Origin of the sequence: Sedimentibacter hydroxybenzoicus DSM 7310 (assembly GCF_013403245.1) — a bacterium.
In the GTDB taxonomy this organism is placed as follows: Bacteria; Bacillota; Clostridia; order Tissierellales; family Sedimentibacteraceae; genus Sedimentibacter; species Sedimentibacter hydroxybenzoicus.
Genome location: NZ_JACBNQ010000026.1, coordinates 1 through 45082, shown reverse-complemented (window position 1 = coordinate 45082; position 45082 = coordinate 1). Strand labels below are relative to the sequence as shown.

The window sequence follows — 45082 nt, the reverse complement described above, 5'->3', positions numbered from 1 at the left end:
ATTTTTCATGTGTCTTTCCTTAATTATTATGAAAACCCGCTAATTTTTAGCGGGTTTGTCAATAACCTGACAATTACCTTAAAAAGTAATGGCTTTGTTTTATACCTACAGCATAAGCGATTTACATCAAATTATAAAAAAATAACATTTTTGTTCGTTTGTATGGTAAAATAGTTATGCATGATGCGGTAATAAACGGAGGTGGCTTTATGAATACTGATGTATATAGTGAAAAGATTGAAAGCAGTATCGAAATTGATGAAGATACCAATTTAAATGAATACTTGGTTTCAATGATGCATAAAATATTTGATCCAATTCCCGTACCCTTAATCATGATAGATAAGGAAAGTAAGATCAGAATGATAAACAAGGTATTTGCAGACTTTCTCGGATTAAAAAAGGAAGAAATAATTGGCAGACCTGTATTAGAGGTAGATAAATACTCGAGATTCCCTTATGTTCTTAAAACAAAGCAAGCGGAAATAGCCTGGAAGCATACCTTTGAAAACGGGCATACTGCAATAGTTCACAGGATACCTGTATTAGGCGATAAGGATGAGGTCAAATATGGGGTCGGTATGGTATTGTTTGCAGATATAGAAAAATTTAAGGATATTATAGAAAAAAACAAGCTTTTGGAAACGGAAATCAATTTATATAAAAATCAACTTAAGGAAATACACGGAGCCAAATATTCATGGGACACCATAATAGGAAACAGTGAAAAAATGGCGCAAGCAAAGTTTATAGGTCGAAGAGCTTCCAATTCGATTTCTAATGTATTGATATTGGGAGAAAGTGGGACAGGAAAGGAATTGTTTGCACATGCCATACATAAAGACAGCTCAAGGTCTCATTCGCCATTTGTAAAAGTTAATAGCGCAGCCATACCCTCTGAGCTCTTGGAATCTGAGCTGTTCGGTTATGAAGAGGGAGCATTTACAGGAGCTAAAAGGGGAGGCAAAATAGGTAAATTTGAACTGGCAAACGGCGGAAGTATTTTTTTAGATGAAATTGGAGACATGCCGATTAAGATGCAGGCAAAGCTGCTAAGAGTATTACAGGAAAAAGAGTTCGAAAGAGTCGGGGGAAATAAGATAATAAAAACAGATGTAAGAGTAATAGCAGCCACAAATAAGGATTTAAAAAAACTGATTCAAGAAGGTAGCTTCAGAGAGGATTTATATTACCGGCTCAATGTAATGACCATAGAAATACCACCCTTAAGAGAGAGAACCGGAGATATTGATACACTTTTGGATATGCTTCTTAAAAAGCTTTCAAGCCAGCTGGGAAAGTATGTAATCAAAATTTCCGACAAAGCTATGGACATTTTGAGAGGTCATAACTGGGCCGGAAATGTAAGAGAGCTGGAGAATGTATTGGAAAGGGCAATTAATCTTACGGACTCGGACACTATCCTGCCCGTACATCTGCCGGTATATATAAACAATAGCTCAAAAATAAGCTTAGACGGACCGGTAAGACCACTAAAATATTTAATAGAAGATACAGAAAAAGAGGCAATAATGAGGTGCCTTGAATATACAGAAGGTAACAAGCTGAAGACAGCAGAGCTTTTAGACATCAGCCGCTCATCCCTATACAATAAAATGGAGAGATATGGAATAAACTAAACTACCTGAATGAGGTAGTTTTTTACATTTGAATATCCTCAGTGTTCATAAAGTGTCTGTCCAAAAAATGCACATGTCCAAAAAATGTACAGCAAAAAATGAAATAAAAGAAAAATTTCAGTAAAAAACACTTAAGATTACTTCTGCTATGTTGGCATAGTAGTTGCATATGTAATTTAATATAACCGAGAATGAAGGAGAAGAGCATGGGTGATATACTTAATTCCTTTGTGGACGTAGCCCCCTATATAAATGAACTTACTAATACGGACTTTGCTGTATCGGTTTGTGATCTTGAAAAATGCCTTATATATGTGCCAAGTAAAAGGCAGGATCACAATATCAGGAAAGGAGTTCCTCACATAAAGGGATCTGTCAATTATGAAAGCGTTATTACAGGCAGAAGGGTTGTAAGAAGAGTAGGACCGGAGGTGTTTGGATTTCCTTATATTGCAATTGCAATACCAATAAGGGATAATGCCGGCAAAATTATTGGGTCCGTATCCTTTACCGAGGCTGTAGATAAGCAAGATTTAATGTTGGCCTTAGCTGATAACCTGCATGCTACAGTGCAGCAATTAGTATCAATGACAGAAACAATCTCCTTTAATTCAAAAAAACTTAAGGAACTTGGAAGAGATTTAAACGAATATGTAAAAAATACCGAGATAAACATTTCTGAAAAACTCGATGAGATTTTAAATATTTCATTATTTCAGATAGAAGTGAGTAGTTTTATCAGCAAATTGGCCATTGACTTAAATGATAGAGCAGAAAAGTTAAAAGAGAATGCAAAATTATTAAGCAAGGAGGATTAAATTGATTAAGTTAAATTCAATTAGACATGGGTGCAGGCATTTCTAAAGGTATAGGCCCAAATGCAAAATTAGAATTATTGGAATTTGGTGGTCATGAAGCTATGACAGATGATTTGCAAAGATTTATGAATATAATATTGTCTTTCATGGAATAAGTGGCTATTAATTAATAAATAAAAAATTTTAGGGAGGTATTTACTTTGAAAAAAACAGTAAGTTTATTGTTAGTATTAATACTTGCAATCGGTATATTTGCAACCGGATGTACAAGCAATGGAAATGACAGTACAGGAGCAAACAGTCCTGCCCCAAACGGTGGGGAACAAAATACCGGTAATAACGGTTCAGAATCAAAAGAACCAATAGTGATAGGAGCACTTACTTCATTAAGTGGTGCATTGCAAGATTATGGTGAACAAAACCAAAAAGGATTTATGTTAGGCTTGGAATATCTTACAGACGGCACTATGGAAGTAGCGGGAAGACCTATTAAAGTAATATGGGAAGATACAACAAATGTACCGGATGTAGCAAGAGAAAGAGCTATAAAGCTTCTTGACGTGGATAAGGTTGATATTTTAGTAGGTGCAGCTTCCTCATCAGATGCAGCGGCTGTATTAGATATTGCGGAAGAGTTTAAAACCGTATACGTAATTGAGCCTGCGGCAGCAGATTTCCTGACAGGTGAAAGCTGGAACCCATATATATTCCGTACAGGAAGAAATTCCGCACAGGATGCGGCAGCAATGGCAGATGTTATTATAAACAGTAAGCCGGGGGCAAAGGTTGCAACATTAGCACCGGACAGCTCATTTGGTACTTCAATGGTACAACCCATTGTTAATGAGCTGATTGAGCGTGGAGGGGAGTTGGTGCACCAAGAATTCCCACCGACCGATACTACTGACTTTTCACCGTATATAATGAGGATAAGAGAAGCAAAACCTGACTACCTGTATGTAATCTGGGCAGGTGCCAACAATCCTTGGGGACAATTGATGGAATATGACTTAGAGAGCTATGGTATCAATATAACGACAGGTGCTCCGGAAATTGCAGCATTGAAATCCATGACACCGATGATAGGAATGCAAGGCTTTTGTGTATACCATCATACATTGCCGCAAAACAATCCTATGAATGAGTGGCTGAAAGAAAAACACATGGAAGAATATAATGAGGTTCCGGACTTATTTACACCGGGCGGCATGGCAGCAGCATCTGCAATTATAACAGCATTGGAAAAAACAGATGGCAGTACAGATGCAGATACTCTTATAGAGGCAATGGAAGGAATGGAGTATGAAAGCCCTACAGGAACAAGGTATTTTCGTACAGAGGACCATCAATCTATTCAGCCTCTTTATGAAGTAATATTGATGGAAGTTGAAGGGGTAGACTACCCTGTACCTGAATTTGTTCGTGAAATACCGGCTGAGGACATTGCACCACCTATAAATGCACCCGGACGCTAAAAAGAGACGAGTATTTGCAAGCAGAAATGAATAGAAAGGATGTATATGATGGGTGAAGTATTAATTAAAACTGAAAATTTAGGCATTAGCTTTGGAGCCCATAAAGCAGTAAGCAACATGAATCTTGAATTGGAAGAAAAAGTATTTACTACCATCCTTGGACCAAACGGTGCCGGAAAGACAACCTTATTCAACTTAATCAGCGGTCTTTTAAAGCCAACAGAAGGGAAAATATATTTCAAAGGGACGGACATTACCTGTCTGTCCCCTGTTGAACGTGTAAAGATGGGAATGGGCAGGTCCTTTCAGCTGACTAATGTTTTTCCTAATCTTACAGTATATGAAAATGTAAGGTTGGCTGTACAATCAAAGGAGAATATTGGATACAGGATTTTTGTTGACCATAGAAATTATACAAGTATTAATCAAAAGGCAGATGAATTATTAGAAAAAGTCCTTTTATCAGATAAGAAAAGTTTCATTGCAAGTAAGCTAAGCCATACGGAGCAAAGAAAATTAGAGTTAGGCATGGTATTGGCACTTGAGCCTGAGGCATTGCTGTTAGATGAACCTACGGCAGGTATGGCCATTGAAGAAGTTCCGACGATGATAGAAATTCTTGCAAAAATTAAAAAGACCGGCACCACAGTTATATTGATTGAGCACAAAATGGACATGGTTAAGGCTTTGTCAGATAAGCTCATAATTATAGTTAACGGAATGAAGCTTATTGAGGGAGAGCCGGAGGCTGTTTCGAAACACCCTGAAGTTCTTAAGGCATATCTGGGAGGAGGGGTTATAGATGGCATCAATACTTAAAGTGGAAAATTTGAATTCCTATATAGGCCAATACACCATATTGCAAGGGGTCGACATAGAAGTTAAAAAAGGAGAGGCCATAGCAATATTAGGCAGGAACGGTGCAGGTAAAAGCACATTGCTGAAAACTATAATGGGATTAGTAAATACAAGAAGCGGCTCCATTCTTCTGGGTGAGGATTCCCTGGTGGGAATTCCTACTTATGATATTGCAAACAAGGGAATAGGATATGTACCTGAAGATTATGGAGTGTTTGATTATTTGACGATTGCAGAAAATTTAAAGTTAGCAATAAGAAATGATACAAAGGATGGAGATGACAGGATAGCTAAGGTATATGATATTTTTCCGGATTTAAGGAAGGCATCTGAAAGGATGGCCAGAACTCTTAGCGGCGGGCAGCGTCAGATGCTGTCAATATCGAGAGCATTAGTCAATGATAATAAGATAATTTTAATAGATGAGCCCAGCAAAGGATTGGCTCCTGTAGTTATAGAGACATTAGCAGTTGCCCTTAAGGAAATAAGCAAGGAAAGCACCATATTATTGGTTGAGCAAAACTTTTCTTTAGCATGTGCTATTGCATCCAGATACTATATAATCAATGAGGGCAGGACTGTAGTAAACGGTAAAATAGAAGATTTGATACAGGATACACAGCTGCAAGCCACACATCTTGGAATATAAGGGAGGAACTATGGATATTTTCTTAACACTTTTTATTAATGGATTATCTGAAGGTGCACTGATATTTTTAGTTTCTTCAGGCTTAGCAATTATATTGGGATTAATGGGAGTTGTTAATTTTGCACACGGAGCTTTATTTGTCTGGGGCGGATATGCATATGTGTGGATATATCAGATGACAAACAGCTTTATATTGGGAATATTAGCAGCAATGCTAATCGTATTTATTCTTGGTATAATATTCGAAAAATTTTTCGTAAGCAGATTGTATGGAAATGCTCCTGCACAAATTTTAATTACCTTGGGGCTTAATATTGTTTTTATTGAAATAATTCGCTTAATTTGGGGAAACACTCCTATAGCAATAAAAAAACCTGACTTTATTTCAGGAACAACGATAATCAACGGAGTTACAATAAGTCACTATAGAATATTGCTGATAATAATAGGGATATCCGTTCTTATTATTGTAAATTACATTTTGAAGAACAGCAAGACAGGCATGGTAATAAGAGCCGGAGTACAAAGATCGGATATGGTTCAGGCATTAGGTATTAATATCAGGCTTTATTTTACAATAGTATTTGCGGCAGGTGCAGCATTGGCGGGATTAGGCGGAGCATTATATGCGCCTTTGGCAGGCAATGTAATATCTACAGCGGGAGCCAACAATCAGATACTGGCTTTTATAGCAATAGTCATAGGAGGACTTGGCAACTTTTCCGGAACTGCAAAGGCAAGCTTTTTGTTAGGCTTGATGAACGCATTTGTAGCGTGGTTTATTCCGTCCTTCGCAGTAGTGACAAATGTCCTTGTAATGGCAATTGTATTGGCATTTAAGCCGGAGGGGCTGTTTAGTGAAGGCAGAAAAAGTATACTCAGATTGGCGGTGAAGAAATGAAATCACTAAGAGAACACATTCAGAGAGACTTTAGTAAAAATGTAATAATAGCTTTATCTGTATTATTGATTGCTTTGCTTATATTTCCTAAATTTTCTTCATATACAATGCTGAATTTACTCACAAGAATATTTGTAATTTCTGTATTTGCAATGAGCTATGACATATTAAGAGGGTACATGGGCTTTATAAATTTGGGACATGCCGTTTACTTCGGAGGTGGAGCATATGTTGCAGGAATACTCTACAATAAGCTTGGAACCACGATACCTGTATTTATTCTGTCAATTGCAGTAGTTGTATTGTACTCGGTAATCTGTGCCTTGGTAATGGGAAAGCTGTCTTTTAAAAAAGGAACTTCCGTTTTTGCGGCAGCTATGCTTACTCTGGCATTGGCAGAAGTAGTCAGAAATATAGCTGAAAGCTGGAGAGATGTGACCAATGGAACTGACGGTCTGATTTTTAAGGTTCCATCCATACTGTCAAACAGAATTTTTTTCTACTATTTTTCACTGATATTTTTAATTGTTATGTTTATTATTTTAAGAAAGTTTATTTTATCCCCTACAGGACGAGTAATAATAGCCATTCGTGAAAATGAACAAAGAGCTGAATTTTTAGGCTTTAGGATAGAAAATTATAAGTTGATTGCAATTTTAGTTTCAGGTGTTTCTGCAGGTCTTGCAGGACTGGTATTTGGGACGTTTAACAGATTTGCCAATACTGAACTTTTAAGTATAACTTATTCTACCAATGCCCTCCTGTATACATTGATAGGAGGTACCGGAACATTATACGGAGGAATTGTCGGAAGCATAGTGGTTAATGTTTTTCAGAATATGCTGTTAAATCTTCGAAGCATTCACCCTATATTTGAAAGATGGTTAATATTCTTGGGAATTTTATACATCGCTGTAATACTGTTCATGCCGAAAGGCATCGTTGGTACTCTGCGTCATTTTATAGAAAACAGAAAAGTAAAATCAGATAATGAGAAATCATCTAAAACCGAAAAAGCACCCGGAGAATAAGAACTTTTGAAAAAAAGGCTTGGGTGCAAGCAAGGATATAAGAAGGAGGGATATAATGACTAATGTAAATATAGGTATTGTAGGAACGGGTATATATATTCCTGAAAAAAGAATGACAGCTAGGGAGATCTCAGATGCCACTAACGGGCTTTGGACAGAAAAAGCTATTGTGCAAAAGCTTGGCATAGTGGAAAAATCAATACCGGGAAAAGAAGACGGAACTCAAGAAATGGGTGTCAGAGCAGGATTAGATGCAATTAAAAGAACGGGAATAGATCCTAAAGAGATAGATTTAATACTGTGCATGGGAGAAGAATGGAAGGAGTATCCTCTGACCACATCAGGTATTTATATTCAGGAAAAAATAGGGGCTGTAAATGCCTGGGCAATAGATCTGCAGCAAAGATGCTGTACTACTGTAGCAGCTATGAAAATAGCGAAGGATATGATGATAGCAGATGAAGATATCAATACTGTAATGGTAGTAGGCGGTTACAGAAATGGTGATTTTGTTGATTATTCCGACAAGAGTATGTCCATGATGTATAATCTTTCCGCAGGGGGAGGAGCTATTATACTCAAAAAAAACTATAATAAAAATTTATTATTAGGCACACATATAATGACTGACGGAACCATGGCCAGAGATGCCGGAGTAGAATATGGAGGTACGGAAAAACCAATAAACAAGAGCAATCTTGACGAAGCATATAAGTCCTTAAGATTGTTTGATTCAAAGCATATGAAGGACAGGCTGAATGAAGTGTCGATGGATAACTGGTATTATTGCATAGACAAGGCCTTTGAAAAGTCAGGCGTATCAAAGGCTGAATTAGGATATTTAGCGGTACTTCACTTTAAATATTCTCAGCATAAGGCTATGGTGGAATCTTTAGGCATAACTGAGGAACAGTCTAATTATCTTTCAAGCTACGGACATATGGGTCAGGTAGATCAAATTCTTTCTCTGCAATTGGCATTAGAACAAGGAAAAGTAAAGAATGGAACCGTAATATCCATGATAGCCGCAGGGATCGGATATGCATGGGCTGCTAATGTCATCAGATGGGGTAGTTAGGAGGCAGTAAATGGACGTAAATAAAATTTATAATAACAAGCTTATAACTGTTGAGGAAGCATTGAGTAAGATTAAATCAAACGATAGTATAGTATCGGGTATGGCTGCTGCTGAAGGAAGGGAATTTTTAAAGAATCTCCATACAATAGCAGGTGCTGTTAAAGACGTAAATGTTACAACCTGCTTACCAATGGGTGATTATGAATACTATATGAATCCTGATTACAAGGATAGCTTCAAGATGGATGGATGGTTTTACAGCCCTGCAATAAGGAAAGCTCATAAAACCGGCAACATCTCCTTTATACCTAACCACCTGCATCTTGCAGCAAAAAAAAGGCTTTTCCACAGAAAACCAAACATATATATAGGGTCAGGTTCGTTAATGGATAAGCACGGGTACATTTCTTTATCATTATCCGCTACTTATGAAAGGGATATAATGGAGAATTCAGATATAGTTATAATAGAAATTAATCCGAATATGCCCAGAACCTTTGGAGATACAACGGTTCATATAAATGATATAGATTATGTTATTGAAGTGGATTATAATGTACCTGCATTAGCTGAAGCAGAGATAACGGAAAAAGATAAGAAAATCGGTAAATATATAGCAGATTTAATAGAAGACGGTTCAACTATACAATTGGGAATAGGCGGCATTCCAAATGCGGTAGCTGCGGAGCTTATGAACAAAAAAGATTTAGGAGTTCACACAGAAATGCTTACCGACGGAGTAGTGGATTTATATAATGCGGGAGTTATTACAGGAAAACGCAAGACCTTGATGCCCGGAAAAATGGTAGCTACCTTTGCTTTGGGCACCCAAAAATTGTATAATTTTATTAATGATAATCCGGCAGTTAGCTTAATGAAGGGTTCCTGGGTAAATGATCCATACGTAATAGGAAAAAACCATAAGATGGTATCCATAAATACTTCATTGGAAATAGATTTAACAGGACAATGCTGCTCGGAATCATTAGGACATATTCAGTTTAGCGGTACAGGAGGGCAGGCTGATACAGCAATAGGCGCTCAGATGTCAAGAGACGGAAAATCCATTATAGCTTTATATTCTACAACTAAGGCAAGAGTATCTGGGCAAGCAGACAAGCAGACTGTTTCCAAAATAGTAACCAGATTAGCTCAGGGAGCTGCCGTATCTCTTTCGAGAAATGATGTAGACTATGTAGTGACAGAATATGGGGTAGCGTCCTTAAGAGGTACATCCATCGGAGACAGAGTAGAAGCTTTGATAAATATTGCTCACCCGGATTTTAGAGATCAACTTAAGAAAGAAGCTGAAGAGTTAAAAATCTGGTAAAGGGGAGGAAGTATGCCTAAATTATTGATTAAGGGAAAAAATATGTTTTATGAAATACATGGAGAAGGAGAGCCAATTGTTATTCTAAATGGAATTATGATGAGCACTGCATCATGGATGCCGTTTATAGATGCATTTTCTAAAAACAATAAATTAATACTAATAGACTTTGTGGATCAAGGAAAATCTGACAAAATGGAGGTTCAATACACTCAGGATTTCCATGTGGAAATGTTAAATGAGCTGTTCGACAGGTTGAATATTGAAAAGGTTCATTTGGTAGGTATATCCTATGGAGGAGAGGTAGCTCAAAGATTTGCACTGAAATATGAACACAGACTTCTGTCGCTTATATTATCAAATACCACCAGCTACACAAACCGTATGTTAAAAGATATTGGTGAAGGATGGATAAAAGCGGCTGAAACCTATGACGGAAGTACCTTTTTTAAAGCCACAATGCCATATATATACTCAAGGAAGTTCTACGAAGATAATATTCATTGGCTGACGGAAAGAGAAAAAAGCTTTGGAGTGTCACTCAAACAGGAATGGTATGATGGGTTCGTTAGATTAGTAAGGTCAGCGGAAGATTTGAATATTACGGATGAGTTAAGTAAAATCAAGGTTCCGACTTTTATTATAGGTGCAGAATATGATGCAACTACTCCTGTCAAAAATCAGGAAAAAATTCAAAAAAGAATTGAGAATTCTAAGCTTATAATGATTAAGGATTCCGGACATGCAGCTATGTATGAAAAGCCTTATGAATTTGCCGCAGCAGTACTTGGATTCACCAGAATTTACGATAAAAAATTTAAAATTTTATAATGATGAGCAAGGCTTATATTTAAAAATAAAATTTAAAAAAGTGAATTGTTGCTGAAAGTATATTAATTTTGGGCATCAGTTCATTTTTTTATCAGCAAACGAAACAAATATGATACAATTTTAACGTAACATTTGAAATAGAAGGTCTCAAATAATATAATGATTTAACTAAAGTAAAAAAACATACTTTAAATTGTAGGGAGATGATACGATCTATTATAAGCAAAATTCATATGAATTTTGCTTATAATTGAGTTTACAAATTATAGAAAAAAAGTTATATTTATTATGGAGGTATTAAAATAAAAAAAATCATAATAGATGATGATTTTTAATAGTTCAGGATAGTTTAGGCGGAACGTGCAAAACTTCAATTCTTGATATTAACAATAAAGAAGTGATTATAGAGTAAATCTGATAAACAGATATTGTATGAGGAAAGAATGGAAAATATAAAGAAGCTATTTTACAACATGGTTTATTTAATCACAGGATGTGTGATTACGGCATTTTCAGTTAATTACATACTGAAGCCGAACGGATTAGTAACAAGCGGTATAACGGGCTTAGCAATTATTTTGGAGAAGTATATTAATATTAACTATTCATATATTTACTATCTTTTTACATTTATAATTTTAATTATTGCCTATCTGCTTATGGGCAGAAAGGAAATTGTAAAGATAATATTTCTTTCAATTATGTATCCCACCGTTTTGCTGGTGATGCAAAATATTGAATTCAAATTTGTGGAAAATGATTTACTCCTCGCATCAATATACTTTTCAATTTTCTACGGTATAGGTGTGGGAATGATACTAAGGAAAGGCTTTTCCTTCGGAGGGACTGACACCATAGCGAGAATTTTAAACAAGAAGCTCTTTCCCGCCATAAATGTAAGCTATATTATGCTGATGTTAGACGGTATCATAATAATTATTTCCGCATTCGCATTCGGAAGAAACATAGCCCTTTATTCCGTAATCAGTCAGATGATAGTAACAAAGGTTTGTGATTATGTAATGTTTGGGTTTGGTACTACATTGTACAAGCTTGAAATAATCAGCTCACAATACGAGGATATCAGCAAATTTATAATGCATAAATTAGGAAGAGGAGTAACTCTTTTTACGGTAAAGGGCGGATATACAAACGTTGAAAAGGTTCAGATGGAAACGGTTTGTTCACCCAGTCAGTCAATAATGATACAGAAATGTATTAAAGAAATAGACCAAGCCGCATTTGTAAAGATAATACCGATTGTGTCGGTCTGGGGCAGGGGTAACAGATTTATAGACATCAACATAGAAGGACCATAAGGTTCTTCTATATTTCTATATTTACCGAATACTTACAGTTCGTTTGGGAAATAATATCCCCGGAGGTGACAATATGATATCACGTAAATCGGTAATAACTTTCGGGATGGTGGCAATTCCAATCGCAATGTATACGGCTACTCAGGACAATGATATTCATTTTAATCAATTACACAAGGAAGATAACAGCCGAATAAAGTACAAGAAAACCTGCGGGCATTGCGGCAAGGAAATAACATCCAAGGATATAGTAAAAGGATACGAATATGATAAGGATAAATACGTTGTTATCACAGACGAAGAAATAGAAAAAATTAAGACAGAAAAAGATAAATCCATTCAGATATTGCACTTTGCGCAATTAGATCAAATTTCTCCTGTGTATTATGAAAAAACATATCAGGCAGCCCCCGAAGCCGGTGGCGAAAAAGCCTTTGAGCTTTTACGCTCTGCGCTTATGGCAGAACAGAAGATAGCCATAGGAAAGACCGTCATGGGCACGAAGGATACGCTTATGGCAATCATTCCCCGGCAGGAAGGCATACTTATTTCCACCATGTTTTATGCCGATGAAATTAAAGAGCTGCAAAAGCCCTACACAAAATCCGAGGTATCGGAACAGGAGCTTAATATGGCGAAGGTTCTGATTAATTCAATGGATACACCCTTCGATCCGTCTAAGTACAAGGATGAATACCAGACGAGGCTGCGTGAGCTGATTGAGGCAAAAATTTCCGGCAAGGAAGTGGTTGCTGCTGAGAACAATAATACAGGCAAGGTAATCGACCTCATGGATGCGTTGAAGGCAAGTGTGGAAAAAGCGCAGAAGGACAAGGAATCAGCATAGCTTTATGGATAATAAGCTTAATAAATACAATCTGAAAAGAAATTTTGAAAGAACCTTAGAGCCGGAAGGAAAAACAGAAAATTCCGAAGAAGGTCTCCGGTTTGTGATACAATATCACCTGGCACGCAGTAAGCACTATGATTTGCGGTTGGAATGGAACGGGGCTCTGCTTAGCTGGGCTGTACCCAAGGGACCCTCGTACAATACCCGTGATAAGAGGCTGGCAATACAGGTTGAGGACCATCCGACGGAATACAGAAATTTCGAAGGCACTATACCTAAGGGCGAATATGGCGGCGGAGTTGTCATGATATGGGATGAAGGATATTGGGAGCCATATGTTGATGTGGATGAAGGGCTCAATGAAGGTATGCTGAAATTTGTCCTTAAAGGAAGACGGCTCAAGGGAAAGTGGGCTTTAATCAGATTAAAAACAAAAGCGGTCGAAAAAAATGATAACTGGCTTTTGCTGAAGGAAAAGGATGAGTACGTTCAAAATACAGACGGAATATCCGGATTTACCGTCAGTATCAGAACCGGGCGAACCATGGCAGAAATAGAAGATGGTAAAGAAGAAAGAAATATTAAAAATCCCTTCAGCGAAGTCAGTGTACAGCTCGCTAAATTAGTCAGAAATATTCCCGAGGGAAAGGATTGGCTTTATGAATTAAAATATGACGGATACAGGATTGTGGCATTTGTTGAAGGTAATAATGCAAGGCTGGTAACCAGAAACGGCAATGATTATTCAAGACAATTTTATGACGTAAGCTCTGCGATTATTGATTGGTCTGACGGCAGGTCTATGGTTTTTGACGGAGAGATGGTAATTACGGATGACTCCGGCAGGACGGATTTTCAGGCTTTACAGAATTATATGAAAAATCAGAATTCTTTAAGCCTGACTTATATTATATTTGATTTGCTCGCACTTGACGGAATGGATTTGCGGCAGCACCCTTTGATTAAGAGAAAAGAAATGCTTGAAAGCATAATGAAAGAAGCTCCACCCGGTTTGCATTACAGCCGTTATGTCAGAGGGCATGGAAAGGAAAGCTTTGCCGCCGCCTGCGAAGCGGGCATGGAAGGTATAATAGGCAAAAAGGCTGATTCTGTTTACAGAGGAACAAGAAACGAGGATTGGATTAAACTTAAATGTGATAAGAGACAGGAATTTGTAATCGGAGGATATACACTTTCCGATAAAAGGGCAAGGGGTGTAAGCTCGCTGTTGTTGGGAATTTATGAGGGGGATGACTTAATATATGCAGGACGTGCAGGCACCGGTATAAGTGAAAATGATATGACGGTGCTTGAAAATAAATTCGGGAGCATAAAGAGGATGGAGCCGGCTTTTAAAACTCCGCCTGACACCAGATCAAATGAAAAGATTAAGTGGCTTGAGCCGGAATTAGTTGCTGAAATTAAATTTGCCGAATGGACGAAGGATAATCTGTTAAGGCAGGCAAGCTACAAGGGCTTAAGAGCAGACAAGGATCCGAAGGAAATAAAAAGGGAAAGGGAAGAGGAGATGCTTCAATCAACCGTAAATGAAGAAAAGATAACTGAATTAAATTCAAACAACCTTATTATTGAAGGAGTAAAGATTTCAAGCCCTGATAAAATAATTTTCAATGAACCGGAAATTACAAAAGAAGATGTGGCTCGGTACTATTTAAAGGTTTCTGAGCGAATGCTTCCTTATGTAAGACATAGAATTCTCAGTATTGTTCGATGTCCTAAAGGTGTATCTCAAAATTGTTTTTATAAGAAGCGTTCAGAATCTGGAAGTATAGGAACAGGCACGATAGAAGATTATTTTTACATTGAAAATACGGCAGGTCTTATATACGAAGCACAAATGGGAACACTGGAATTTCATATTTGGGGAAGTGTTGTTGAACAGCTTGAGAAGCCTGATATGATGGTATTTGACTTAGATCCCGATGAAGGTATGGACTTATCCAAGGTTCGTCAGGGCGCAGAAGATATTAAAGGTATTCTTGATGAACTATCTCTTAATTCATATCTGAAAACCAGCGGAGGTAAAGGCTATCACGTAGTGCTTCCTTTAAAACCTGTGGCAGGCTGGGATGTATTTCGTGATTTTGCAAAGCGTGTTGCAGAGGTTATGGAGCAAAAATGGCCGGATCGCTACACGAGTAATATAAGAAAAGCTCAACGTAAAGACAAAATATTTATTGATTGGATTCGAAATTCCAGAGGTGCTACAAGCATTGCTCCGTATTCTCTGAGAGCGAGAGAAGGTGCGAAGGTATCCATGCCCATATCCTGGGGTGAACTTCATACAGTTGTTCCTGATGGTATCAGTATGAAGGATGCACTCTTGAGAATTGAAAGAGATGATCCTTGGGAAGGTTTTTTCCGGAACACTCAGATGATCAGATAACATGATACACACATTAATTATTTAAATTATTTAAATTAATGTGTGTTTTTAATTGACATGATTAAAATAAACAGCTATAATTATATACAGACTACGGTCTGTATATTTTGCTCAGGAGGAAAATTTTGAATAAAAAAATTATTCAGGGAAATGAAACGAAGAAAAGAATTGTAGATTGTGCCAGAAAGCTGTTTGTTGAAAAGGGTTACAACAATGTAACAGTGGATGAAATTATAAATGAAGCAAATTCATCAAAGGGTGGATTTTATACTCATTTTAAAACGAAGGAAGATTTAATTTATAATATGGTTCCGATGGTTGATGAAGTATATACTGATTTTTTTAAGCCGGATAGAAATTATCAAAATACAATGGAAGAAATTGCTGCATTTATCGGTTATGTTTTTTCCGTTATGGAAAAGGAAATAGGATTAGAATTTATGTCTGTGATTTATTCATCACAGATAAAGGATTTAAGTACTGTCAGATTTCTTACATCGCCTGAAAGAGAATACTATAACCGTCTGAAATTTTTAGTTGATAAAGCTAAGAAAAAAGAAGAGATATACAGTGATTTATCAGCTGAAGAAATTGTAATGATTCTTACAACCTGCATCAGGGGCGTAATATATGATTGGTGTCTGAGAAAGGGTTCATTTCAGCTTGCTGACTATGGCATGAAGCTGATTAGCATGATTTTGAACCAGTTGAAGACACAAACAGCAAACTGATGTTTTATATCCGGAATATCAAGAAAGGGGAATTAATTATGAAACGCCATGCTAAGAAAGGCAAACAAATTATATGTATTGTGTTGGTTATGTGTATTATTTTTAATTCATATTCGGGTCTTGCTTATACTGATATTGACAATCCGGATAACAAAATACAGTTATCAGCTCATGAGGCAGCCCTTCAATCCCTGACCGAACAGCTTAACAATAAAGGTATAGGCTTGTATTCAATTATGGGTGATGATATCGTTATCTCACCTTCGGGATATGATTTTGGAACGCGAGTGTCTTGTGAAATTAATGAACCGATAAACGTTGATTCTGACCATGAGACAACAGCTACAATTACATTCAGGTTAAATTCTCCGAATGCCGGAGAAGTATCCTTTTACTACAGGGTGTATCCGGGAAGTGCATTTTCAGATAAACATTATGAAGATGTTGCAAACGGAAGAATAACATTTGAAGCCGGAGAAACAGAAAAAAGCATAGATATCGAAATTTCTGAAATTGACAGCAGTTATAATGCTGAAAATCCTGAGATTTATGAATATGGAGAGTTATGGACAGGAGACAGAGTGCTTTATATAAGCTGCTATGATATCAGCAACGCTTTGTTTGAAAATGATAAAGAAGTGATGACCGTCCCCGTAAGGATTGAAAATGCACTTAATCTTAAACATATATATGAGGGGGCTGCGGATGTTTTTATGGCGGATATATCGTCAATCCAAAATGCTGATAGCTTTCCGGATGTTCCCGGCAAATATATTAACAAAAGTGACGTTATAAATATAGCAACAGCAACAGCCATAACAGCAGATGTCAGAAAAATGATAGACATAGGTACATTTTCTCATCTGAATTTACCCATAGGATATTTTTTAAATGAATCAGGGGCAAGCGGGAATGTTAACTTGCATATAATAAAAAATCCCTCAAGTATTGTATTTAACAGGAGCACACTCATAGATACGGGAGACGGGGAAAATAAAATAGATTTTGAATTTAATGATGCTTTATTGAGTGATTTAGGTATAGGTCGTAATTCTGAAGCAAATGGTGCCGTTAATTCCATATGCATAAACCTGAATTATTCAATCATAAACGGTGATGTATATACCTTGTTTCATGATGCATATGGTAATTATGTTCAAAATCAGATGAATTTTGAGGATAAAATCAATCCTTTTCCGGTAAACGCTAATGCACCGGCTGGTGAATATCACTTAGGGGAGAGCGTACCTGTTACGGTTACCTTTAATGAAGCTGTTTTGACAGACAACATAAGTATAAAGGCAAATGATACCGTCTTGTATCCCGTTGAAAGGGAAGGAACAATTTCAGAAGATGTGAGCTTTTTGTACGAAGTAGGTCCTGATTTTGATGGTTATATTGATATACAAGATGTAACAGGAGCTGTTGATTTGTCGGGAAAAGAACAGGATTATATGACATACAACTCAAGGATTGAAGAGGCTGAACTTAAATCATACAGTATGAAAGAACTGCTGTCTTATTGTGCAGCTACAGAAATAAAGGTGAATCAAGGCAAAAGCATGAATGCTGAGGTTGAGATAAACATATCCCTCAAAGAAAATCATGAGCTTTCTGACTATCTGACATTATATAAAGAGGACGGACGCATAAAGACTGTCAAAGCAAAAGTAATAGGCGAGAACGGAACGGATGTTGATATTGACCTTTATGCAAATGACGGACTTCTTATTACCCAGCTCAGAGGTAAATTTACCGCTCCTGCAAGTTCGCTGATATCCGATACAAATTATGTATGTGAAATTTATTTTGATGAAAATGAAGACAATAATTTTGAATTGATATATTCTTTGTCAAAGCAATACACCATGCCCCAGATTATATATATTGATGATGAATCGTATTTGGAAATTTTATATGAAAACTGGCCCGCGGAAAACAAAGTATCTTCAAATAGTATTGATTTAATTTCATTGGGGTACAACGTTAAAAACAATGCAACCTGGCAGAAGCCGGAGGATTTTGTGTGGACATCAAGTGACCAAACGGTAGCAGCAATAACAACCTCAGGAGCAATTTCGTTAACGGGAAAGCCGGGAAGCGTATATTTTTCCTTAAGTGCTTTAAATTCAGGGCAACCTGATGAAAGGTTTACCGTACACAGCAATACCCTGCAGGTAATTGATACTGATGAGGTGTTTTTAAATGTCAGCGGGTGGTCAAAAAATGCCGAGATAATTAAGGGAAATGATGCTAAAATTTATTACTCTACCAACCTTCACGCTGTTAACGGAACAGCCACCGCATTCTATTATAATTTATATGAAGCGGAATATGAAGGCGATGAAATTACAAAGGGTGAATCAGTATTAAGTGATACAAAGGTTTTCTCCGAGGAAACTCAGGAATTGTATTATGCGGTTGATAAGCAATACTTAAACAATGTATCCGAAAGAGGAAAATATAGTTACATACTTGAAATATCCGCAAGAGATATAAAAACCGATATGCTTTTTACGGCATCGGCATCTATACGTGTAAAGAGCCTGCCTGCAAAAGCAATGCTGAGCAAGCCGGAGAGCTATTATATAACAGATGAAGCTGACAGCTTTATTGTGAAATTCGATATTGATAACTATAACCCTGATACTGAGGTTATGCTGACTGTAACCAGGAATGCCGAAACTATAATTACCAAAAACAGCATTTCCGACAGAGATAAGGACATTACGGTTAATATAGAAGACGTACCTGACTTAAATTTGTATGATACATATGCAATATCTCTTCAGGCAAAAAATATATATGACGAAGCTTATTCATACGATTCTTATACCATGTATGTATATAACTCTGATGCTCTTAAAATAAGTATTAACGGCAAGAATAAAGAAAAACATACAATGAGTATGGATGATAAGCTTAAAAGCATGTCAAGTGAAGAAATATTAAATCTTAACAGAAATATTGCCTTAACAGATGATATAAATATTAACAACGAATACAAATGGAGCAGACTGTTTGATAAAACAACCTGGTCGGCGGAAGATGACAGCATTTTATCGTTGAGGTACAAGGACGGAGGATTGTTAAGCAATGTGGATGGTAATACCTTGGTTTTACCGGATGCGGAACTGCTGCTTGAAGGATTGTCACCGGGTAAGTCATCTATAACGCTCAGACACGGACTGACAGGCATGGAGGAAAAAGTTGAGGTTGACGTAGACAATCTGAAGGAAAAGCTGTTCTTGTTTCAGGTATATCCTGCTCAGAAGAGTAACGTAACCTACAGAGACGGCAATAACAGCTACAAAGAAGCCGAAACCGACGAAAAAGGCCGGATTGCAATATTTGAAGAATCGGGTATAGACGGTGATATTACATTTAAGCCTGAAAACGGTGATTTATATGACACGTATGTACTTTCAAATACTGAACTGAAATCAAAGCAGCAAGGCTCGGATTATTCTGGTTTATATCCCCAAAATAATATTGTTTTTAAAAAATCCGATTATGAAGCAATGTTCTATGTGTGGCGTGTTGATTCATTAGGAAGAACATTCCTTCATGAAGGTGATGTAACAATCAAGGGAGGAGTGTACAGAAACGGTATATATTGTCCCGATGCAGCAATTAACGGGAAAAGCGGACAGGAAGAACAAATTGTAAGTAAGACAGGCTATGAGTATATATTGAAGTTCGACCAGAATCAATTTGTTAATGATAAATATGACAGTCCTGTTACGGCGGAGGACAAAATAGAATACATTTTCGAGGTAGGAATTCCCGGTCATTTTCCAGGCTTTATGAAGGTGGATAATGAAACTATTCGTTTTTTCAAAAAATACTATGATACTCCGGTTCCTGCAGGAACAGTATTTTTAAAAGGCAGAGATAAGTCAAGAATTGAAAACGGCATAAGTATAGTTTCACAAAAGCTTGTATCAGATGGAAATGAAACAGATATGCCTGAAAATATTATTATTGAGGACATATCAAAATCAGCATATATAAGTACCGAAATGGCATTCAACGGTAACAGGGACAGCAGCTACAATGTAAGGTTTTATGATAAAAAAAGTAATTTACCCGCTGATTTATTAAAGACAGAAGCAGAGGTATATGAATTTTCCGATACCGTATTGATTAAAAACACCTTGGATGTGCAGCGTTACGTTTCCGGGCTGGAGTTTGGTGAAGTAAGAAGCTTAAGCATGCAAATTACCGTTGAAGATGATGATGGTCTTGAGATTATAAATCTTCCTTCAAATTACAATATGAGCAGGATAAACGGCATCAGCAAATTAAGCACTCTGGAATCAGGAAATCTCAATAAGCTCAAACAGGACGTCAGAAGCTCAATCAACGGACCGTCTATGATAAATTCTGATGGCTATGCTGATTATATTCAAACAGCGCTTGGCTATTTAAGCGGATTTAAAGTGGATTCTGATAAGCTGCGCCTTGAAATTACTCCTACTGATAACCCTCTTGTGTTCAAAGGGGTTATAACGATGGGAGTGGGGCAGATGAGTCAATATATGAGACCGGGTGTGCACAGCAGGGATGAGAAGGCATCACTCCTGTATGACTACATGCCTGACTACGAAACGTTTGACAGCAGCAGTTTTATTGGTAACAGTAAAATATATATGGACGCTTACATGGGCGGGTACGGTTCCAACAGCAAAACATACGGCGGGGGAGCATATTTTGACTGTGAAATATTTTATGATATCGATGACGGTGAGTGGAAAATCGTTGTATTGAAGTCATTTGTACATGTAGGAGGGGGTTATCATTATAAAAGGATATACAATACATGGATTGGACCGGTTCCGGTAACGGCAGAATTTCTGGCAGGGGGAACAGGTCAGCTGAATTTAAAGATGGTTTCCGACGGAAGCGGTGCGGGCAGTACATATATAACGGAGCTTAGTCCATATATTTATATCCGTGGATTTGGCGGTGTCGGTCGTGATTATAAGGTTGTGAGCTTAAAGGCAGGGGTTTACGGAAAAGTATCACTTGACCAGCAGTATTTGTGGCTCAGGAGTGAACAAAAAAACAGCAACGGTCAAAGGATAGTATTGGCGGGAGAAACAGGAATTGAATATGAAATAAAGCTTGTACTTGTAAACATTGAAGGTACATATGAAATAGGAGCGGGAAGTAAGACGTGGACATTCAATGACTACAATAACATAAAAAAGCAATATGATTCTATAAAATATAATTTAGTATTGGATAAACACATGGGATTAGCGAGTGAAGAGTTTGAAGGAAAGGCAGACTTTGAATTTCCTGATTCAAATCCTGTATTCAGCACCGATGGAGATATGATGGTATATATATCCGATATGGACAGCCATGACTTAAATGAAGCGTCCGTGTGCTTCTCCCTGAAGTCGGCAGGAGTATTTCCTGAGGGTACAGAAATAGATGCCTCCGGATATGCTGATACGGAGGCAGTGATTGACGGTACAAAAGGCGGTGCGGCAGTGGCATGGACACGAGTTATAACGGATATGGAGTTAAAAGAGGGAAGTGAAGCTGCGGCAGAAGATATTCAAAATATGATTTCAGGCACGGAAATTATGGCCGGTATATATGACGGCTCTGAATTTACTTCAACACGTCTGACTGACAATTCCACGGCTGATATGTCTCCTGTAGTTGCTTCAAACGGAGAAAAAGCCATAGTTGCATGGCGAAGCCTCTATGCAGGGGATATGTCAAGCCTTTTAAGCTTTGACGGCAGAGATAATATAATGTACAGGGTGTACGACGGCAGCTCATGGAGTGAGGAAAAATGCCTGTATGACGGAAGTACGGACAGGGTAAACACTCTTAACGCAAAGATGCTTTCGGACGGCACCTCAGCCATAGTCTATGAAGTAACAATGGAGGATACAGACAATACCGAAATATTCTGCACGGTAATTGATGAGGACGGCAGCATTTTAAAAAACATAAGATTAAGCAACAACGAAGACACAGACAGAAATCCGCAGATAACATCTGTGTTATTTCCTGATGACCATAATGAGGAACGCTTTGTTATAGGCTGGAACTCGTTTATAGAAACAAGTACAATCAGAATTGCTGTCGTTGACGGTAACGGAAATGTTTATACTCAGCTTGAAACTGAAATTGAAGGCTCTTATACGACGGATTACGGCAGCTTTAAATTTACAAAGGGGGCAGAACGGCTGCAGGATTTGTCAGTTGTATGGGTTCAACCGGAATTTGACTCAGAGGATAATTACAGCCATGCATTATGGGGAAGGAAGTTTTTACCGAAGGGTGACGGCTTAACAGTTTCTCCCGAAATCAGGCTGTTAAAACTTGATGATAATAATTTGACAGACCATTACGATGCATATGTTGGACATGAGGGAAAAATAAATTTTGTGCTTCAGACAACTGATTACAATGCAGAAGAGGAGCACAGCAATATAATTTACGGACAGACAGAATATAAAAATGAGATATCGGTTGAACAAGTTTATTATAATCGCAATGAAATACTTCCCGGCAATGAAATGCCTTTTATGTTCCGAATTTACAATAGCGGAATAGAGCCAATTAATAGTTTAAATATTAATTTCGGAGGAATAGTTCATGAATTTGGAGCCGGAGATTACATCATGCCGGGACAGTATAAGGATATCAATATATTTTATCCGGTTCCCGAGAATATTACAGATCCCTCATACTTTGTTACAGCAGAATATCTGTCTTCAGATTCGGATACCGTTTCAGGTACGATAAAGCTGGATGTTCCGGATGTGGGGATATACGGTATTGATGTTGTCAAGGAAGCACAACGGGAGAGAGTGTTCAGTGTGATGCTTCACAACAATACCTGCTCAAAATTGACAGATGGTAAACACAGGGTGAAGCTTTATGTGTATGATAATCCCGATTCTGAAGCAACGCCCGTTGTGACAGAAACCATAAGTGATGCGGATTCACTTAATATGATTAACAATGGTATGTTCAGCAAGAATATTTTGTTGAATGAGGAAGCATTGCAGGGCATACTTAACGATGAAGGCGAGATACCCGATGACGGAGCCCGGATATTTTTTAAGACAGCTATAGAAGAAAACAATGAAGAAATTGAGGATTCAAACATTTCCAACGATTGGAACTACATTAAAATCAGAGGACTTATCAGTAAAAACATGGAGAGAGCTTCACTTGCAAGCAGGATGAAATCCCAATCAGGACATTCATCGGTGCAGGTTGAGCTTACTAATAATTCCATGAATGAAATATCCGGCGGAACTATTGCGGTAAGTCTGAAGAATGAAGACGGCAATATAATTGAAACGAAGAGTTTTGGCGGCAAGACTTCATTGGTTGTAGGTGGAGAAGAAACCTTCAGCACTACATTTGACTTTAATAGTGAGGGTGCTTCGTTTGAGGCAGTATATACTGCGGAAAATCCGGATGACGGTAAGGATTACTCTGATAAGACAAGGGCTGGCAATATACCTGAAGAGTATGTAAATCCGTTTAAGGATGTCAGGGAAACGGACTGGTTCTATGATGCAGTTAAATTTGTATTAGAGAATGGACTTATGATCGGAACAGGAGCGGATACCTTTAGTCCTGAATTGTCAGTCACAAGAGGTATGCTTGTCACAATACTCCACAGATTGGAAAAACAACCGTCGGTAGCAAACTGTGATTTCACAGATGTTGTGCCGGGGGATTATTACCATGATGCGGTAGCATGGGCTCAACAAAACGGCATAGTCATGGGTATTGATGATACAATATTCGGTCCCGATGAAAATATAACCCGTGAGCAGCTTGTAACTATTCTTTACAGATACTTCCTATATATAAGCTTCGAAGCAGAAGATATGGGAGCAGATTTATCCGAATTTAAGGATAATGATTTGATATCGGATTATGCATTATCAGCGATGCGATGGGCGGTAGGAAAAGGGCTTATCAAAGGAAGAGGAGAGGTTATTCTTGCACCGAAGGGAAATGCGACCAGAGCAGAAACAGCTATGATACTGCAGAGATTTATAGAAGGAAACAGATAATCAAAGACATAGGGGACGAGAATCGCCCCTATGTCTTTCTATTCTTCAAAAAGGGATTCAACTAAAGCCTTTACTTTTTCATTGCTTACTTTATAAATAATTTCCAATCCGTTTCTTTCGCCTGTTATAATACCGTAGCTTCTAAGCTTGGATAGGTGCTGGGAAATGGTTGATTGAGGCATATTTAAACAGTTCTGGATATTAGACACATTACTGCCGTCACAATTTATTAAACCATGTACTATACATAATCTTACGGGATGGGCCAAGGCTTTCAGCATTTCTGCATATTCAATCATAATTTTTTCATTATCTTTAAAATTATCCATATAAACCTCCATTGACAGGTACATAGTTATTATACAAAAGATTATATAAATTAGCAATATTAGTTTTTAGGTTGATAGGAAATGCCCGGCTTGTTTCGTTGTCGTTCAGTCTAATGAAACAGTAGTTTCTAACACCGTCAGAGAGTTGGTGAAGGTATTAAGGTTTGCAACTGCACCTATCGGAATAGCCATTTTGTAAATGCCATGACCGGAAGCTAAATTTGTCATGAGCGGTTTGCCTAACGGTACTATTACTTCATTTATTATATCTTCATACGATCTGTCGTAATTAGCATAACAGCCTGAACATTCTCCCATTATAATTCCCGCACAATCTCTGAATTTACCTGCATGTATCAAGTGAGCAAGCATTCTGTAAACACGGCTTGCTGCTTCATGGGTTTCTTCAATCAATATAATTTTATCTGTGGTATCGACCTCAAAAGGAGTTCCCAACGAGCCGACAAATGATGTAAGGTTACCTCCGACTATTGTGCCTATTACGTTTCCCGGAACCCTGCTTATTAATGGCATCTCGGGAGGATTTTCAAGTCGCCTTGGTGAAGTCAATGTTGATGTTGCCGTAAAAAACTGATTGAAATTATATGCAGGAGTGGTAGGCCTGAAATCTATTAAAAGTAAGCTGTGAAAGGTAATTAAATTTGCCAATACGTATAGGGCGTTTAATAATATTGTTATATCGCTGTATCCGGTAATAATTGTGGGGTTGCGGTTTATTAAATTATAATCAAGATAAGGAATAATATCTGATACACCCGTACCACCTCTTGTAGGTATAATAGCTTTGACATCGGGGTTCATAAACATATTCATTAAGTCCGATGCTCGTTCCGCCGGTGATGCAGAAACAATACCGGCATTAGAATATACAGTATCCCCCACTAAAACATTAAATCCCATTTCTTGAAGGGTTTGTATTCTTGAATCAATTGTTTCAGCATCCCGGGGACTGCCGAGGGTAACTATTCCTACGGTATCACCGGCTCGCAGAATAGGTGGTCTTATAGCCATTTATATCCTCCTGTGTCAATGTTATCTGTTTATCTAACCATTATATGAAAGTATGCTGAATTTGGTTAATTAATCAGAAAATTCTAACTAAGAGATAGCTGTCAATTTTATTGATATTCGTTAAAAATAACTATATAATACATTAAAGACAAAATAGTTATATGTGCGGAGGATATTATGGATGAACAAAAACTTAAATCAACATCTGAATTAATAGCTGTTTTTTTGATTATGCTTGCAGGCAGCTGCTGGGGTATTATCGGAGTGTTTACAAGATCAATGTCAGCATATGGATTGAGTTCAGTACAAATTACCGCATCGAGATGTTTTGTAGTAGCTGTCAGCTTAATAATCTATCTGGCTTTAAAAGACAGAAAAAAGTTTGTGATTGATTTTAAAGATTTGTGGTATTTTGCAGGCACGGGAATAATCAGCATAATATTTTTTAATGTATTTTATTTTATTACAATTAACCAAACACCGCTTTCTCTCGCATCAATTTTATTGTATACGGCTCCATGCTTCGTAATGATTATGTCGGCAATCTTTTTTAAGGAAAAGATTACAAAGCAGAAATTGATTGCCCTATGCCTTGCCTTTTCCGGATGTGTATTTACAACAGGCATAATTTCAAATAATGAAATAAGCATATCAGGTATGGGCATTGCAACCGGAGTTGCATCCGGATTTTTCTATGCCCTTTACAGTATATTCGGAAGCGTTGCACTTAAAAAATATCATCCTATGACAGTTACAGTATATACATTTATTGTTGCATCCGTTGCAATTTTACCCTTTTGCAAGGTTGGAACATTAACCGAAGCAGTAATGAACAACAGTGATTTATTATTGGATATATTACAGATTGGAATTATATCGACACTTATACCGTTTTTAGCATATACAAAGGGATTGGAAAAATTAGAGGCAGGTAAAGCTGCCGTCGTAGCTTTTGTGGAGCCGATGGTTGCAACCATGACCGGAATTATAGTTTTTAAAGAAATTTTGACCGCTCAGAATGTTATTGGAATAATACTCATTTTTATTGCTATAGTTTTGTTAAATATGAAACGTTGAACGGAAGGCAGTAATTATATTAAAAATCAATTAAAAATGCATTAAAAAACGTATAAAACTATTGTGTGAACATAAATATATATGGTATAATTTCGCTGGAAATTTGTTGTAACTAATCTATCTTTTGGTGGTATTTTGTGAACATTATTGTTAAGTTTTTATCAAAAAGTATTATTGAAAAAAAGTTCAGATCATTTATTATTATATTTTCTGTTACTGTATCTGCGGCTCTCTTTTTTGCATCAAGCGGTTTAGCCGGAACTATGAGCAGTATGTATGAAGCCTTGATCAAGATGCAGACAGGTAAGGCAGACCTTATTATCTTTCCTGACAGAAATTCCCCATCCAATACATTTAAAATTAAAAATGATAAAATTAACGGAGTTGCTTATACCGTCGGAGACTTATCTGTCGGTGGAGTCTATAAATTATCCGAAGGAGAAAGTAAGATATCAGGAACGAAAACAGAAAAGCTCTATATTAAGGGATTTAATTTAGAAGAATTAGAAAAGCTGAACCCTGTAAATTACAGCCAAAAGGCGGTCGGCAAAGGTTTTATAGATAATTGCATTATCCTAAGTAAATTATTTGCAGATAAGTATGGCTACAAGGTAGGGGACAGGATTGAAATAGAAATAGGCGGTATCAATAAGATATTAACCGTCTGGGGAATTTCAAGACCAACCGGCATATTTCAGCATTCTCCCCAATCTGACAGCATGATGTCGGTAATGCCTCTGGATACCCTTGCCTCAATGTTTAATATGAGAGGAAAAGTTCATAATGCATATGTGGTGCTTGAAGAAGGGTCCGATATACAAAATGTTAAAAATGAGCTCAGTGATTTATATACAAGGTATACTGTCAGAGAGCCGTTTACCGTTGAAGAAATCAGAGAATATATGCAGTTTATTGTTGTGCCCCTGTATCTGATGACGGTTATGGTTCTTTTCATAAGCATCTTTATTATTTATTCTACCTTCAAGGTTATAACAACAGAGCGGCTTCCGGTTATAGGTACATTCAGGAGTATCGGTGCTACAAAGCGTATGACTGATATTGTGCTTATCGGAGAAAGTATTGCATATGGAATTATCGGAGGTATCCTGGGAATATTTGCAGGAATTGCGGTTTTATATCTTATAGCAATGATTATGGCTTCGGATCCATACAACGGACAATTAGAGGTATCAATTAAATTTGGATTCATACAAATAATAACAACCTTTCTTTTAGCATTATTAGTTGCGATAATCAGCTCATGGATTCCTATAAGCAAAGCATCCAAGATTCCAATAAAGGATTTAGTGTTAAATCAAACTGAAAGCAAAACTGTTAAAAAAGGCAAAAAAGCTGTTATTGTATCGTTGATGCTGGTTTTATCTTTTGTTTTGCCGCTTATCACACCGAAATCAGTATCAATTATTATCAATGTTGTATCACTTATTGTGACATTTGCGGCAGTAATTATATGTGTTCCTTTCATTACAACATATATTTTGAAAATGTTTGAAAATATTTATAGCTTTATATTTGGAAACATTGGTTATCTTGCAGTTAAAAATTTAAAGGACAATAAGAATATATTAAATAACATATCCCTTTTGGCAATTGGAATTTCGGTGATTCTTATGATTAATACAATAAGCTACAGCGTAGGTATTGAAGTGCTGAACGGATATAAGGACTGGAAATTTGATATAATGGTCAGCTTAAACGGAGACAGGAATTCAGAACAAGTACTTCGAAGCATTGATGGTGTGGAAGGTACATACGGAGCTTTTGAAAGCTGGCAGGGGATTAAGGTTGCGGATACCGATTACAGTATAGGATATTTGCAGGGAATTGATATAAGTAAGTACAGAGATTATGTAGCTTTTCGACTGGATGGTAAAAATGATTATGATGAAATATTTAAAAAGCTTGATGAAGGCAGATATATTCTGATTGCTATGATGGCAAAGGAAAGCCTGGATGTGAAAGTCGGAGATGAGCTGATATTGGAAATGAATGCAGGCAAAAAAACATATGAGGTAATAGGTTTTTTTGACTCAATAATGCAAAACGGCAGCAATGCAATAATTTCTCAAAAATATTTTAAGTCCGATATGAATCAGCCGTATTATAACAGGTTTTTCGTAAAAACATCTAAGGATCCCGACCTTGTTCTCGCATCCGTAAAGGAAAAATTCATGAGACGCGGCGTATGGGGAAATACAATCAGAAACATGGAAAAAATGAATTATGAATCAAACAATCAATTTATGATTATTCTGAAAGCATTTTCGGTCTTAGCCATGCTGATAGGTATTTTTGGAGTTTTTAACAACTACATGATAAGTTTTATTGAACGAAAGCGCACCATAGCGATACAGCGTTCCGTAGGACTCAGCAAAAGACAAACTCTGAAAATGATATTCATTGAGGCGTTGACGGGAGGATGCATAGGTGCAATAGTTGGAATTGTGGGAGCCTTGCTGATGCTTTGGACAGTACCTAAAATTATGCTGGCAATAAAGGTTCCGTTAACCATACATTATAAATTTGATTTGTTCGTTATATCCTTAATCGGCGGAATAATAATTTCTGTAATTGCTTCTATAAGTCCTGCATTAAAAACGTCTAAATTTGATATTATTGAGGCAATTAAATATGAATAGGGAGGATTCCATGGAGAAAATAATAGAGGTTGCAGAGCTTTATAAAACATATATGCTGGGTACCGTACCGGTAGAGATATTGAAGGAAATAAATCTTTCTGTTGACAAAGGAGATTTTATTACGATAATGGGTCCATCCGGCTCGGGAAAAAGTACATTGTTGTATTTGATAGGAGGCTTGGATAAACCTACATCAGGCAAAATATCTATAAAGGGAAATGACATTTCTGTTTTATCAGATGAAGAACAAAGCATAATGAGGCGCAGAGAGGTTGGATTTGTATTTCAGTTTTATAATTTAGTACCCAATCTGACGGTGGAGGATAATATAATGCTGCCGATATTGCTGGACGGTAAAAAAATAAAAAATTATCGAAGCAAGTTAGATGAAATACTTGAAGTAGTTGAACTGTCAGACAGAAAAAATCATACGCCCAGAGAGTTATCAGGCGGACAGCAGCAACGGGTTGCAATAGCCCGTGCATTGATTAATGAGCCGGATATAATTCTGGCTGATGAACCAACGGGAAATTTAGACAGTAAGACATCTGATGAGGTTATGAAATTACTCCAACGCATAAATAAAGATAAAGGAAAAACAATTTTGCAGGTCAGCCACTCGCATGAAACGGCTAAATACGGCAATAGGATAATTAATGTAAGAGATGGAAGGGTGTGGGAATAAATGATATTAAAAAAATCTATTTTGATATTTTTGATTATATTATTAAGCTTAAGTATGTACGGGTGTACCCCCAAGGAATCGGCAGCTCCCGTTGAAGAGATTGATTTATCACAGGATAAGAAAATAATTGAAAGCTTTGGCGTTGTAAAAGCAGAGGATTCAATGGATATTATCATTGATTTTACATCTGTTGTCACAGATATATTGGTAAGTAACGGTCAGCATATCAAGCTTGATGAACCAATTTTGATCTTGGATATGTCTCAGTATGAAGTGCAGGTTTCTGATATTAAAAGCCAGCTTAACATAGCAGAATTAGAGTATGAACAAATTAAGCTGAACAGTAAAGACAATCAGCAGACGGAAATGGATAAGCTTAAAAGCAACTTAGAATTTGCCGAAAAGGTATATTCAACAGCAGTCAGTGAATTTAACAATAACGAAAGTCTGTATAAAGAGAGAGCAATTACAGAGGATACCTACAATCAATCTAAGAAGAATCTAAATGAAAGTAAAAACAAAGTGGACAATATTAAATTTGAAATCCGTAATACTTTAGATTCAATAAATAAAAAGGCTGAATCTGAAATTATTGAGAAAGCTGTTCAAATGGAAAACATCATGCAATTAAAAAGCAAACTGGAAGCTTTGGAAAACAAACTGAATAAACAGTATATCAGAGAAAATCAAATTGTTTCACATTACAACAATGCAGTAATTTATGATATTCAATATGATACAGGGCACATTACCGACGTCTCAAAAAAAGCATTCAGCATTGCTGATCTTGACAGCTTAATAATTGAAGCTGAGGTTGTAGAAGAATTTATTAAGGATATACAGACAGGAGCAAGGGTAAGAATTGTTCCTGTGGCTGACAGAATGCGTGAATATGAAGGTAGTGTCAAATATATTTCCCAAATGGCCTTTAAGAATAATGGTGAAACTATAGTTCCCATTAAGATCTCAATAGATAACAACGATTCGTTCTTATTGCCTAACTATAATATAGATGTGTATATTGAAGCTAAATAAAGTATAATCAGACCACAATTGGGTCTGATTATACTTTATTTAAAGAGTTTCTTCTTGTTCTGCAATTGCTTTTGTTTCATGTACCGTGCCGTGTGGGTGATTAGGCGGCGCGTATACTGAATACAGCTTTAAAGGTTCGTTGCCCATATTGATTAAGTTATGCCATTTTCCTGCAGGGATTATGAATATAAAATCATCGTAAACCATCTCCTGGAAATCTAAATTATCTTCGGTATCTCCCATCAGTACAAGTCCTCGACCATCTTCAATCCTGATGAATTGATCAGTATCCGGATGCATTTCCAGACCGATTTCTTCTCCTACGGGAATACTCATTAAAGTAAGCTGCAGGTTATCTCCTGTCCATAATGCAGTACGAAAATTATTGTTCTGTTCAGTCGCTTCATCTATATTTATTACAAATGGATTAGGCCCGTAGTCTGTCAGTTCAAGCACCCTGTTATTTTGTGTATGAACAATGTAGTCATTAATTTTAGTAATCGTCGGCATATAGGGAAAAACATATTCATTCATAAAATACGGATTATAAATGGGCGGATTATATCTGTGGCAATTGCTGTAATATGGGTGTTGATAAGCTCTGTTATACAAATTTACTCATTCCTTTCTTTTTATATCATAATATCTTATGTTATATAAAACCAAAAGGTGAGATAAACCTTCATATTATTTTAATTCATTTAATATATCATCAATGTCATCTGTTTTTTTATACTTTTTTCCTTCCAATTCCATAAAATCATTTAATTTCATATGCTTATCAGCATCAGCTCTTATTTGATCCATAGGCTGCTTTGCTTCTGTCAATAGTATTTCATTAAATTTCTTCATTGATTACCTCGTTGTTTTTATTTTTATTTTTTCATTTATCAGAACAAATTAACCGTGGTATAAATTGGACTTTGAAATTAGCGGTTCGTCTGTTAATTACGTAACTATTTTTTTAATTTTCCATACTATATTATATATTGAAAATTGGAGGATAGCATGTACAACAATTATAAATGCAATTTTTTAAAAAATGATATTATGGCTGATAGTATTAATAAGCAACGCAGAGCGGCAACATTTATATCCGGAGGACCGTTAGCACCGGGTATAGAAGGGATTGTAGTATTTACAGATGTTCCGGGGGGAACGGAGGTTTCCGTAGAAGTATACGGTCTCCCGCCATATAGCCCGGCTACAAACGGAAATAGCCCGATAGGTCCACTTGGTTTTCATATTCATGAAAACGGAACGTGTGATGCAGGAAATCCTGAGGAGCCATTTACAGCAGCAGGAGAACACTGGAATCCCGACAATCAACCTCACGGGAACCATGCGGGGGATTTTCCCAATTTATTTTCTAATGACGGTTACTCAAGGGTGGTATTTTTTACAGACCGATTTAGCGTATCCGATATAATCGGAAAATCAATTATCATTCACCAGAACCCTGATGATTCAAGGACCCAGCCGTCAGGAAATTCGGGAAAGAGGCTGGCCTGCGGAGTTATAAGAGAGATAGTGTTGCAGTGAATATAGGGGGATAAACCCCCTATATCAGCAGGATGGGTACCATCCTATCGTTTTGTATGGAATTGTAAATACCACTATTCCCGTTGAATAAGGAGCTATATCGTAGTGCTGATAATATATGGACAATCCATCCGGTGAAAGAAAGTAATTATCTTCATCAAAATTTTTAATGATTAATGTTTCGTAATCATCGAAGAAAATACCGGGCTCTTCCTTTAACCTTTCGTCTGCCTGTTTAATAATTTCAAATATAAGCTTACGTTTGTAATTTAAACCTTTTTTAAAAAAACAGTACAGCGGAATCATTGTACCTCTGCACAGCTCGAATGTATTCGAGCTTCTCAGAGTCATGCCGTGAGCTCCTCCGGTATACTCGTATTTGTCATAATAGTAGCTTAAAAAGCAATTGTCGTTGTAGGTAATTACATATTCCATATACGCTTCATAGCCGTGGAACGGGTAGTTATTTTCTTGTGCTTCTCTATAGTCATTTACTGCCTGATTGTATAAAAAGTCGGAAACATGTCTGTGATATTCGTTTACCTCAATTGCTATCTGGTTATTTATCATTGCTTGTGCATCGGGGTTATTCTGAAGCTTTACCACCGGATATTTGATGGTGAGCTTCATGACATCAACATTGCCGTATCTAAATGTTTCCTCGAAATTTTGCATTCTAATTTCAGCTTTTTTTGACTTATTCATTTAAATCCCTCCTGCATTATACTATGCGGATAATTAATAAAGGTACGGATTAAATAAATTACATATTGTGGTAGAAAATTTTCTGAAGTATAATGTTGCTATATTAGTAAATAAAATTGGGGGATATCATGAGTAGAAGAATTTTAGCGTTACTTTTGTGTATCATTTTAATAATAACAGCATGTACTAAGAAGGATAATACTGAGGTTAATCAGCCTGTCGAGGTTGAAAAGGAATATGATGAGAATAAATTTGAGCTTACTGCATTGAAATCAGATAAGCAGGGAATTGATAATTCTACAGGCTTTCAGTTGGTTAGTAAGGATAACATAAGTAAAAGTTATGTTAATAAAAACCTTCAGATAGTTCCGGAAGAAGAATTTAAAATTGAAGAAATATCCAATACTGTTTTTAATATCATTCCGTTAAACAGCTTAGAGAATGATAAAATTTATCAGGTAAAGTTAAATGACGAGCCTTACGAATATTCGTGGGCGTTTCAAACGAAGAAAGAATTTAAGGTTGAAAGTACGATTCCCGGCAGTGATAGCAATTATGTTCCTGTTCATTCCGGCATAGAAATGTATTTTTCCCTCAGCAACCTTAAGGAGATAGATGAATACTTTGAAATTGTACCTGAAGTGGAGGGCAGATTCATAAAAAATGAAAACTCTGTTATTTTTGCTCCCGAAAAATTAGATTACAATACGAGGTATACCGTAACAATAAAAAAAGGTTTCGGACTGGATGACGGTTCCGAGGAGCTGAAGGAGGATTATGTTTTCAGCTTTATGACTGAGTCTGATGAACTTGCTAAAATTTACTTCGAAAATCCTCTGATTAACATTGCAGAAGGCAACGTAAAGGCAGTAGGTGCTAATATAAACAATCAATACGATGATGTGGAATTTACGATAAATATATATCAGTACAGTAACAATGATGAATTTGCCAATGATATAAATACATATGCCGAAACGGGCAAGTTTCCCGAGGATGCCAAAAATGACAGCAGATTAACCAATATAAATACAATAAATCAAAAGCCATTTGTAGATACAGAATTTTCTTATAGCTCCAAGGCCTTGTTTGAATTACCGGATGAATTGAAAAAAGGCTATTATTTATTGGAATTCAGCGTAGAAGGTACGAGCTCCTATTTGTTTATGCAGATAAACGACATGATGCTGTATAACGCAATTTTTGGGGAGCAGATTTTAGTGTATGCAATAGACAGCATTACCAGCAAGGGTATTAAAAATGCCGGCGTATTTTTAAATGGTGAAAAGATAGGCGTGACTGACGAAAACGGAGCGTTGGCAGTAAACAAAAAAGCTGAGGATTATAAAACGGTATTTATGAGGCTTGAAGCTGACGGCTACAATGATTTTATTTATGCCGACGGTGAATTGTTTAAATATTATTATTACAGAGATATGAATTACGCGGCAGAATATTTCAGGTATATAGATACGGACAGACCCGTATACATGCCTACGGACACTGTCAATGTGTGGGGATTTGCAAGACGCAGGCACGAGGGTGCCGTAAATAAGGTCAGAATAGATCTTGTGGAAACATATACGGGATTGGCCGTAGACAGCAAGGAGGTTGACTTAACGGATATCGGTACGTATGAAACGCAATTTGAATTAAAAAATGCGGCATCAGGCGGACTTAGGATTGAGGTATATGACAATGATTTTCAGATATCCTCGGAATATGTTGAAGTAAGAAAATACACTAAGCCCTTGTATACAATGAACGGTGAGCTGAGCAAGAAAATTATGTACAGTGGTGATGACTTAACGTATAAAATTAATGCTAACTTCTTTGACGGGAATCCCGTTCCTGATTTAAAAGTGAAAGTGAATACATATGGTTATGGCGGATACGGATTTATAGATTACAGCAATACGGAACAGGAAGTAATATTAAGTGAAAACGGAGAAAAAATCTTCAATATAAATACTGCAGTTAATAGTATGGGTTGGAGACCTGTAACTGTAAATATCAGCAGCTACAACAAGGAAGCGGAGGATATGGCGGTAAACCTATATGACAGCTTCAGTGTTTTCCCAAAAAATAAAATGCTTGAGGTAGATAGGGGAATTGATAATCCAACGACGATAGACATTATGCTGCATGATTTGGTAATCAAGAATTACAATGAAGATAACATTGATTTAAGCTCTCTCAGAGGCAATCCCTTAGATGGCGAAGTCAACGTAATGATAACAGAATATTATTATGAAAAAGAAAAAATCGGGGAGCATTACGACTATATAAACAAGGTTAATCAGGTAATTTATGATTACAAAAAGATTCAAAATACAGTCTACTGGGAAAATGTGAATGTTGTTGACGGCATTGCAAATGTACAGATACCTAATTTTGATAGGGATAGAAGCTACAAAATAATTGCATCATATTACGGTGATAAAAACGGAACTATTGAAGAGGAAGCGAATATTAACGGAAGATTCAGACCATACAATAGATTATCCTACAGCTTAGAAAAAAATGACGATAAGGAATACTACAGGTTAAACGAAAATGTAAGCATGGAGTTAGTATATGATAATGCCGCCGTAAATGACATTGATAACGACAATCTCATATTGCTGTTTGCACGTAACGGTCTGGTTGACTACATTAATTTTGACAGTACAAAAATACAATTCCCTTTCAAAGAGGATTATATTTCAAGAGTATCAATACAAGGGATATATATCAAGAACGGATATATGTATCCTGTTGATAATTATATAGCATATGATGTGACGGAAAGACAAATGTATTTTGATGTTGCAACCGATAAGGAGGAATACAAGCCGGGGGAGGAAGCGACCTTTAGCATACGTGCATTTGATGAGAACAACAGACCATGTGTAGCGGATATAAATATAAGTGTCGTAGATGAAGCGTATTTTGCCGTATTTGAAAAGAATGTAAATACCTTAAATGATTTGTATTTTGGTCCATACAGATATGCGTGGTATCTCGGGGTTATTAAATCATATCTTTCTAATGTTGACCCGTACACCGACGGTCCCGGCATGGCAGAAATGGGAGGAGGCGGCGGCAATGACAATACGTTCAGAGATGATTTTGACGACACGACTGCTTTCACATCCGTAACCACCGACAAGGACGGTAAAGCAGCTGTAAAATTTAAGCTGCCTGACAATCTGACATCCTGGAGGATAACGTACCAGGGTATATCAGATAAGCTTTACGTCGGCAGCGGTAAAAAAAATATAACTGTCGGATTGCCGTTTTTCGTGGATTTAATAATGGGTGAAGAGTATCTGAAAGATGATAACATCAACGTATCGTTAAGAACCTTTGGAACCGCTGCTGTTGCAGGTGAAGAGGTGGAGTACAGCGTAAGCGTTGTAAATAAGGAAACAGGTAAAAAAACGGATGTAAATACAAAAGGGATAATAGGTGACTATACCAATGTTTTGTTGGGCAAGCAGGATGAGGGAATTTATGAAATATATGTGACTGCAGGCAGTAAAAATAATAAGGATGCTATAAAGGAAGAATTCTCAGTCGTGGAATCTTACGTTTATTTTAACAATACGGATTACTACAAGCTTACCGAACAAACGGTATTTGATGAGGTATATTCTAATCCTGTTATAACCTTGTTTAATGAAAGCCGCTCCGATTTTTACAACAGCTTGGATTTGATTTCTTCAGGTGGAGGCAGAAGAATCGACCAGACAGTTTGTTCATTGATTGCTAAAAAATATATAAATGATTACTTTAAAACGAATATAGACTTTTCTGAGGAGGAGCTCAGGGCTAAAATAAGCGAATATGAATCATCAATCAATCAGGGATACATGGGATATAAGCTGTTGCCGTATTCTGAAGAGGATATTGAGATAACGGTCAAATTAGCCAATTTAGTTGATGACGAATACTTAAATACTAAATTCAAGATTTGCTTTGAAAATACGTTGAAAAGAACTGAGGATTATAATACCGATGTTTCCGCAGCATTATGGGGACTCAGCAAATACAAGGAGCCTGTTCTGCTTAAAATTTATGATTTGCTGGAGAATAATGAATCCGGCTTGGAGAACAGAGATAAGATATATCTGTCATTGGCTTTGGCAGAGCTGGGAGATAAGAAAACGGCAAACAAGTATTATAAGGAATTTATAAACGGTTCATCAAAATCAGGTGATTATTTGTATTATGACAACAAACAGAATGATGCGGACAATTATGAAATAACCGCACTTTTATCGGTGCTGGGTGTAAAGCTCAATAACTTTGATACCGGGGATAAGCTGTTCAGATATATATATAATAATCCATCTAAAATGACATTGAGCAACTTTGAACAATTAATTTACATTATGAACAGGGATATCATGAAATTAGATGAAATCAAGGATTTGTCCGGAGAAGTGACGGTAACAGCAGATGGTACCAAGAAAACATATAAATTGAAGCTGTTTGACAGAGAAAGCTTTGCAATCGCTAAGGATAAAATAAAGGATATTAAATTCAGCGGTATCAAAGGAAGTATTGCGTGTAAAGTCGATGCATTGGGAAACAAGGATGATCTGGATAAAAACAAATCCGATGAAATGTCCATTAATATAAGCTATGAGCTTAGTGGTACGGCATCGGAACAAAAAGAATACAATCAGTCAGACCTTGTAACAGTGACCATAACTCCAAGCATTGCTCCTGCTGTTGAATACGGAAGCTACGAAATAACCTATGTAGTTCCAACCGGATTCAGATATGTCAGAGCGGGAATTGAGGATTACCGGGCTTATGCTGACGGTCAAAAGCTTACATTTTACTATTATTACGACAAGGATCTGCCCGTAAGACCGATTGAATTCTATATGCAGGCAGCACAAAAAGGAGAATATACCGTTGATTACGCCGTAATAAAGGAAAGTATGGAAGCTAAATTGAATTATGTTGACAAAACAAATTTAACCATAAATTAGCAGGCTGATGAACTTTTTTAACAGCTTAAGAGTATAGAGGAAACCATTGAAGAAAATATTTTTAGCAGTTTTTTTAATAATAGCAGCATTCGTAATAACCGATTTAAAGCCTTCTCAGCAGCCGGAAAGCTATGACGGTAATTATTATAGTGAAAATAATATAGAATGCCTATATTATGATCCTGTTTATTTCGTCAATATAAAACAATTTGAGTTATACAATCACGGAGCCGCTATACGCGGCTCCATACTACCTCATCATCTTCTTGCAAGCGACTTGATACATGAGGTTTTTCAGAATGTAAAAAAGCAGCAATATGAAACGGTAGTTTTAATAGGCCCCGACCATGAAAGTATTTTAATGGGGAAGGTTTTTACAACCCTGAAGGATTGGCAAACACCTATGGGCGTACTTAAAACGGAGAAAGATATAACAAGAAAGCTTTTACAAAATGATTTTATGATAGAGGACGACGACAAAATGACAAGGGAGCATTCCGTTTCAAGTATTGTTCCCTTCATAAAATATTATCTGAATGATGCAAAAATAGTGGGGTTGGCAATGTCTAAGCAGACAAAGCCGGAGGATATAGAAAAATTGGTTGGTGACCTGAGTGATATGGTGGACATTGAAAAAACACTGTTTATTGCATCGGTGGATTTTTCCCATTACCTTGATTTGGAACGTGCGAACCAAATGGATTTAATAAGCATGGAAGCAATCCAAAATAAGGACATTAATAAAATTATGTCCTTCACCAATGACAATCTGGATTCACCTGTAAGCATTGTAACAATACTCGAATTGATGGACAAATTGTATGAAGCCGATATACATATGTTAAATCACAGCAATTCGGAGCTTATTGTCCAACAGAGGATGGATGAAACAACAAGCTACATTACTTATATTTTTACTGAAAATTAAGTTGTTATTAATGGTCTGACTTGAGTCCTGCTCCGCACATCGGAATCAAGGAATCAGGTGTCTTTCCGTACAGCTTGCAATATTTTAAATACGCTGCATAGGTTGCCGCTGTCGTATGCTCGCAGTAAATACCTTTTGCAGCAAGGGAAGCTCGTGCATTTAAAATTTGATTTTCAGGTGCGGTAATCATTTCTATATTATATTTATAGATATATTCTAAAATTTCTTCACCCCTCATGGGAATGCCTATTGCAATTCCTTCCGCCATGGTTGGTTGAGGTGTTATTAAAGCAGGTTGTTTTTCCTTGTTTTCAAAAGCTTTTATGAAAGGGTCACAGTTTTCGCCTTGTACGGCTATAATGTTCGGCATTTTGTTGATGATATTACTTTCGATTAATTCTTCCAGACCCTTAATTATTCCAATAAATAACGTACCATTTCCCAACGGAACAAATATATTTTGAGGAATTCTGTTGAGCTGTTCATATACCTCGTATACATATGTCTTTGTTCCTTCGTAGAAAAACGGATTGTAGACGTGGTTAGCATAATATTTTCCTTCAGTTTCAACCTTTGCTCTGCATACATCCGCACAATTATCTCTTGAACCGGGAACCACATTTACACGTGCATTATGGGATTTAATCATATCTATTTTTTTAGGAGATGTTCCTTCCGGAACAAAAATTTCACAGTCAATATTTGCTTTGGCACAATAGGCAGCTATGCTGTTTCCCGCATTGCCGCTTGAGTCCTGCACCACGGACTCTACACCTATTGATTTACAATGAGATATTAAAACGGCTGCACCTCTGTCCTTGAAAGACAGTGTGGGCATGAAGTAATCCATTTTTAGAATTACATCATCATCAAACTTAATAGTTGGAGTCATACCTTCACCAAGTGAAATATTTCTCCACTGTTCATCCATTAAAGCCATAAAATTACGATAACGGAAAATGCTCCATGTGTTCCTATCGATTAATGACAAATCAAATTTAGGAGGCTTATAATCAAGCTTAAACAAACCTCCGCAATCACATTTTGCTTTATAAGTTGTAACTTCTTCTTCAGCATTGCATTTCGAACAAATATATTTCATCATTTTTCTCCTTGCATTATTTTAACAAATGCTATCTTGAACCATACATACAATATAATTCCTTTAAAAATTGATGTTACGCTTATGCTCCACCATACTCCCGAAAGTCCGATTGCAGATCCGAGTAATATTGCTGAAGGAATTCTTAATGCATTTAAGATAATGCCGTTAATGGTTGGAGGAACGGTCCTGCCCAAGCCGTTAAATGCACCTGTAGTTCCTATTTCTATGCTCATAAAAAATTGTGAAAGTCCCAAAATTTTCAAATAAGTTATACCTTCTTTAATTGCTGCGGGGTCATGTGGGACAAATAAAGTAAACAACGCTTCAGCTCCGAAAATTAAAAGCAGCGTAGATATAATTCCCAAGCCTCCCAACACCTGAATGCCCTTATGATATCCATCCTTTATACGTTGCAGCTTACCTGCGCCGTAGTTTTGGCCTGTAAAGGCAGATATGGCGGCAGAAAAACCTTCTGCGGTCATCCATGTTATAGATTCTATTTGCGAACCGATGCTTTGAACAGCAACGGCTACGGGTCCGAATCCGGCAATAATTTTAGTTATAAGCATACTTATAACAGCGTGCAATCCCATTTGCATAGCAGGCGGTATGCCTATTTTTACAATGTTTCTTATTATGCTTATTTCAGGCTTTGAAAATAAATTTACATTAGAATAAACAGTGCTATTCATTTTTCCGATTATAAAAAATAGTAATGATACAAAAAATTGCGACAATATAGTTGCTAACGCAGCCCCCTTTATACCTAATGCAGGTACGGGACCAAGCCCGAATATTAATAGGGGATCTATTATTATATTGGCAATCATTCCGATTGTATTAATTTTAAAAGGTGTTATACTGTTGCCCGAGCTGTTTAAAATAGTTGAAAATATCGGATTTAAAAAATGAAATATTATTCCTATGGAGATTATAGTCAAATATTCAACTGACATTTTTATCACTTCTGTATCCTGTAAATTAAAAAAACCTATTATATTGTGCCTGAAGACAAATAAAAATAAAGAGTACAAAAGTGCTATTGTAATATCTAATTGAAAACCGTTAAAAATATATTTTTTTGCACCATCTAAATCATTTCTTCCGTAGCTTTGTGCTACATTTACTCCAACTCCGATTTGCGTAATCATAACTAAAGCTGAGCCGAACCATAAAAAGAATCCGGCTGCTCCGGCAGCGGCAACAGCATTTGTGCTGAGTCGTCCCAGCCATATGATGTCGGTTAGGTTGTACGCCATCTGTATAAAGGAAGTGCCCATTATAGGCAGCGCCAATTTAACCAACGTACTCAGTATTTTGCCTTCTGTTAAACTTGTATTATTGCTCATTTGTTTTCCTTTTCTTAAAAATATATTATTTAGTTTAACTGATAAACTTTATTTATACAAGCCTGTATTTGTTGATAATAATAAAATTACTCCGCACCCTTATCAAGCTTATTGCAATTCTAAAATATAAAATGGCATATTTTTGCACAGTTGTCATAAATTTATGACAACTGTGCAAAAATGTTGTACAATATATTTCAAGTCAACAATATTTTATAGGGATTCAAGCCACCTTGAATTGGCAAGAAAATTGCATATATATAATTGATTAAAATTATTTGGAGAGAAAATGAATACAGTCGCTATATTTAACATTCAGAAATTTTCAATACATGATGGTCCGGGTATAAGAACAACGGTATTTCTAAAGGGATGTCCTTTAAAATGCTTATGGTGTCATAATCCGGAAAGTCAAGAATATGAAAAGCAAATATTATATGATGCTGAAAAATGTGTTCTGTGCGGAACATGTGTAAAAGTATGTCCCAAAAATGCCATTAAAATTGAAGGCAATATACTTACAACCGATATGGATAAGTGTGATTTTTGCGGTCTTTGTGAAATATACTGCATTCAGGAGGCAAGACAGGTTGTCGGAAAGCACTATAGTGTAGAAGAAGTATTGAAAGAAGTACTGAAGGACAGGATTTTTTATGAAAAATCCGGCGGAGGAGTTACTGTTTCAGGTGGTGAACCATTAATGTTCATAGATTTTGTTGAGGAACTGTTCAAAAAATTAAAGGAAGAAAATATACATACTGCTGTCGATACAAGCGGAGCGGTTAATTTCGAAAGCTTAGAAAGAATTGCTGAATATACGGATTTGTTTTTGTATGATATCAAGCTTATGGATGATGAAATACACAAAAAGTATATTAAAGCTTCTAATAAAACAATTTTAGATAATCTGAAAAAACTATCAAAAATTCATAACAACATAAATATCAGATTACCAATTATTGAAGGAGTAAATGCTGATACTGATCACATTGAACGAATAATTGATTTTATAAAGGATCTAAATATCAAAAAAGTTAATTTGCTTCCATATCACGACATAGCAAAGCACAAATATAAAAAATTAGACATGGATTATGAAGAAGAAAATATGTCTAAGCCTTCAGAAGAAAAAATGCAACGTTTTATGTCTATGTTTGAAAGTAAGGGTTATGAAGTAAAAATAGGAGGTTAATATGAGAGGTTATACTGAAAGAACAAAAATGTTAAGACAAGTAAGCGTATCTACACAGCCGGGTGTTTCTCTTGAAAGGGCTTTATTAGAAACGGAATTTTATAATAAATATTATGGTACTGTAGAAACACCTGTTCTTCGCGCTATGAATTTTAAGTACTACATGGAAAACAGAAAGCTTTATATCGGAGAGGGTGAATTAATTGTAGGTGAGAAGAGTGAAGGACCTCAGGTTGTTCCTACTTTCCCTGAGCTTTGCGCGCACACCGTAGAAGATATGACGGTTATGAATGACAGAGAATATATAAACTTCAAGGTAAAGGAAGAAGACAAAAAAATTCAGGCAGAAAAGATACTTCCTTATTGGCAGGGTAAATCAACGAGAGATAAAATATTATCATCCATGACGCAGGAGTGGAAGGACTGCTATGCGGCAGGAATGTTCACTGAATTTATGGAACAAAGAGCTCCGGGCCATACTGTTGCTGATGATAAATTTTACAACAAGGGATTTTTGGAATTAAAAAAAGAAATAGAAGAAGAAATAGAAAAGCTGGATTTTTTAAATGATCGCGATGCTTATGATAAAAAGGCTCAGCTTCAGGCAATGGCAATATCCTGCGACGCAGTCATGGTTTACGGTAAAAGATATGCTGCCTATGCGAGAGAATTAGCAGAAAAAGAAACAAATACCGAAAGAAAAGAAGAGCTTTTATGGATTGCATCTAACTGTGATGTGGTTCCTGCTCATAAACCGGAAACATACGCTCAGGCAATTCAGATGTATTGGTTCGTACACATCGGTGTAACGACAGAAGTTAATACTTGGGATGCCTTTTCGCCGGGTAAATTTGACCAATATCTGTATCCATTCTACAAAAAAGAGGTTGTGGAAGGAACTCTTGACTATGATAAAGCAAGAGAATTGATGGAATGCTTGTGGATTAAATTCAACAATCAACCTGCACCTCCAAAGGTTGGTATTACGTTAAAAGAAAGCGGAACATACACTGATTTTGCGAATCTTAATACAGGAGGTATAAATCCTTATACAGGAGAGGATGGAGTAAATGACGTTTCATACATCATCCTTGACGCAATGGATGAAATGAGATTGTTACAGCCAAGCTCCAACGTTCAGATAAGTGAAAAAACTCCTGAAGAATTTTTAAGAAGAGCAGTTGAAATATCAAGGAAGGGCTGGGGTCAACCCGCGTTCTACAATACTGAAGAGTTGATTCAGGAGCTGTTAAATTCAGGCAAGACATTAGAGGATGCGAGATTCGGCGGTTCCAGCGGATGCGTTGAAACGGGCTGTCATGGAAGAGAGGCGTACGTTTTAACGGGATACTTGAATGTTCCTAAAATATTTGAGCTTACGATGAACAATGGCTTTGATAACTACACAAACAAGCAAATAAGTATAAAAACCGGAAATCCTGAGGATTTTACCTCTTATGAACAGCTTAGAGATGCATTTTACAAACAGCTGCAGCATATAATCGACGTAAAAATTACAGGAAACAATGTAATAGAAAAAATATTCGCCGAACACATGCCTACACCGTTTATGTCTGTTCTTACAACGGGCTGCAAGGAAAGCGGCAGGGATTATAATGCCGGTGGATCCAAGTATAATACCAGATACATTCAGGTAGTAGGTATCGGAACTATTACAGACTGCCTTGCATCTGTGAAATATAACGTATATGAGCAAGACAGATTCACCATGAAGGATTTATTATCTGCATTGGAAGCTGATTTTGCAGGATATGAAATGATACACAACCTGGTATTGAACCATACTCCTAAATACGGGAACGACGATGATTATGCCGATGAAATAATGGTTGATGTGTTTTTGAATGTCAGAGACAGAATAAGAGGCAGAAAATCTGTATGCGGTGCTACGTATCATATAGATATGCTTCCTACCACATGCCATATATATTTCGGTTCGGTTATGACAGCTTCAGCTAACGGAAGATTAAAAGAAAAACCTGTTACCGACGGTATTTCACCTGAAAAAGGAGCAGACAGGAATGGTCCTACGGCAGTAATTAAGTCCTGTGCAAAAATGGACCATACCTCTACGGGAGGAACTCTTTTAAATCAGAAGTTTACACCGTCGTCAATCGCGGGAGAAGAAGGAATAGCAAACGTATCAGCTTTAATAAGAGCTTACTTCCAGATGATGGGACACCATATCCAATTTAACGTTGTAGACAGAAGTACATTGATTGATGCTCAAAAAAATCCTGATGAATACAAGGATTTAATAGTAAGAGTTGCAGGCTATTCAGATCATTTCAACAATCTTGAAAAAGCATTGCAGGATGAAATAATTGACAGAACAGAGCAAAGTTTTTAAACACCAAAAGGCGCCGGTATCCGGCGCCTCAGGTTATTGACAAACCCGCTAAAAATTAGCGGGTTTTCATAATAATTAAGGAAAGACACATGAAAAATCAATC

At 36.7% G+C, this 45082-nt stretch carries 32 protein-coding genes; 25 read left to right on the top strand and 7 right to left on the bottom strand.

Going from position 1 to position 45082, the window contains the following annotated elements; genetic code table 11:
• The first annotated feature begins 209 nt into the window (after positions 1–209).
• From HZF24_RS16270 to HZF24_RS16200, 16 genes are all read left to right on the top strand, one after another.
• The gene (locus HZF24_RS16270; protein ID WP_179239424.1) at positions 210–1640 is read left to right on the top strand and encodes a sigma-54 interaction domain-containing protein; all 1431 of its coding nucleotides are present in this window, start codon (positions 210–212) and stop codon (positions 1638–1640) included.
• A gap of 206 nt (positions 1641–1846) precedes the next feature.
• Entirely contained in the window at positions 1847–2458 is a 612-nt protein-coding gene (locus tag HZF24_RS16265) for a hypothetical protein (protein ID WP_179239423.1), read from the top strand.
• Positions 2459–2484: 26 nt separating this feature from the next.
• Positions 2485–2613, top strand: coding sequence for a hypothetical protein (locus tag HZF24_RS19270; RefSeq protein ID WP_281372305.1), 129 nt, complete (start codon positions 2485–2487; stop codon positions 2611–2613).
• 45 nt (positions 2614–2658) lie between these two features.
• Positions 2659–3933 carry a substrate-binding domain-containing protein gene (locus tag HZF24_RS16260; RefSeq protein WP_179239422.1) on the top strand — a complete coding sequence of 425 codons (1275 nt, stop codon included), beginning with the start codon at positions 2659–2661 and terminating at the stop codon, positions 3931–3933.
• 48 nt (positions 3934–3981) lie between these two features.
• The gene (locus HZF24_RS16255) at positions 3982–4752 is read left to right on the top strand and encodes an ABC transporter ATP-binding protein (RefSeq protein WP_179239421.1); all 771 of its coding nucleotides are present in this window, start codon (positions 3982–3984) and stop codon (positions 4750–4752) included.
• On the top strand, positions 4736–5440 hold the full coding sequence (locus tag HZF24_RS16250) for an ABC transporter ATP-binding protein (protein WP_179239420.1): 705 nt from the start codon (positions 4736–4738) through the stop codon (positions 5438–5440). Before HZF24_RS16255 ends, HZF24_RS16250 begins: the two co-directional genes overlap by 17 nt.
• 10 nt (positions 5441–5450) lie before the next feature.
• A complete protein-coding gene (locus tag HZF24_RS16245) occupies positions 5451–6341 on the top strand; it encodes a branched-chain amino acid ABC transporter permease (protein ID WP_179239419.1) in 891 nt (296 codons plus the stop codon).
• Positions 6338–7372 (top strand): branched-chain amino acid ABC transporter permease, encoded by a 1035-nt coding sequence (locus tag HZF24_RS16240; protein ID WP_179239418.1) that lies wholly within the window; start codon positions 6338–6340, stop codon positions 7370–7372. The genes HZF24_RS16245 and HZF24_RS16240 overlap by 4 nt, the downstream gene beginning before the upstream one ends.
• Positions 7373–7427: 55 nt before the next feature.
• Positions 7428–8450 carry a 3-oxoacyl-ACP synthase gene (locus HZF24_RS16235; protein WP_179239417.1) on the top strand — a complete coding sequence of 341 codons (1023 nt, stop codon included), beginning with the start codon at positions 7428–7430 and terminating at the stop codon, positions 8448–8450.
• 10 nt (positions 8451–8460) lie between these two features.
• Entirely contained in the window at positions 8461–9780 is a 1320-nt protein-coding gene (locus HZF24_RS16230) for an acetyl-CoA hydrolase/transferase family protein (protein WP_179239416.1), read from the top strand.
• A gap of 12 nt (positions 9781–9792) precedes the next feature.
• On the top strand, positions 9793–10611 hold the full coding sequence (locus tag HZF24_RS16225; protein ID WP_179239415.1) for an alpha/beta fold hydrolase: 819 nt from the start codon (positions 9793–9795) through the stop codon (positions 10609–10611).
• A gap of 443 nt (positions 10612–11054) precedes the next feature.
• Positions 11055–11930, top strand: a complete 876-nt coding sequence (locus HZF24_RS16220) for a YitT family protein (RefSeq protein WP_179239414.1) — start codon at positions 11055–11057, stop codon at positions 11928–11930.
• 73 nt (positions 11931–12003) lie between these two features.
• Complete coding sequence (gene ku, locus HZF24_RS16215) at positions 12004–12777, top strand: non-homologous end joining protein Ku (RefSeq protein WP_179239413.1); 774 nt, start codon at positions 12004–12006, stop codon at positions 12775–12777.
• Positions 12778–12781: 4 nt separating this feature from the next.
• Entirely contained in the window at positions 12782–15187 is a 2406-nt protein-coding gene (gene ligD, locus HZF24_RS16210; protein ID WP_179239412.1) for a DNA ligase D, read from the top strand.
• A gap of 125 nt (positions 15188–15312) precedes the next feature.
• Positions 15313–15918 carry a TetR/AcrR family transcriptional regulator gene (locus HZF24_RS16205; RefSeq protein ID WP_179239411.1) on the top strand — a complete coding sequence of 202 codons (606 nt, stop codon included), beginning with the start codon at positions 15313–15315 and terminating at the stop codon, positions 15916–15918.
• A gap of 38 nt (positions 15919–15956) precedes the next feature.
• Entirely contained in the window at positions 15957–23984 is an 8028-nt protein-coding gene (locus HZF24_RS16200; RefSeq protein WP_179239410.1) for an S-layer homology domain-containing protein, read from the top strand.
• A 38-nt stretch (positions 23985–24022) separates the two neighbouring features.
• On the opposite strand, the gene HZF24_RS16195 is transcribed toward HZF24_RS16200, so the two are convergent.
• Positions 24023–24313, bottom strand: coding sequence for an ArsR/SmtB family transcription factor (locus HZF24_RS16195; protein WP_179239409.1), 291 nt, complete (start codon positions 24311–24313; stop codon positions 24023–24025).
• A 105-nt stretch (positions 24314–24418) separates the two neighbouring features.
• Complete coding sequence (locus HZF24_RS16190) at positions 24419–25345, bottom strand: S66 peptidase family protein (protein ID WP_179239408.1); 927 nt, start codon at positions 25343–25345, stop codon at positions 24419–24421.
• 177 nt (positions 25346–25522) lie between these two features.
• On the opposite strand from HZF24_RS16190, the gene HZF24_RS16185 reads away from it, so the two are divergent.
• From HZF24_RS16185 to HZF24_RS16170, 4 genes are all read left to right on the top strand, one after another.
• The gene (locus HZF24_RS16185; RefSeq protein WP_179239407.1) at positions 25523–26422 is read left to right on the top strand and encodes a DMT family transporter; all 900 of its coding nucleotides are present in this window, start codon (positions 25523–25525) and stop codon (positions 26420–26422) included.
• Between the two features lie 137 nt (positions 26423–26559).
• Positions 26560–29082 carry an ABC transporter permease gene (locus HZF24_RS19105; protein ID WP_179239406.1) on the top strand — a complete coding sequence of 841 codons (2523 nt, stop codon included), beginning with the start codon at positions 26560–26562 and terminating at the stop codon, positions 29080–29082.
• Between the two features lie 10 nt (positions 29083–29092).
• A complete protein-coding gene (locus HZF24_RS16175; RefSeq protein WP_179239405.1) occupies positions 29093–29767 on the top strand; it encodes an ABC transporter ATP-binding protein in 675 nt (224 codons plus the stop codon).
• The gene (locus HZF24_RS16170) at positions 29768–30802 is read left to right on the top strand and encodes an HlyD family secretion protein (RefSeq protein ID WP_179239404.1); all 1035 of its coding nucleotides are present in this window, start codon (positions 29768–29770) and stop codon (positions 30800–30802) included.
• A gap of 39 nt (positions 30803–30841) precedes the next feature.
• On the opposite strand, the gene HZF24_RS16165 is transcribed toward HZF24_RS16170, so the two are convergent.
• Both HZF24_RS16165 and HZF24_RS16160 read right to left on the bottom strand, forming a co-directional pair.
• On the bottom strand, positions 30842–31312 hold the full coding sequence (locus tag HZF24_RS16165; protein ID WP_407695759.1) for a cupin domain-containing protein: 471 nt from the start codon (positions 31310–31312) through the stop codon (positions 30842–30844).
• A 177-nt stretch (positions 31313–31489) separates the two neighbouring features.
• Positions 31490–31654 carry a hypothetical protein gene (locus tag HZF24_RS16160; protein ID WP_179239402.1) on the bottom strand — a complete coding sequence of 55 codons (165 nt, stop codon included), beginning with the start codon at positions 31652–31654 and terminating at the stop codon, positions 31490–31492.
• A gap of 198 nt (positions 31655–31852) precedes the next feature.
• On the opposite strand from HZF24_RS16160, the gene HZF24_RS16155 reads away from it, so the two are divergent.
• Positions 31853–32344, top strand: coding sequence for a superoxide dismutase family protein (locus HZF24_RS16155; protein ID WP_246346170.1), 492 nt, complete (start codon positions 31853–31855; stop codon positions 32342–32344).
• Positions 32345–32368: 24 nt separating this feature from the next.
• Here HZF24_RS16155 and HZF24_RS16150 read toward each other — a convergent pair whose 3' ends face one another.
• Positions 32369–33049 (bottom strand): DUF3298 and DUF4163 domain-containing protein, encoded by a 681-nt coding sequence (locus HZF24_RS16150; RefSeq protein ID WP_179239400.1) that lies wholly within the window; start codon positions 33047–33049, stop codon positions 32369–32371.
• Positions 33050–33177: 128 nt separating this feature from the next.
• Here HZF24_RS16150 and HZF24_RS16145 point away from each other — a divergent pair, with 128 nt between their 5' ends.
• Together HZF24_RS16145 and amrB are read left to right on the top strand one after the other, a co-directional pair.
• Positions 33178–38034, top strand: coding sequence for an Ig-like domain-containing alpha-2-macroglobulin family protein (locus tag HZF24_RS16145; RefSeq protein WP_179239399.1), 4857 nt, complete (start codon positions 33178–33180; stop codon positions 38032–38034).
• Positions 38035–38080: 46 nt separating this feature from the next.
• Positions 38081–38962: an AmmeMemoRadiSam system protein B gene (gene amrB, locus HZF24_RS16140; RefSeq protein ID WP_179239398.1), complete on the top strand. Its 882-nt coding sequence runs from the start codon at positions 38081–38083 to the stop codon at positions 38960–38962.
• A gap of 7 nt (positions 38963–38969) precedes the next feature.
• Here amrB and HZF24_RS16135 read toward each other — a convergent pair whose 3' ends face one another.
• Together HZF24_RS16135 and HZF24_RS16130 are read right to left on the bottom strand one after the other, a co-directional pair.
• On the bottom strand, positions 38970–40064 hold the full coding sequence (locus tag HZF24_RS16135) for a threonine synthase (protein WP_179239397.1): 1095 nt from the start codon (positions 40062–40064) through the stop codon (positions 38970–38972).
• Positions 40064–41416 (bottom strand): MATE family efflux transporter, encoded by a 1353-nt coding sequence (locus tag HZF24_RS16130; RefSeq protein ID WP_179239396.1) that lies wholly within the window; start codon positions 41414–41416, stop codon positions 40064–40066. The genes HZF24_RS16135 and HZF24_RS16130 overlap by 1 nt, the downstream gene beginning before the upstream one ends.
• A gap of 289 nt (positions 41417–41705) precedes the next feature.
• On the opposite strand from HZF24_RS16130, the gene HZF24_RS16125 reads away from it, so the two are divergent.
• Together HZF24_RS16125 and hypD are read left to right on the top strand one after the other, a co-directional pair.
• On the top strand, positions 41706–42608 hold the full coding sequence (locus HZF24_RS16125) for a trans-4-hydroxy-L-proline dehydratase activase (protein WP_179239395.1): 903 nt from the start codon (positions 41706–41708) through the stop codon (positions 42606–42608).
• Position 42609: 1 nt separating this feature from the next.
• Positions 42610–44979, top strand: a complete 2370-nt coding sequence (hypD, locus tag HZF24_RS16120) for a trans-4-hydroxy-L-proline dehydratase (RefSeq protein ID WP_179239394.1) — start codon at positions 42610–42612, stop codon at positions 44977–44979.
• Positions 44980–45082: the final 103 nt, after the last annotated feature.

Bases quoted from the DNA above. Each gene is read 5' to 3' on its own strand.
- HZF24_RS16270 (WP_179239424.1), top strand. From the start codon at position 210: ATGAATACTGATGTATATAGTGAAAAGATTGAAAGCAGTATCGAAATT.
- HZF24_RS16265 (WP_179239423.1), top strand. From the start codon at position 1,847: ATGGGTGATATACTTAATTCCTTTGTGGACGTAGCCCCCTATATAAAT.
- HZF24_RS19270 (WP_281372305.1), top strand. From the start codon at position 2,485: ATGGGTGCAGGCATTTCTAAAGGTATAGGCCCAAATGCAAAATTAGAA.
- HZF24_RS16255 (WP_179239421.1), top strand. From the start codon at position 3,982: ATGGGTGAAGTATTAATTAAAACTGAAAATTTAGGCATTAGCTTTGGA.
- HZF24_RS16250 (WP_179239420.1), top strand. From the start codon at position 4,736: ATGGCATCAATACTTAAAGTGGAAAATTTGAATTCCTATATAGGCCAA.
- HZF24_RS16245 (WP_179239419.1), top strand. From the start codon at position 5,451: ATGGATATTTTCTTAACACTTTTTATTAATGGATTATCTGAAGGTGCA.
- HZF24_RS16240 (WP_179239418.1), top strand. From the start codon at position 6,338: ATGAAATCACTAAGAGAACACATTCAGAGAGACTTTAGTAAAAATGTA.
- HZF24_RS16235 (WP_179239417.1), top strand. From the start codon at position 7,428: ATGACTAATGTAAATATAGGTATTGTAGGAACGGGTATATATATTCCT.
- HZF24_RS16230 (WP_179239416.1), top strand. From the start codon at position 8,461: ATGGACGTAAATAAAATTTATAATAACAAGCTTATAACTGTTGAGGAA.
- HZF24_RS16225 (WP_179239415.1), top strand. From the start codon at position 9,793: ATGCCTAAATTATTGATTAAGGGAAAAAATATGTTTTATGAAATACAT.
- HZF24_RS16220 (WP_179239414.1), top strand. From the start codon at position 11,055: ATGGAAAATATAAAGAAGCTATTTTACAACATGGTTTATTTAATCACA.
- ku (WP_179239413.1), top strand. From the start codon at position 12,004: ATGATATCACGTAAATCGGTAATAACTTTCGGGATGGTGGCAATTCCA.
- ligD (WP_179239412.1), top strand. From the start codon at position 12,782: ATGGATAATAAGCTTAATAAATACAATCTGAAAAGAAATTTTGAAAGA.
- HZF24_RS16200 (WP_179239410.1), top strand. From the start codon at position 15,957: ATGAAACGCCATGCTAAGAAAGGCAAACAAATTATATGTATTGTGTTG.
- HZF24_RS16195 (WP_179239409.1), bottom strand. From the start codon at position 24,313: ATGGATAATTTTAAAGATAATGAAAAAATTATGATTGAATATGCAGAA.
- HZF24_RS16190 (WP_179239408.1), bottom strand. From the start codon at position 25,345: ATGGCTATAAGACCACCTATTCTGCGAGCCGGTGATACCGTAGGAATA.
- HZF24_RS16185 (WP_179239407.1), top strand. From the start codon at position 25,523: ATGGATGAACAAAAACTTAAATCAACATCTGAATTAATAGCTGTTTTT.
- HZF24_RS16175 (WP_179239405.1), top strand. From the start codon at position 29,093: ATGGAGAAAATAATAGAGGTTGCAGAGCTTTATAAAACATATATGCTG.
- HZF24_RS16170 (WP_179239404.1), top strand. From the start codon at position 29,768: ATGATATTAAAAAAATCTATTTTGATATTTTTGATTATATTATTAAGC.
- HZF24_RS16165 (WP_407695759.1), bottom strand. From the start codon at position 31,312: ATGCCGACGATTACTAAAATTAATGACTACATTGTTCATACACAAAAT.
- HZF24_RS16160 (WP_179239402.1), bottom strand. From the start codon at position 31,654: ATGAAGAAATTTAATGAAATACTATTGACAGAAGCAAAGCAGCCTATG.
- HZF24_RS16155 (WP_246346170.1), top strand. From the start codon at position 31,853: ATGGCTGATAGTATTAATAAGCAACGCAGAGCGGCAACATTTATATCC.
- HZF24_RS16150 (WP_179239400.1), bottom strand. From the start codon at position 33,049: ATGAATAAGTCAAAAAAAGCTGAAATTAGAATGCAAAATTTCGAGGAA.
- HZF24_RS16145 (WP_179239399.1), top strand. From the start codon at position 33,178: ATGAGTAGAAGAATTTTAGCGTTACTTTTGTGTATCATTTTAATAATA.
- HZF24_RS16135 (WP_179239397.1), bottom strand. From the start codon at position 40,064: ATGAAATATATTTGTTCGAAATGCAATGCTGAAGAAGAAGTTACAACT.
- HZF24_RS16130 (WP_179239396.1), bottom strand. From the start codon at position 41,416: ATGAGCAATAATACAAGTTTAACAGAAGGCAAAATACTGAGTACGTTG.
- HZF24_RS16125 (WP_179239395.1), top strand. From the start codon at position 41,706: ATGAATACAGTCGCTATATTTAACATTCAGAAATTTTCAATACATGAT.
- hypD (WP_179239394.1), top strand. From the start codon at position 42,610: ATGAGAGGTTATACTGAAAGAACAAAAATGTTAAGACAAGTAAGCGTA.